This window comes from Tistrella sp., from assembly GCF_002684955.1.
Lineage (GTDB): Bacteria > Pseudomonadota > Alphaproteobacteria > Tistrellales > Tistrellaceae > Tistrella > Tistrella mobilis.
Map to the genome: position 1 here is coordinate 1 of NZ_NYWI01000036.1, position 57,671 is coordinate 57,671.

A 57,671-nucleotide genomic window follows, 5' to 3' on the forward strand; every position below is an offset into this window, starting at 1 on the left:
TGTCAGATCAACCCGGTCAGATCGACCCAACGGTGACAGCCCGATCGCCTCGAGCACAGGAGCGGCGCCCCTTCACGGGCGGTTGAGGAGATTAAGCGGAGCACTTTGTCTGTCACCTCCCAAGCCATTGATCATATTGCAACTGTTAGCGAATGTCGCTCTCGGCCAAATCCTGCCCCCGCAACCAAGTTTCAAGCAAACGCCGCCCTTGGCATCTCGCCGCGGGCGGCGTTGCTGCGTTCGGGCGGCGCCTTACCCCTCTCATCGATAAATACTCGTCCGCAATCGTACATGGTCGACGAAGGCGCGCGCGGCATTGCTCAACCCGGATGTCCGCCAGATCAGCGAGACCCGGTGCTCCGCCTGACGCTCCTCGATTTCGAGGTAGACGACGTCATCGAAGCCGCTGCGGCTGAGCGAATGGGGGACCAGAGAGACGCCCATGCCCTGCGCGACCAGGGCGACCACGGTGAACCAGTGCTGGATCCGGTAGTGCGGATAGACGTCGACGCCTGCGGCCCTCAGCAGCCCGACGATGCGATCATGGTAATGGGCTGCGAAGGTGCGGGCGAAGACCAGCACCCGTTCCCCCGCCAGTTCGTGCAGGCTGATGCGGCTGCGGGATGCCAGCCGGTGCTGATAGGGCACGCAGCAGACCAGGCGTTCGGTTTCGATGGTGATCTCCGACACTTCGTCCGGAAGCGCCACCGAATGCACGAAGCCCACATCGATGCGGTGATTGATCAGCTCTTCGATCTGACTGGCGGTGTTCATCTCCTGAAGGCGCAGTTCGATGGTGGGGTGTTCCTCCTGGAAGGCTTGAAGCGTGGCCGGCAGCCGGCGGAACAGCATTGAGGGGACAAAGGCGACGGTGATCTCACCCGCCACCCCCTTGGCCGTCTGTTCGGCGAGGACGCAGGCGGCATCCAGCTGGCCCAGGATACGGGCGGCATGTTCGGCAAAGAGGGCGCCGGCCGGCGTCAGCCGTACGGCCTTGGTGCTGCGTTCCATCAGGGCGAAGCCCAGCGTCTCTTCCAGCTGTCGCAGGCTTGTGCTCAGCGGCGGTTGAGAGATGTTGAGCTGCTGTGCGGCGCGGCCGAAATGCAGCTGCTCGGCCAGGACCAGGAAGTAGCGCAACTGCTTGAAGGTGATGGCCATCCGCATCTGTCATTCAAATAGTGCTATCGAACTATTTGCACATGGTATTGGAACGCAAATGAATGATCGAGGAGGCTTTCGGTAAGAAAATGTCAACCGGAGGACCCCGATGGGCAGCGCCATCCACCGCAACATCCCCGACAGCCGCGGCACCAACGTCTTCGAGGCGGACAGGAGCCTGCAGAACCTGCTCAGGGCCTATCTGAGCGCATCCGTGCAGGCACGGGTTCTGCCGCAGTTCGAACGGATGGGGAAGCTGGTCGGCGACCGGCTTGAAAAGCTGGCGCTCGCAGCGGACCGCAACCCGCCGGTGCTGCATCTTCGGGCCCGGAACGGGATGCCCGACGAGCGGATCGAGAAGCATCCCGCCTATCTGGAGATGGAGGCCCATGCTTTCGGCGCCTTCGGTCTGGCGGCCATGTCGCATCGCCCGGGTGTCTTCGGAGCGGGGGAGAGATTGCCGCCGCTGGTGAAGTACGGGCTGGTCTTTCTGTTCGCTCAGGCGGAGTTCGGGCTGTGCTGCCCCTTGAGCATGACGGATGCGCTGACCCGGACCCTGATGAAGTTCGGCGCGCCGGATCTGGTGGCGCGCTATGCCGAACGCCTGACCAGCCAGGATATGGATGCGCTGTATCAGGGGGCGATGTTCATGACCGAGCAGGCCGCCGGGTCGGATGTCGGCGCGATCGACACCGTTGCCCGTCTGGAGGACGGTGTGTGGCGCCTCTATGGCGACAAATGGTTCTGCTCCAATCCCGATGCCGCGCTGGCCATGGTGCTCGCGCGTCCGGAAGGCGGTGCTGCGGGCACGGGCGGGCTGTCGCTGTTTCTCCTGCCCCGTCATCTGCCGGACGGGGCGCGGAATGCGTATCGCATCGTCAGGCTGAAGGACAAGCTCGGGACCCGCTCGATGGCGAGCGGCGAGATTCAGCTCGACGGTGCCGTTGCCCATCTCGTCGGCGACCCCGGCCAGGGCTTCAGACAGATGACCGACATGATCAACATGTCGCGGCTGTCCAACGGGGTGCGCTCCGCCGGGCTGATGCGCCGCTCGGTCTTCGAGACCTTGTTCATTACCCGGAACCGGGTGGCGTTCGGCCGGCGGCTCCAGGATCTGCCGCTGATGCGCCGGCAGATCCTGAAGATGATGGTCACCGCCGAGCAGGCGCGCTCGATGGTGTTCCATACCGCCTGGGTGCTCGAGGCGGCGGATGGCGGTGATCGGCATATGGCCTCGGTCCTGCGGATCCTGACGCCACTGATCAAGTTTCGCGCCTGCCGCGATGCCCGCAAGGTCGCCGGAGACGCCATGGAGGCCCGGGGTGGCTGCGGCTATATCGAGGAATGGTCGGATGCCCGGGTGCTGCGCGATGCCCATCTGGGCTCCATCTGGGAGGGGACCAGCAACATCGTCGCCCTGGATGTCGCCCGCGCCGTCCGCCGCGAGGACGCGCTGACCGCCCTGACCAGGCATGCGGAGCGACTGCTCGACGAGGCGGCGAGAGATGGGGCCGGCATTTCTGCCATCGCGGAGGCTTTCCATCGGGCGGCCGGTTTCCTCGACCAGGTCGCCAACAGCCGCGATGCCGAGGCGGATGTCCGCCGGGCGGCCTCTGCCGTCTACAACGCCACCTCCGCCGTGATCATGGCCTGGGAAGATGCCCGCATTCGCAGCCTGTGCAATGATCAGGGCGGCGACCGCCTGGTGATGGCAGGTCACGTGGTGCGTCACAAGCTGATGCCGCGGGACCCGCTGGCGATGGCCGGGTCTGACGAGGCGGCTGAAGTGCTGCTGGATGCTGCCCTGCGTGATGTCGCCATGGCGGCGGAGGCCCGGCCATGAGTGCGGCGGTCACGACCGGCGCGCTTGTCGGACTGAAGGTGATTGATCTGAGCCGGGTTCTCGGCGGACCGCTCGCCGCCCAGATCCTGGGGGATCATGGGGCGGATGTCATCAAGGTCGAGCCGCCGGCGGGGGATGAAACCCGTGAATGGGGGCCGCCTTTTCAGGGCGAGACGGCGTCGTATTTTCTGGGGCTGAACCGCAACAAGCGTGCGATCGCGCTCGATCTGCGGCAGCAGCAAGGCCGCGATGTTCTGCTTCGCCTGCTCGAAGGGGCGGATGTTCTGGTCGAGAATTTCAAGCCCGGCACGCTTGAAGGCTGGGGGTTGGATTTCGAGACGGTGCTGGCGCCCCGCTTTCCGCAGCTGATCCAGTGTCGCATCAGCGGCTTCGGCAGCGACGGCCCGCTTGGCGGCATGCCTGGATATGACGCCATCCTCCAGGCGATGGGCGGTATCATGAGCGTCAACGGCACGGCCGGAGGCGATCCGACCCGGGTAGGCCTGCCGGTGGTGGACATGGTTACGGGCCTGAATGCGGTGATCGGCGTGCTTCTGGCCCTTCAGGCGCGCCACCAGAGCGGGCGGGGCCAGTTCGTCGACGCCACCCTGTTCGACTCGGCGATCTCGCTTTTGCACCCGCATGCCGCCAACCACATGCTGTCCGGTGCCCTGCCGCAGCGAACCGGCAACGATCACCCCAATATCGCACCCTATTCGACCTACCGGACAGGCAGCTGCCCGATCTATCTGGCGGTCGGCAATGACCGTCAGTTTGCGCGCCTCTGCGCGGCTGTGGGGGCGGCCGATCTTGCGGAGGACAGCCGCTTTCGGTCGAACAGGGATCGCGTGATCCATCGGGATGCGCTGCGGGGGGCGCTGGAAGCGGCGCTCGCCGCTCATGACGGCGTGGAACTGGCCGACCGCCTGCTCCATCAGGGGGTGCCGGCCGGTCCGGTCCTGGACGTCGCCCAAAGCCTGCGTCATCCCCACACCGTCCATCGGGGCATGACGATCGAGATCGACGGCTATCGGGGCCTGGGTGCGCCGGTGCGGCCCCGCCGCTCGCCCCCCGGCTATCGTCTGAGACCGCCGGGTTTTGCCGAGCACACGGCCGACATTCTGCGCCAGCACGGGTTCTCGGACGACGAGGTGACGGCGCTCGAAACATCGGAGGTGACCCCCACCAGACGCCGGACCGGACGGCAGGCGACGCCGGGGAACAAGGGCGCGCCCGGGACGACAAAGACCTGAACGACAACAAGGATATGGGGAGGAAATCATGAGGAAGATGCTTCCGGTCATCGGCCTGCTGGCAGGGTTTGCCTGCGGGTTGGGCGCGGCGCCCGTCCATGCTGCAGACGATGCCCTGCCGCGTACCATGGTCTGGGCGACCTATGATGTGGGGTCCAGCGGCTATGCCGAGGCCTCTGCGATCGCCGATGCCATGGGGCGGGAGGCGGGGGTGCGTGTGCGCATCACACCGTCCGGCACCTCGATCGGCCGGTTGCTGCCCCTGAAAACCCGGCGTGCGCAATATGGCTGGCTGGCCAATGAACTCTACTTCGCCACCGAAGGTCTCTACGATTTCGCGGCCCGTGAATGGGGTCCGCAGGATCTGCGTGTCGTGGCCGGCCGGCCGTCGACCTTCGGACTTGCCGCCGCCGCCGATGCCGGCATCGCGACGATTGAAGATCTGCGCGGCAAGCGCGTGCCCCGGATCAAGGCCAATCCGTCGATCAACATCAAGGTCGAGGCCATCATGGCCTTCGGCGGATTGACCTGGGATGACGTGCAGGTGGTGGACATGCCGTCCTACGGTGCGGCGCTGCGGGCGCTGGTCGATGGCGATGTCGATGCCGCCGGATCTACGCCCACGGCCGCCACGCTCTATGAGCTGGAGAGTTCTCCGCGCGGCCTGAGCTGGGTGCCCATGCCGCCGGACAATGACCGCGGCTGGGCGGCGATCAGGTCGGTCGCAAGCTTCTTCGCCCCCGCCATGGCGACACAGGGGGCCGGTATCTCTGCCGAGCATCCGGCGCAGATCTTCTCGGTGCGCTATCCGATGATCACGGTCTATGCCGATACCGACGACCAGGAGGTCTATGCCTTCACCAGGGCGCTGGACGAGACCTATGGTCTGTATGCCAAGGCGACGCCGGCGATGCCGCACTGGAAACTGAGCGAGGCCGGCACCACGCCTGCCGATGCGCCGTTTCACCCCGGTGCCGTGCGCTACCTGAAAGACATCGGTGTCTGGACCGAGGCGGATCAGGCCTGGAACGACCAGCGGCTGGCGCGCCTGCAGGCGGTGGAAAAGGCCTGGCAGACCGCCAGCGAGGAGGCGATGGACAAGGGGATGTCGGATCAGGACTGGAGCGCCTTCTGGACGGAAAAGCGCCGCGCGATCGGCCAGTGACCGTCACGGCCCGCCGGATCTGCCGCCGGCGGGCCCGCCCTGGATCCTGCCGGAGTCTCTGACATGTCCGCCACCGACATTCCTTCGCCCGCGGCCGGGACGGCCGGGCGCCTGCCCGGTTTCATCAGCGGCATGCTTGCGGCCGTGGGGCTGACCGGCCTTGTGGTCATCCTGCTCCAGACCTTCAATATCCACCTGTTTGGTCTCTTCCCGCTTCTGGCCACCCGCTACTATTACGTCCTGATCGGCCTTTTCCTGACGGCGGCCTTTCTGGCCGGGCCCGGGCGTCTCCACCGGACCGCGACGATGTGGCTGGACCTGGCGCTTGCGGCGATGGCGCTGATCTGTGGCGGCTTCCTGGCCTGGAATGCCGAAGCGATCATCACCGAGGGCTGGGCCGTCGTCGCCCCCCTGCCGGCCAGTATCGTGTCGGGGGCGCTGGTGCTGCTGTCGCTCGAAGCCGTGCGCCGGTTCGGCGGGCCGCTCCTTCTCGTGATCTGCGCCGTCTTTGCGGTCTATCCGCTGTTCGCCGACATGATGCCCGGCTTCCTCTGGGGGCCGTCGCTCAGCCTTGTGGAGACCGCAGCCGAACATGCCATGGGCACCGAAAGCATCATCGGCATTCCGCTCAGGGTCGTCGCCGACACGCTGGTCGGCTTCATCATCTTCGGCTGCATCCTGAGCGGCCTGGGCGGCGGCCGGTTCTTCATGGATCTGTCGCTGGCGCTGATGGGGCGCAGCCGCGGCGGGCCGGCCAAGGTCTCGGTGATTTCGAGCGCGCTGTTCGGGTCTTTGTCCGGCAGCGTGATTTCGAACGTGCTGACCACCGGCCGGCTGACCATCCCCACCATGATGCGGGCCGGATATGCCCCGCATTATGCGGCGGCCGTCGAGGCCTGTGCGTCGACCGGCGGCACGCTGATGCCACCGGTGATGGGGGCGGTGGCCTTCATCATGGCCTCGTTCCTGGATACCGCCTACACCACCATCATGCTCGCGGCCCTGGTGCCGTCGGTGCTCTACTACATGATCCTGCTGTTTCAGGTCGATCTCCACGCCGCACGTCACGGGCTTCAGGCGGGGAGCCTCGATGGTCTGAGGCCGCTCGGCGGGATCCTGGCGGATGGCTGGCCGCATATCCTGTCGCTCGCGGCCCTGGTCGTGCTGCTGTTCACCGTGTCGCCGGCCCGTGCCGCCTATTGCGCCACGGCGCTCATGCTCGTGCTCGCATTCATCCGCCATCGTCGCCTGCCGGGTCTGGCCCGGGCATTGGCGCTGCTGCGCGAGCTGACCGGCAATATCGCCTATCTCGTCGCCACCCTCTGCGGCATCGGCCTGGTGGTGGGGTCGCTCGCCATCACCGGTGTCGGCAGTGCCTTTTCGCGGGAGCTGATCCTCTATGGCGACGGGAACGTCGTCCTGCTGCTGATCCTGGGAGCTGCAACCAGTTTTGTGCTCGGCATGGGGATGACGGTCAGCGCCTGCTACATCTTCCTCGCCACCGTGCTGGCGCCGGCTCTGGTCGAGCTTGGGCTGCCGCCGGTGGGGGTGCATCTGTTCATCCTCTATTGGGGCATGCTGTCCTACATCACCCCACCCGTGGCGCTCGCCTCGATCACCGCCGCACAGATTTCGGGAGCACAGGCCCTGAAGACCGGGGTGATGTCGATGAAGCTGGGCGCGGTGCTCTTCATCCTGCCTTTCATGTTCGTACTGGAGCCGGCCCTGCTGCTGGACGGACCGCCGTCGGAGGTGCTGCCCTCGATCGCGACCGCGGCCGCGGCGATCATCGTCCTGGCTTCGGCCCTGGAGGGCTATGCCTACGGGCTTGGCAGGATCAGCGGTCCGGAGCGGGTGGCCGGCTTCGTGGCCGGGCTGCTGATCATGACCCCGGATCGGATGAGCGAACTTGCCGGGCTGGGACTTCTGGCCCTGGTGCTTCTGATGCATCTGGCGGCGAGGCGGCGCCGGAGCCGCCGGCGCCCGGCAGCCTGATCCGATGTTCCGGAGGCGATACAAGGGTATGGGAGTATGAGAGTCGCCTGATCGTCCGGAATGTCATCTTTCCTACATTAAGAGTCGCTATCCTTACATTCGACGCCGGCTTCGGCCTCCCCTCCGGCGCCGCATGTGAGGAAAGATGAGATGACCCGCTCCGACCTTCGCGCAAGGCCGCCCCGCCGGCGCTTGCAGATGCTGCTTCTGTCCACGGTGGCGATCCTGCCGCTTCTGCATACTCCGGTCCATGCGGAGGACGGCGAGCTGCGCATTCTGTCGCTCAACACCTGGGGTGACCGCTTCAAGCCGAACCCGGCGGCGGCGATGTCGGAATTCCTGGTCAACGGCAATTACGACATCCTGACCTTCCAGGAGCTGCGCGGCGGCACGACCTACCTCGCGACCATTCCGCCGCTGCTGGAGAGCGAAGGGCTCGGCACCTACACCACCGGCCAGATCGGGGATGTCGGCCTCGCCTCCCGGCTCGCCGGCGATCATGGCGCCTATGAGAACGGCGTGCGGATCTCGTATCAGACGGTCGAGGCGCAGAACCGGACGCCTAAGACCATCGTCGGCACGGTGCATCTGAACTATTACGACGAGCCGACCTATCGTATCGACGAGGCCAAGGCGCTGAACGACTGGGCCCGGGCCCAGGGCAAGCCGATCATCATCACCGGCGACTTCAATGCCGGCGACCTGTCGGAGCGTGGCCTGCATCGTGCCGAACAGCAGTCCTATCTCTTTGCCCGCACGATCATCGACGGCGGCAGTTCGGAGCTCTGGCGGCAGCTGGCCCAGCAGTACACGCCCGAGGGCCGCGAGGCCGATTTCGAGGCCTATGTTGCCGCCATGCAGGCGGTGGACGGCAATGGCAGCGCCCATTACCGCAATGTCATTCAGGGCTATTTCGACACCCATCGCGACGAATTCCCCGGGATAGACAGCATTTCCAGCATGAGCTGGCGGCAATGGGAACAGATCGTCGCCAAGGACATGGCCGGGAAGGGCCTGACCTTCGAGGACGAGACCTATCCGGTCGCCGCCAACACGCCGCAGACCATGAACATCCTGAAGAAGCAGTACATCCTGCTGCAGAAGGAAAGCGAGCGCGAGACCTACGCGCCCCATGACCTGGCGGACGGCAGCACCACCTGGCCGTCGGCGGGTGAGGATCACACCAACACCTGGACCAGCTGGGACCGGGTAACGATCGACCATTTCATGGCCTCGCGCCCCTTCGGCAAGTGGCAGGTCCTGGCCGATGCCGCCGATGACGCCTACACCGGCGTGCTCGACGACACCGGCTATGCCAATGACGGCACCACGCCGCTCTCCGACCACGAGCCCGTGGCCCATGTGGTCAAATGGGTCGGCCCGGCGCTCGAAACCTATACCACCGGCGCCGGCACCGCAGACGAGGCCGAGGCGACCCGGCTGGTCTGGGGTGGCGCTGCGGCGGTCTTCGAGGAGAAGGGCAAGGTCTTCTACCTCACCCGCAACAACATGCGGACCGATCTCTATCTGGGCCAGATCTCGGACGAGAACGGCATGCCGGTTCTGGCGGGCCTGACCGAGACTGAGAAGAAGACCCTGCTCGACTGCGCCAGCGACGATCCGCGCTTCCAGGCTGCCATCCAGGAATACTGCATCGACGACCATTCCTTCATCGGCGAGACCCTGGTGACCGATGGCGGCACGGTGATCGTGGACGAGGACGCGGCACTCGGCAACGCCACGGCGCAGCTCCGGCTCGACAATGGCGGGCTGCGGATTGCCGGCACAAAGATGGCGACGCTGGCCCGCAATGTTTCGGTCGAGGCCGGCGGCGGCTTCATCGAGGTGGCGGATGCCGATGCGGCGGTCACCGCCTCGGGCGTGTTCAGCGGCACGGGCGCCTTTGCCAAGACCGGCGCCGGCACGCTGACGCTGACGGCTGCGAACGGCTTCACCGGTACCACCACGGTTGCGGCCGGTCGGCTGAATGTCGACGGCTCGCTGGCGGGCTCGACCCTGACGACGGTTCAGGACGGCGCCGTGCTGGGCGGGACCGGCACCGTCGGCAATCTGACCCTTGCCTCGGGTGGCCGTCTGGCGCCGGGCCGGTCGATCGGCACGCTGAAGGTCGCAGGTGACCTGACCATGGCCGAGGGCTCGGTTTACGAGGTCGAGGTGGATGCCGACGGCAAGGCCGACCGGGTCGACGTCACCGGCAGCGCCTCCCTTGCGGGCTCGGTGCTGGCGATGGCGGCGGGCGGCAATTATGCGCCGCTGACCGACTACACCATCCTGACCGCGGAAGAGGGTGTGACCGGCAGTTTCGGCACCGTGACCAGTTCTCTGGCCTTCCTCGACCCGACGCTCCGCTATGGGGCGAAGGACGTCACGCTCCGCCTGGAGCGCAACGACACCTCGTTCAGGAGCGTGGCCGGTACGGCCAATCAGCGCGCCACGGCCGCCGCGGTCGAAAGCCTCGCCATGGGCAATGCCGTCTATGATGCGGTGGTTCTGACCGACACCGGGACGGCGAGTGCGGCCTTCGACAGCCTGTCGGGCGAGCTGCATGCCTCGGCGGCCGGTGCGCTGATGCAGGGTGCGATGGCGGTCGGCGACGTGGTCGCCGCCCAGGGCGCGCTCAGCGCCGGCAGCGCCAGCATCGAGGCCCCGGCTTCGGCGGCCTTCGGTGCCGGGCGGATGTGGCTGCAGGCCTATGGCGCCTGGGGTTCGAATGATGGCGACGACGTCACCTCGATCGACCGCAACACCTCGGGCACGCTGTTCGGCCTGGATGCCGCGGTCGGCGAAAGCTGGCGGATCGGTGCCTTCGCCGGCTTCGGTCAGGCTTCGGTCAAGCAGGACGGCACGGGGAGCAAGCTCGATGCCGACAGCTATCATGTCGGTCTTTATGCCGCGACCCGCATGGGCGGCTTCGGCGCGCATCTGGGTGCGGCCTACAGCCTGAACAACGCCGAGACCACCCGCCATGTCGCCTATGCCGGCACCACCGAAACCCTGACCGCGGATTACGACGTCAATGCCGCCCAGGTCTTCGGCGAGGTGAACTATCGCTTCGACACCAGCCACGGCGCTTTCGAGCCTTTCGCCGGCGTGGCCCATATCAGCCTGTCGGGCGACGACTTCACCGAGACCGGCGGTGCTGCGGCCCTCGCGGGCGATGGCGTCGACATGCGCACCACCTTCACGACCCTCGGCCTGCGCACCGTGCAGGAATTCGGCCTGGGTGAGACCCCGGCGGCCTTCCGGGCGGAACTGGGCTGGCGTCATGCCTTCGGCGATGTCGACCCCGATGCGGATCTGCGCTTCGCCGCCGGCGGCTCGGGCTTCGGCGTGACCGGTGCCGCGATTGCGGAGAACACCGCCGTCCTGCGCACCGGTCTCGAGGTCGGGCTCACCGACGACACCGCCCTGTCGGTCGGCTATGGCGGCCAGTTCGGCAGCGATGTCACCGACCACTCGGTCACGGCGAAGCTGCGCATTCAGTTCTGATCGCAGCCACCGTCGTCAGAACGGACGGGGAGGGGGACACCCCCTCCCCGTCCGCGTATATAGTGAGGTCTCATCGACGCGAGACCTCAGCCGGTTTCGGGGGACGAATGGACGACACGGACAAGAAGAGCCGACGGCAGGCGCAGCTCGTCGCGCATCTTCAGCAACATCGCTTCATCTCACTCGACGAGATTTCGACCCGCTTCGGGGTGACCACCCAGACGGCGCGCCGCGATCTCATCGATCTGGAAGAGGCGGGGCTGGTCCGCCGGCTCCACGGCGGCGGCACGCTTGCGGCGCCGCCCATAGACCCGCCGACCTATCGTCAGCGCCGGGTCGAGAATGCCGACGGCAAGGCCCGGATCGGTGCGCGGGTGGCAGAGCTGGTCGGGGACGGATCGGCGGTCTTCCTCGATACCGGCACCACCTGCGAAGCGGTGGCGCAGGCGTTGACCGGGCGGCAGAACCTGCGGGTCGTGACCTACAGCCTGCGCAGCGCAGCCCTGTTGAGCGAGGTGGAAAGCGCCACCGTCGCGGTTCCGGGCGGGTTCGTCCGCCATGTCGATGCCGGCGTCTTCAGCCACGAGACCGTCGATTTCATCGGCGCCTTCCGCTTCGACACCGCGGTGATCTCGGTCAGCGGCATCGACGAGCACGGCATCATGGGCGATGACGATCATGGCGAGGTGCAGGCGGTGCGCGCGGCCATGCAGCAGGCGAAGCGTACCATCCTGGCGGTCGACGGCAGCAAGTTCTTCCGTCGTGGTCTGGTCTCGCTGGCGGTGATCACCGAGGTCGACCTGGTGGTGACCGATACCCCGCCGCCGCCCGCGATCACAGCCCTGCTCGCCGTGGCCGGGGTGGGGGTGGAACTGGCGGGCGGCTGACCTCAGGCCTCGACGCGCAGATAGCCGGTCAGCCCGGTCTTCTGATGTTCGATGACATGGCAGTGGAAGGCCCAGTCGCCGGGATTGTCGGCGACCAGGGCCACGTCCATGGTCTCGCCCGATTGCAGCAGGGCGGTGTCGGTGAGCAGCGGCAGGATCTCGCGCTTGTCCGACCGCAACAGCCGGAAGGTCAGCCCGTGAAGGTGGATCGGATGGTCGTTGGGCGATTCGTTCCGCAGCCGCAGCACATAGGGCTTCCCCTGTTTCAGAACCGCGAGCGGCGCCATCGGGTCGGGGGTATCGCCTTCCCAGGCGATGCGGTTGATCGACCAGAAAGTGTAGCCCAGCGTGCCGCAGATGCTGGCGACCGGCGGCTTGCCGCCGGGCGACCAGCCGAAGACGAATTCCAGGATCTCCGCCCGGGCCAGATCGGGCTCTGCAACCGGGTTCGCCACCAGCGGCTTCAGCTCTATCAGGCTGCGCCGGGCGCTCTTGCCGGCCGGCCGGAAGCGGGCGATGGGCTGGGGCCCCTGGGGCAGGCGCAGGGCCAGGGTGACGATCTCGTCCGCGCTGTCGGGCATGCGCAGCGCGATATCGGCCCGCTGGCCGGGGGCCAGCAGCACGCCCCGGGGCGGCAGCGGCCGGGGCAGGGGGTTGGAATCGAGGGCGATCACCTGCGCCTCGCCGCCGGTCACCTCGTAGAGGCCGACCCGGGTGACGTCGGTGACCGCCAGCCTGAGGCGGATCAGCCCGCCCGCCGGCAGATCGTAGACCGGCTCCACCTGCCAGTTCACGGTCGACACCGTGCCCAGCGTGCCGCCACGGGCGGCGGCACGGGCGCGGAAGAATTCGATGAACTGGCCGTCCTGACCCAGGCGGAAATCACGGATGTTGAGCGGCAGATCCCCGTCGAAGCCGGGATCTTCGTCCTCTTCCACCACCAGCAGCCCGGTCAGGCCGCGGCCCATCTGTTCCAGCGTGTTGCAATGGGGATGGTACCAGAAGGTGCCGGCATCCGGCGGCGTCAGGGTGTAGCGGAAGCTCTGTCCCGGATCGATCGGGGCCTGGGTCAGATAGGGCACGCCGTCCATGGCGTTGTCGATCCGCAGGCCATGCCAGTGGACCACGGTCGTCTCGGCCAGGTTGTTGACGACATCGACGGTGAACGGCCGGCCGCGGCGCATGCGCAGCACCGGCGGCGGGCCGTCGGTGGCGAAGCTCATCATGTCGCGGGTGACCGTGCCCGGTACGATCGGATGGTCGAGCCCGCCCACCGGCAGGGTCAGGTCGGCGGCAGCCATGCCCCGGCGGGTGATCAGGCTGGTGCCGGCGGCGATGGCGAGGCCGGCGGCGCTGCCGAGCAGGAGTTCGCGGCGGGTCACGGCCATCATCGGCAATCCCTGATCATGAGTCCTGAGCCCCGATCCTGGCAGGAGCGTCGTCTGTTTCAAGGAGATCGGCCGGGCAAATCGCCGCAGCTCCACCTGCCGGGACGGAACAACTGCGAGGCATTCTTAACAGAGGGCCAGGGCGCTGCAAGCGCTTCCTGTGCTCAAGAGGTACGACCGATGACCGCCTGCGTCTGGAGACGCGCGACCAGGGTATCGATCCCGGCCTCCGCCGCGGCGATCGAAGTTGCAAGACGGTCGTCGCCGAATTCGTCGCCCTCGACCGCCACCACATCCACCGCGCCCATGCCGATATAGCGCAACGGGGCGGCGAGCCCGGGCACCACCAGCTCGTTATGGGCCTGAATGCCGCCCGGCTCATATCCCAGGTCGCCGCGCGCCGTCAGGACCACCGCCCGCTTGCCAGCCGGCAGCATCGGCCAATAGGGCGTGTCGCCGCGGGCGCGGTCGAAGCCGAAGGTGACACCGACCCGCACGATATTGTCGATCCAGGCCTTGAGCGCTGCCGGCAGGCCGAAATTATACATCGGCGCCCCGAAGACCACGATGTCGGCGGCAAGGAGTTCCGCCGTCAACCGGTCGCTTTCGGCAAGCCTTGCCTGCATGGCGTCGTCGCGCGCCTCGGGCCGGGTGAAGGCAGCCCTGACCCAGTCGGCATCGACGGGGGCCGGCGGCGCGAGACCGACATCGCGGCAGATGATCTCGTCGTCGGGGCGATGCTGCCGCCACCGATCTGCGAAACGCGCGGTCAGCCGGCGGGTGTGAGAGCCATGGGGATCTGTGCCAGAGCGGCCGGGGCGGGCGCTGGCATCGATCTGCAGCAGCCGGACCATGATGCATCTCCTTCATCCGTGGAGTGTGGATGACATGAGAATTGCCCTGAATTCCGGCGGCTGACAAAATCGTATCCCTCAGCCGATAATGAAGATCAGTTCACCCATGATCCCTTCCCGCAGGCTGCCGCCGCTCCAGGCGCTCAAGACCTTCGAGGCGGCGGCCCGCCATCAGAGCTTCCGGCTGGCCGCGGCCGAGCTTGGTGTCACCCCCACCGCCGTCAGCCATCAGATCCGCCTGCTGGAAGAGACGCTGGGCCTGCCCCTGTTCGAACGGCGCGTGCGGCAGGTGGTGACCACCCCCGCCGGCGACCGGCTGTTTCCGGTGCTGCGCGACGGTTTCGACGCCATGGCGGCGGCGGTGGCGGCGCTTCGCCCCCCGGCGCCGCGGCGGGCGGTGACACTGACCGCACTCGGCCTGTTCACCGCGAAGCGGCTGATCCCGGCGCTCGGCCGGTTCCGGGCGCGGTTCCCCGGTCACGAGCTTCGCCTGCACGCCTCGGATGATGTGGTCGAACTTGGCACCGGCATTGCCGATCTGGCGGTGCGCTACGGCCGGGGGCCCTTCCCGGGGCTCGTGGCCGAAACCCTGATCACCGATCGCTTCGGCGTGGTGGCAAGCCCGCGGCTGGGCCTGCGGTCGCCCGAGGATCTGGAGAAGGTGCCGCTGCTCAGGGTCGACTGGCGGCGGCAGGAACGCGTGCCCGACTGGCGGGCCTGGGCCGGCGCCGCCGGAAGGCCGGAACCCGCGGGCACGGCGGTGCTGAGCTTCACCGACGACGCCCATGCCATCCAGGCGGCGATCGCCGGCCATGGGGCGCTGATCGCCAGCCTGACCCTGGTCGCCGACGACCTTGCCGCCGGCCTGCTGACGGCGCCCTTCGGCCCGGAATTGCCGGGGGACGGCTATCACCTGCTGATCCCGGAAACGGAACGATCGGCACCGGACGTGATCGCGGTGCGCGACTGGCTGCTGGAGATTGCCGCCGGCCCGGCGTCGTGACACCCTCCGCGGGGCTTCCTTGACCGGCCTGCGGGTGCGCCCGATACTTTCGCCGGGCTACTCTCGCCGGGCGTTCTTTTCCCTCCCGGCGGAAACGGAGCGCCCTCGTGCTGCCAGAAGGAAGGTTTGGCCCCGATGTGCGCCGACGTCACCACCGCCCCTGTCCCGGCGCTTGCGCCCGAACCGCATGTCCGGTCGCGCTATGCCGCAGACAATCTGGGGCGCATGCGCCGGCGGCCGCCGCTGGAGGGTGATCTCAGGGTCGATCTCTGTGTCATCGGCGGCGGACTGGCGGGGCTGTCGACGGCGATCGAGGCGGCGGAGCGCGGGCTCAGTGTGGCGGTCGTGGAGGCGCGGCGGATCGGCTGGGGGGCCTCGGGGCGCAATGGCGGCCAGCTGCTGAACGGCTTCGCGGCCGGCACCGACCGGCTGATCGCCAAGGTGGGGGAAGACAAGGCCCGCACCATGTGGCGCATGAGCGTCGAGGCGCTGGACCTGGTCCGCGATCGCATCTCTCGTCATAAAATCGACTGTGACTTTGCCGAGGGCGTTCTGATGGCCGCGCTGAAGCCCCGCCATATGCGGGGGCTGGAAGCGGAGCTGGCCCGCGAACGCGCCTGGGGCTATGACCGGTCGGAGCTGATCCCCGCCGCCCATATCGGCGAGCATGTCGGCAGCCCGCGCTATATCGGCGGTATGTTGGACCGCGGCGCCGGCCATCTCGATCCGCTGGCCTATGCGCTCGGTCTGGCGCGCGTGGCCGAAGAGGCGGGAGTCCGGATCTTCGAGGAGACATCGGCCACCGCCCTCCACCGGGGCGCGCCGCCTCGGGTGGAGACGCCGCATGGCAGCATCACCGCCGATGCGGTGGTCGCCGCCGCCAATCACGAGAATGGCCGGTTGATCCCCGAGGTGCGCTGGAAGGTGATGCCGGTCGGCACCTATGTACTGGCCACCGAGCCGCTGGATCCGGCCTTGGCCGAGCGGCTGCTGCCCGGCCGGGTGGCGGTGTCGGACTGCAAGTTCGCGCTCAACTATTTCCGCCTGGCCGGCGACCGCCGGATGCTGTTCGGCGGCCGGGTCAGCTATTCGACGCTGGAGCCGCTGAACCTGGACACCGCGATGCGCCGGACCATGATCGGCATCTTCCCCGATCTGGCCGATGTGCCGACCGCCGAGGTCTGGGGCGGGTTCGTCGACATCACCCATGACCGCACGCCGCATTTCGCCGCGGTGACGCCAGAGATCCTGGTGCTGCAGGGGTTTTCAGGCCATGGCCTGGCCGCCACGGCGCTGGCCGGGCGTCTGGCGGCCGAGGCCGTGACCGGTGATCGCAGCCGTTTCGATCTGTTCCACGGCCTGCGCCACATCGATTTTCCCGGCGGCTGGGCGCGGACCCCCCTGCTGGTCGCGACCATGGCCTGGTTCCGGCTCCGCGACATGCTGTAGGTCGCAGCGCCGGAACCTGTGACGCCTGGGGATCGGGGGCGCCCTATTCCGCGGCCAGTGCCGCCGGCCGTGCGGCCCGTTCGCGACGGGCCAGGACGATCTGGACCGTCATCACCAGGGTGAGCGCCGCCACGGCCGCAACGGTGGACAGCGCCTCGGGCAGGATCAGCCCGAAGGCCGCGGCGGCCAGCAGCAACCGCCAGCCCGGATGGAGCCGGCGGATCAGCCAGCCCTGATCGGCTGCCGCCAGCGCCGTCACCGCCACCAGGCAGGCAAGGGTGGAGGGGAGGACGGTGAGCGGCGCCTGGTCCACGATCAGCACTCCCGGATGGTAGACCATCAGGAAGGGGATGATGAAACCGGTCGCCCCCAGCCGGACCGCGGCCATGGCCTGCCGCATCGGATGAACGCGCGAGATCGAGGCGGCCGAGAAGGCCGACAGCGCCACCGGCGGGGTGATCGCCGACATGATGCCGAAATAGAAGATGAACAGATGCGCGGTGATCACCGACAGCCCGAGCTGGGTGAGGGCCGGCACCACGGTGAAGGCGAGCAGCAGATAGGCCGGCGTCGTCGGCAGGCCGGTGCCGAGCACCAGAGAGGCGGCCATCGTCGCCAGAAGCGCCATGAACAGGTCGTCGCCGCCGACCGCCAGAACCAGCTTGCTGAAGGCGAGGCCGATGCCGGTCATGTTGACCACGGCCAGGATGATGCCGACGGCGGCGCACATGGCGAGCAGGCCCAGCCCGTCGCGGGCCGCTTCGATCAGAACGCGGATGACGACCCGCGGCCCCATGCGCATCGGCGCATGCCAGATGCCGCCGAGGAAGATCACCGCGATACCGGCAAGGCAGGCATAGGCGGGGGAATAGCCCGAGGCGAGCAGGGCGACGATGCCGCCGGCCGATGCGGCGACGGTCAGGCCCTGGATCACGTCTCCGCGGTCGACCGGCGGCAGTTCGGCGGCAGCACGGGCATCGGCCGCTTCCATGCCGCGCGCCCGGGCCGCGAACAGAACCCTGAGCGAGATGCTGGCATAGAACAGCAGGCAGGGCAGAACCGAGGCGACGACGATGGTGACATACGGAATGCCGGTGATGTCGGCCATCAGGAAGGCCACGATACCCATCACCGGCGGCGTGATCTGGCCGATGGTGGACGCGCAGGCTTCGACCGCGCCGGCAAAGGCGGGGCGATAGCCGGCCCGGATCATGAAGGGGATGGTGAACGAGCCGGTGGCGAGCACGTTTGCCGGGCCCGAGCCGGACAGGGACCCGAAACCCATGCTGGCGACGACGGCGGCCTGGGCGGGCCCGCCGGGAACGCGCCGGGTGGCGCGGCCGGCAAGACGGATGATCGATTCGCCGGCACCGCTGGCCCGCAGGACGGCACCGTAAAGCACGAAGACATAGATCATCGATGCCATCAGGCCGAGCGACGAGCCCAGGATGCCGCCCTGGCCGAACATCTCTTCAAGCGCCACTTCGGGCCGCACGCTGGAGTGGTGCAGCACCCCCGGAAGCCAGGGACCGGCCCAGACGAAACCCATGAAGCCGACCACCAGAAGGGCCATCCCCATGCCGCAGGCCCGACGGGTGATTTCCAGCGTCACGATCAGGGTGGCGCAGAACACCATCACGTCTTCGGGCAGCGGAAAGCCCATGCGGTACGAGAACATCTCGAACCAGTCGATGAACACATAGATCATCGCTGCCAGGATGGCGGCCAGAAAGACGATGGTCAGTGCCCGATCGGCCAGGCGGCCGGTTCGTCCGCTGCGCCAGGTGGCGGGCAGGGTGGGGGTGGAAAACAGGATGGCAGCGGCGCCGAGCAGCAACACCGCGCCGCGCTGCACGGGCAGTGGCAGTTCCCCCAATGCGATCGTCGCCAGGATGAAGATCATGAGGGCGAGGCCGCAGGCATCGGCGAGGCCGCGGGTGGTCCGCGTCCAGGTGTCGGAACGGGCCGCCGATGCACGGGCCGGACCGTCGGTGATGACACTCATCGGATGTGTCCTCGGGTGCTGATCAAAGACGCAGCTCTTCCGGTCGACCGGCCCGAGCCCTGAAAGGGCGGGCCGGTCGGTCGGTCGGTCGTCTTCGGGATCCGTCGTGGCGGTCGCGGGCGGCGGGGGCGCACCCGGGATCAGGACTGGGGCTTCATCACCCCGGCTTCGACGTAGAAGCGTTTCGCGCCCGGATGGATGATGCCGCTGGCGCTCTGTACCGCCTGATCGAGCGACATGATCGAGAGTTCGCGCGAGGCCTGGCGAACCTCGTCGATGTTCTCCCACAGCGTCTTGACCAGCCGGTAGGCGACATCGTCAGGCATGTCGCGATGGACGATGATCTGCATGCGCGTCGTCCAGCTCACCACCGGCGCCTCGGGCTTCAGATGGCCGTCATAGGCCGTCGAGATGCGCTCCGGGGTCAGCGTGACCAGGTCGTAATAATCCGCGGCCGGAAAGGTCTTGCGCCAGCTTTCCATGGCGGCCGGATCCAGGCCCACATAGGCGAGGTCGCTCTGCAGCGCCGCCGAGGCGACGGCCCCCTGCGGCAGGCCGCCCCAGAGATAGACCGCATCGAGCATGCCGTTGCGCAGCTCGTCCATGGCGGTCGAGTATTCAAGGTATTGCGCCTTCACCTCACCCTTGGCCGGATCCAGCCCATGGGCCGCCAGAAGGGCGAGATTAACCGTGCCCGAGAAGCCGCCCGGCGTGCCGACGGCGATGGACTTGTCGCGAAGATCGGCGAGAGTGCGGATACCCGATCCGGCGCGCGTCAGATAATGGGCGACACCGCTTTCCAGCGTCAGCAGCACGCGGACGTCGTCATAGTATTTGCCGTCCTCGGCCCTGCCCTTGAACATGAACAGCCCGTCGCGCGCATAGAGCAGATGCGGCGAGGCGATGATGCCGATATCCCAATCCTTGTCGACCACGCCGCGCAGCAGCTTCGGCGTGCCGCCATGGGCCACCACTTCCATGGTGATGCCCGACCGGGTCTTGTCGAGCAGGGTGGACCAGGTGACCCCCAGGGCGTATTCATCCGACGTATTGCTGATGGTCGCGAATTTGACCTCAACCGGGTCTGCGGCTGCGGCCGGCCCGATCGGTGACAGGCCGGCTGCCACCCAGGCGCAAAAGGCCATCGTTCCGGCAGCCGCTTTCAGGGTGGCTGCCAGTCCGCCGCGCCATGCGCGGCCCATGCTCGTCCTCATCTGCCCCTCTTCTCCCCCTCTTCGCTCCATCCCACGGAGCGCATCGATGCGGATGCGGGTCCGGCTCGCCTCGGCGTTTTCTCGTATCGGGATATGATACTTTTTATAAATCGCCTTATACGTTGTTTTTATATCTTTAATTGAATCCGTTTCGCATATCCATCCCGAATTACGCGAATCCGGGCGTTGCAACGCAGTTGTCTGAGCCGGGCGGCGGCACCGAAGCATGCGGGGGCGGCCGTGACGTTTCCAGGGCGTGCGGCGCAATGATTGACGCCGGGATGCGGGCTACATACGGTCTCCACAGTCCCGGTCGTGCCGGTTCAGGCACGGTTCCATTCGTGTCGAGCGAGACGATGATGCCGCGCCTTACCGCCTTCGCCCGCCTGCGCCGGATCGTTCCGGCTCTTCTGGTCTGCCTGCTTCTTCTGACGACGGTCGCCGTCGCCCCGCTGCAGGCCCAGACCCTGCCCGGACTGCCTTCCACGGGGTCCGGATCTGCCGACGCCGCGGCCAGCGACGGTCAGGCGGAGGTGGATGCGCTGATCAAGCTGCTCGAGGATCCGGAGGGTCGGGAGAAGCTGATCGAACGCCTGAAGGCGGCCGAAACCCCTGCGACACCCGCAGAGGGCGAGGAGCTGGCGGCCGAACTGGTGATGCCCTTCCTCGACGGCCCGGCGACGGTGATCGCCAATCGCCTCGATGCGCTGGGGCGCGACCTGCAGAAGGCGGCGGTCGCGCTGTCGCATACGCCCGACGAGCTGGAGCGTATCGGCCGCGGCCTTGCCAACGACCGGAAGCGGGAGCAGTGGATTGAGCTGATCGGCCGCCTGGCGGCGGTGGTTGCGGCGGGCTTTCTGCTGGAATGGATCGTCAAGGCGCTGCTGTCGCGCCCCCGCCTGCGGCTTGGGACCAATCCGCCGGCCTCGCGCTGGCGCCGGGCTGCACGCGGTATCTGCCTGCTGCTGATCGATCTTCTGGGCATTGCGGGCTTTGCGGGCGGTGCTGCCGCGGCAACCGCCCTGGTGCGCCCGACCGGCGATGCGGCGATGATCGCGATCGCCGTCGTGCAGGCCAATATCGCCGTGCGCGCCATACTGGCGGCCGGGCGCATGGCGCTTCGTCCGCAGGTGCGCCGGCTTCGGCCGCTGCCCTTCTCTGACGAAACCGCCGCCTATCTCTACATCTGGCTGAAGCGCTTCGCGCGCATCACCGTCTATGGCTGGTTCCTGTACGATGTCGCCCGCACGCTTGGGGTCTCGCCGCCGGTACTGCTGGTCGCGTCCAAGGTCTTCGGCCTGTTCGTGGCCAGCCTGGCGGCGGTGGTGGTGCTGCAGAACCGCCGCGAGGTCGCCGATGTGATCGCCGGCCGCCGGCCGCTCCAGTTCGCTGCCGACGACGTGCCCGGCACCGAGGCGGCGATGGCCGATCCCGGCGACGGCTCGGCACCGCTCGGGGTGACGCCGGCAGAGGCGGATGTCCGGACCACCGACGACGATGTTCCCCCCGATCTCGCCGCTGCGGCCGCCGACCGTGCGCGCGAGGTGACGCGCATGGGCATGGCGACCCTGCGCGCGCGTCTCGCCGATGTCTGGCACGTGCTGGCGCTGGCCTATGTCGCCATTGCGGCCGGGATCTGGCTGCTGGGGGTCGATGGCGGCTTCACCTTTCTGGCGCAGGCGACCGGCGCCACCATCCTGATCCTGCTGCTGGACCGGGTGGCGGTGATGGCGGCGGAACGGATGCTGGAGCGGCTGTTCTCGGTCTCGGACGAGTTCATCCTGCGCCATCCCGGCATCGAAACCCGGGTGAACCGCTATCTGTCCATCACCCGAACCGCCATCGTCGGCTTCATCCATGTCTTCGCTGTGCTGGCGCTGCTGGAAGTCTGGGGTCTGGGCGGTCTGGCCTGGCTCGCCTCCGACGCCGGCGCCCGGGTGGTGGGGGCGCTGGTCAAGATCGTGGTCTTCGTGGTCGGTGCCGCGGTGATCTGGGAAATGGTCGACGGGGCCATTTCGCGGCGCCTGCAGTCCGATGGTGATCGCGCGCCCACCACACGCGCCAAGACCCTGCTGCCGATGCTGCGCAATGTGGTCATGATCATCCTGACCCTGGTGGTGGTGCTGACCGTCTTCTCGGAAATCGGCATCGACATCGCGCCGCTGCTGGCCGGTGCCGGCGTCGTCGGCCTCGCCATCGGTTTCGGTGCCCAGACGCTGGTCAAGGACTTCATCACCGGTGCCTTCATCCTGTTCGAGGACACGATCTCGGTCGGTGACGTCGTGACCGTCGCCGACCAGACGGGCGCGGTGGAGCGCATGACCGTGCGCACCATCCGCCTGCGCGATGTGGAGGGTGTGGTGCGGACCGTCCCGTTCAGCGCCGTCGACATCGTCCAGAACCTGACCAAGGACTTCTCCTACGCCCTGCTGGATATCAGCGTCGCCTATCGCGAGAATGTGGGCGAGGTGGCCGAGATGATGCGCGAGGTCGGGCTCGCCATGGGGCACGATCCGGAGTTCCGGGATCTGATCCTTCAGCCGATCGAGATTTTCGGGCTCGACCGTTTCGGTGCCAGTGACGTGGTCGTCCGCGGCCGCATCATGACGAAGCCCGGCCAGCAATGGGGGATCAAGCGCGCCTTCTTCGCCCGCATCAAGCAGGTCTTCGACGAACGCGGCATCGAGATCCCCTTCCCGCACACCACGCTTTATTTCGGTGTAGGCAAGGACGGCAAGGCGCCGGCTGCGCCGGTGCAGGTGCTTAAGACCGAAGGCTCCTGGCGCTCGGGTGCGACGGGACATGCGGCCCCCAAGCTGCCGGCGGTGGCAACAGCGGCAGAGGACCCCGAGGACCGGCGCGACGTTCATGCGGTGCCCGGCGACGAAGACAGCCGCCGCCCGCCGCGGATCGATGAGGATTCGGGGGAAGCGGGAGGCGACTCCCAACCCTCACGCTGAGGCCTGGGCCGGCGTGTACGACAGACGTTCCCGCCCCGCTCTTGCCCCTCCGGCCCATGGCGCTTATCCTCCGGCGGCCCCATCCGGCTCGTGAACGGCCGGAAGCAGGGGGGCGGCGGCGCGTGCCGTCGGGTCCGGTGGAAGCGAGGTGACGACATGGGCGAGCCGCGACAGATGGGAGCGGTCAACTGGCGGGGCTTCGCGACCCTCTATTTGCGCGAGGTGCGCCGCTTCGTGAAGGTGGCGGGCCAGACCCTGACCGCACCGGTGGTGACGGGTCTGCTGTTCCTCGCGATCTTCTCGCTCGCCCTCGGCCGGGCGGTCGAGACGGTGGGCGACGTGCCCTATCTGGAATTCCTGGCGCCCGGCCTGATCATGATGCAGGTGGTCCAGAACGCCTTCGCGAACTCGTCTTCGTCGCTGATGATCTCGAAGGTGCAGGGCAATATCGTCGACGTTCTGATGGCGCCGCTTTCGGCCGTCGAGATGACGCTGGGCTATGCGCTGGGGGCGGTGACCCGCGGTGTGACCGTCGGCATCGTCCTCATCGCGGCGATGAGCCCCTTCGTGCATTTCGAATTCGCCCATCCGGGCTTCGTGATCTATCACCTGGTCGCCGCCTCGGCGATGATGGCGCTGATCGGCATTCTGGTGGGCGTCTGGGCCGACAAGTTCGACCAGATGGCGGCGATCACCAACTTCGTGATCACCCCGCTTTCCTTCCTGTCGGGCACCTTCTATTCGGTCGAGCGCCTGCCCGAAGGCTGGAGCTTTGCGGCGCATCTCAACCCGTTTTTCTATATGATCGACGGGTTCCGCTATGGCATCACCGGCCATGCCGACGGGTCGGTGCTGGCGGGCATGGCCGTGCTGGCCGGCGTCGACCTGGTGCTTGGCATCGCCTGCTGGCGGGCGCTGGCCCGCGGCTGGAAGCTCAAGGCCTGATCCGGCGGATCGTCCGCGACGGTCGTGGCCGGCAGGCCTGCCGGATGCGGCCGTCTTCGGCGTTGCGTCGACCTCTTTCCGTTCCGTCTCTCCAACCGTAATCGGTTCCGCGATGTCCTCATCCACTCTGGCGCTCGTCGTGCGGCATCCCAAGCTGAAGGCCCTCTATGGCCTCTGGCTCCGGCTGTGCGCCGGCGGCAGCTTTCCCGCTCTCGACGGCATGTCGCCGGCCGACCTCAGGCCCTGGCTCGACAACATGGCCATCCTGGGTCTGGACGAAACCGGCGGTTACGTCTATCGCTATTACAGCCCCGCTTATGCATCCGCCTTCGGCGGCGACCTGACCGGCTGCACCCTGGCCCGGATCGCGGCCGACCGGGCCGCCGTGCTTGCCGCCGAATACGATGCGGTGCGCGCCGACCGGCTGCCGGTCTCGCGGGTGTACACGGCGATGTTCGACGGCGAGCAGCAGACCTGGGAACGTCTGGTGCTGCCCTTCTTCGATCTCGACGGCGAGGTGAGCAAGCTCCTCGTCGCCGCCTACAGGGTGGACGCATGACCGCACGGCGCCCCTATACGCTGCCCGATCTGGACCCGCGCCGCGAGCCCGAGCAGGACAACGCCATGCCGCCGCGTGCCGAGGAATTCGGCCTGTGGTGCGCGATGACCGACCGCCCCTTCCGTCTGATCAAGCTGGCGCTGGACGATAGCGGTCAGCCGGAATGGGCGATCGAAGCCCATCCCGGCACCGAGCAGGCGGCCGTCATCTATGCCACCGGCACCATCGACGAGGCGCAGGCGCTGGCGGTTGCCTATGGCTTCCTGGCGGGGGTGGAATGGTCGGAAGCGGCCCTTGCCCCGGCGCTGGAGCCCGAGGATGGCGAAGACTGGCCCGACGAGGCGGAAGCTCTCGCCCTGGCTCTGTCCATGCCCCTGGTTCTGCCGCCGCCGCTGATGGAAGGCGAACTGCTGACCGCCGAGGTGATCCCGGGCGAAGAGCCGGTCTTCGACTTCCAGGCGCTGGCCGCCGCCAATGAAGCAGATGCCGAGGCAGAGGCGGTCGATATGGCCGGGCCCGTCGCTGAAGAGCCCGTCGCCGAAGAGTCTGAGACGGCACCCGTCGCTGATACCCTCGATGATGACGATGCCGACACGGATGCGGTCGAGCCTGCCGGGGATATGGCGGACGAGGACACCGCGGTCGAGCACGCGGCGGAGGATGTCTCCGAAGCGCCGGTCGATGCCGATCCGGCGTTCGATGACGCCTCTGCGGACGAGGAGGCGGATCCTCTCGACGATATCGTTGATGACGATCTCGACGACGCGGACGCCGATGATGCCTTCGAGGCCGAGGCGGATGACGTGGCGGCCGCAGGTGAAGAGGCCGGTGAGGACGGGGTAGCCGAGGACGGGGCAGCTGAGGACGAGCCGGAGAGCTGGGACGACGCCGGCCAGGATGCCGGCTATGTCCTGCCTGCCCTGGCCCTGCTGGCGACCTCGGAAGCCGAGGACGATCCGGCGCTGGACGAGGGCGTGCTGGCCGACAAGACCCGCAAGCTTGAAACCGTGCTCAGGAACTTCCGGGTGCGCGGCGAGATCATGGAGGTCCGGCGCGGACCGTTGGTGACCCTGTTCGAGCTGGAGCCGGTGCCCGGCACCAAATCCTCGACCGTGATCAACCTCGCCGACGACATCGCCCGGTCGATGAGCGCCATCACCGCGCGCATCGCCGTGGTACCCGGACGCAGCGTGATCGGTATCGAGCTGCCGAACGAGTCGCGGGCGACCGTCTATCTCCGCGAAATCCTGGCCTCGCCCGCCTATACCCAGGCGCATCACCGCCTGCCGCTGGCGCTGGGCAAGAATATCGGCGGCGAGCCGGTGGTGGTCGATCTGACCCGCATGCCGCATCTGCTGATCGCCGGCACCACCGGATCGGGCAAGTCGGTCGGCATCAATGCCATGATCCTGTCGCTGCTCTACCGGCTGCCGCCGGAACAGTGCCGGCTGATCATGGTCGACCCCAAAATGCTGGAACTGTCGGTCTATGACGAGATCCCGCATCTGCTGACCCCGGTCGTCACCGACCCCAACAAGGCGGTCGCGGCACTGAAATGGGTCGTGCGCGAGATGGAGAGCCGCTACCGCTCCATGTCGCTTTTGGGCGTGCGCAACATCGAAGGCTATAACGGCCGGGTGGCCGAGCTTGCCGAGCGCGGCGAGCAGGTGACCCGCCGGGTGCAGGTCGGCTACGACAAGGCCAAGCAGGAGCCGATCTTCGAGGAGCAGATCGTCGATCTTGAACACCTGCCCTATATCGTGGTGGTCGTCGACGAGATGGCCGATCTGATGCTGGTGGCGGGCAAGGAGATCGAGACCCTGATCCAGCGGCTGGCCCAGATGGCCCGCGCCGCCGGCATCCATCTGATCATGGCCACCCAGCGGCCCTCGGTGGACGTGATCACCGGCACCATCAAGGCCAATTTCCCGACCCGGATTTCCTTCCAGGTCACCAGCCGCATCGACAGCCGCACCATCCTGGGCGAAGCGGGGGCCGAGCAGCTTCTGGGCCAGGGCGACATGCTGTTCATGGCGGCCGGCGGGCGCATCACCCGCGTCCACGGGCCCTTCGTGAGCGATCGCGAGGTCGAAGAGGTGGTCGAGCATCTGCGCGGCCAGGGCCGGCCCGACTATGTCTACAGCGTCACCGAAGAGGATGACGGCGATGGTCCGGTCGAGGGGCTGCCCTCCGACGATGTCGCGGCCGAGGGGGAGGATGACGGCGATATCTTCGCCCAGGCAGTCTCGCTGATCCTGCGCGAAGACAAGGTCTCGGTCAGCTTCATCCAGCGCCATCTGCAGATCGGCTACAACCGTGCCGCCCGGCTGGTGGAGCGGATGGAGTCCGAGGGCATGATCAGCCCGCCCGACCATGTCGGCCGGCGCCAGATCCTGGTCAATGCCCGCAACTATTTCGCCGAGCGTCGCCAGCAGAGCTGAGCCCCGGGGCTTCACGGGGTCGCACCCCCGGTTCCGGGCTTGAACGACCGACGGGCCGTCCTATTCTCTCCCCTGACGGGAGAGGGCAGGGCGGCCCTTCACGTTTCAGGCTTGTTTGACGTTTCAGGCTCTGTGTCTCAGCCGGAAAGGCGCGCATCATGACCATCGGCAGGATCCTGGCGGCAGGTATCGCCGTAACCGCGGCGGCCACGATCGCGGCTGTGGCGGTGCTGCCGGCCTCTGCCCTGCCGCGCAGCACCGGCGGTGAGGCGTCGACACAGGCGACGGCGGAGGTGGGCGGCATGACGGCCTATGATTTTTCCCTGCCGGCGATCGATGGCGGCACGATCGACATGGCGGCCTGGCGCGGCCAGCCGCTGCTGATCGTCAACACCGCCTCGCTCAGCGGCTTCACCCGGCAGTATGAAGGGCTGGTGAAGCTCTGGCAGGACTATCGCGACCGCGGCCTGGTGGTGGTCGGCGTCCCCTCGGGTGATTTCGGCGGCCAGGAATACGACGAGGCCGGTCGCACCAGGGAATTCTGCACCGTCACCTATGGCGTCGATTTCCCGCTGGCGGAAAAGCAGACGGTGCGCGGCAACGAGGCGCATCCGCTGTTTCGCTGGCTGACCGCCTCGCTTGGCGACGACGCGGCGCCGCGCTGGAATTTCCACAAATACCTGATCGATGCCCAGGGCCGGGCGGTAAAGAGCTGGCCCTCGCGGGTGGAGCCGACCGATCGTGAGATCGTCTCGGCGATCGAAGCCGTCCTGCCTCGGCGGCAGGCCAGACTGGACTGAGCCCCCTTCAGAGGGCCAGGCTCCCTTCAGACGTCCCGGGGCATCGTGCCGCCCGAAAGCCGCCGCGCTGCAATCCGGGCGAAGCGCAGGGTCAGCGCCTTGCGGCGGGCAGGGGCGAGCGGCGGGCGTGGTTTCGCCTCGCGCAGGATCGCCGCCTCGAAGGCGTCGGCCAGGATCAGCCCCTCGTCTTCGGGCAGGATCTGCTGCGGAAAATCCGGGGCGACGGCGAACAGGAAACGGTCGGCCCAGCCGGCATATTCCGGCCATTTCCGGTCGGTGCGAAAATCCGCGGCGCCGCTCTTGATCTCGATCAGCGTGAACTGCCCCTTGGCGTCGAGCGCCATCAGATCGGCCCGCCGACCCGAGGCGAGCGGAAATTCGGCGAGCACGGCCATATCCATCGCCTCTTCCAGCATCCGCCTGGTTCCGGCGGCCACCATGGCCGCGATGCCCGCGACCGAATTGCCGGCAGCGGGGGTCTTCGCCTCGTCGTCCATCACAATCTGTAGGCCTCTGCAAGTCTGACGGCGGTTTCGATCGCAAGCGCATGGCGGCGTGCCAGGGCCTCGACATCCTCGTCATAGCCGCCACCCAGCACCGTGGCCACCGGAATGCCACGGGCGAGACACCGGTCGAGCACGAGATGCTCTCGGGCGGCCAGGCCGCGATCGGTCAGCGCCAGCCGGCCCAGCCGGTCGTCCCGATGCGGATCGACCCCCGCCAGATAGATGACCAGATCCGGCCGGGGCGCGTCCAGAAGCCCGGGCAGGGCGTCTTCCAGCTGATCGAGATAGGCCGCGTCGCCGGTGCCGTCCGGCAGCTCGATATCGATGGTGCTGCGGGCCTTGCGGACCGGGAAGTTGCGGGCCCCGTGCATCGAGAAGGTCACCGCCCAGGGCTGATCCTCCAGAATGCGGGCGGTGCCGTCGCCCTGATGAACATCCAGGTCGATGATCACCACCCGTCCGGCCCGCCCCGTGGCATGTGCGTGACAGGCGGCCACGGCGACGTCGTTGAACACGCAGAACCCGGCACCGAAACCCGCATGGGCATGATGGCTGCCGCCGGCGGTGTTGCTGGCGATGCCGCGGGCCAGGGCTGCCTCGACCGCCGCGACCGTGCCGCCCACCGATGCCGTCGCCCGCATCACCACCGGCGGGGTGACGGGCACGCCGATGCGGCGGATCGCCGTCGGATCCAGCCGGCAGGCCAGCACGTCGGCGACGTAATCGGGCGTATGGGCCCGCTCCAGCAGGGCCGCCTCGGCAGGTTCAGGCACGATATGGCAAAACCTGTTGGCGAACGGCCCCCGGTCCAGATGCGCCTTCAGGGCCGCGAACTTGCCGATCGGGAAACGGTGTCGTGGCGGGAAGGGCACAGTGTAGCAGGAATGATGCACCAAGCTCAGACTCATTCGACGCAACCCTTGACCTGACCCCGTGTCGCGAAACATTAAGGATGCTGTGACAATATGTGGCGTCAATCCGGTCCGCCCATCATGGATCGTAAAACGGCCGCAGGAGTTGAGCGACGGAGGGCACGCCGGAGGCCGCCCGTCGCGAAGCCCGATCGGCCGGAACGGCGCCGGTTGCCTGTTTTTCCCGGCCGGTTTCGGGAGTATTCTCGAAGCCGCGCCTTCGTGCGAAGCCTGCCGCCATTCCCCTCGCCGGGCGGCGTGGAGAAGGTGCAGGCTCGCGAAGCACAGCGGGGGTTGCATGATCTCCGAATGGCAGCGTGAGCTGCGGTGCCCGACCGTCTGAAACCCGGCCGGATACCGGAAATCACGCGCCAGAAGCCCTGATGCAGGCCGTGTTCTATGGTGGGCATCAAGGGTGACGAAAAAGCCACGACGATGACTCGGGCATCATCTGCCGTATTCGATAGGATGCCCGGCAACCACCCCAACGGCTTCACCAAGGAGGGTAATCCATAATGAACGCGCTGAACCGCATTGCCGTGGTCGGCCTCGTTGCCGGCAGCATCTCTGCCTGCGGTCTGATCGACCCCGACAGCATCGCGCAGACCCCGGCCCCGGCCGATCCGTTCCTGGCGGCGCTGTCGGACGAGTATCTGGCGCTGGCCCGCGCCGAGCGCGCCGAGTTCGACTGGGTCGACGGCGACGTCTTCGCGCAGAAGGGCGAGTGGGCCCGCGAAGGCACCATGGTGCCGCCGGAGCAGCTCTCCGACTGGTACCTGCCGGCCGCCTCGGTTCCGGCCCTGTCCTCGGCCCGTCAGCGCCTGATGACGCAGCTGAACGGCGGCGCCACCTCGGCCAAGCCGGTTGCGGCCGCCAAGGCCCAGGCCGGCTTCGACTGCTGGGTCCAGGAGCAGGAAGAGAACCATCAGCCCGAGGACATCGCGGCCTGCCGCAAGATGTTCGAGGATGCGATGGCCGAGCTCGAGGCCAAGGCCGCCCCGGCGCCGCAGCCGGTCGCCGTGGTGAAGCCGGTCGAATTCCAGATCTTCTTCCCGTGGGACAGCGCCCAGCTGCACGGCCAGGCCTATGACATCATCCGTGATGCGGCCCAGGCCTATAAGGAGCGCAAGTCGGTCGCGCTGCGTCTCGACGCGCACACCGACCGTTCGGGCCCGATCCCGTACAACGACCGGCTGTCGACCCGCCGCGCCGAGTCGGTGACCGCCGAGCTGGTGAAGCTGGGCGTGCCGCGCAACGCGATCACCGCCGTTGCCCATGGCGAGCGTGACGTGCCGGTGCCGACCGCCGACGGCGTGCGCGAGCAGCGCAACCGCGTCGTGATCATCCGTCTGGCGCAGTGATCCCGGCGGATCCTGACCGATGCCGGCCCGGGTGACCGGGCCGGAGATCGCGAAGACGACAGAAAGGGTGGATCCGCTCCGGCGGGTCCACCCTTTTTTCGTCGGGGGACGTGGCCCTGCGGGTTTCACGGTGCGGGTGCAGCCATTCGGGCCGTGACATGTTCTGTCACCGGACAACCGGGCCGGGATCAGGCATGGTGGGCTCGGAACATCTGACAGACCGTATCCTGGTCCCCGGGGAGAGAGGCGCGGATGATGAAGAAGATCCTGATTGCAGCTGGGGTGCTGGTGGTCGTGCTGGCCGGCGCCGCGATCGCGGCTCCCTTCCTGATCCCGACCGAGGCGATCGTGCAGCGGGTTACCGCCGAGGTGGAGGCCCGCACCGGGCGCAAGCTGGTGATCGAGGGGGATGTCGGACTGAACGTTCTGCCCGATCTTGCGGTCCGGGTGGACGGCGCCCGCTTCGCCAATGCCCCCTGGTCGGATGCCGGCGACATGGCGCGTATCGGCCAGCTTCAGGTCGAACTCGCCCTCTGGCCGCTGCTGTCGGGCGATGTTCAGGTTCGGCGTTTCGTGCTGGACGAGCCGGTGATCCGGCTGGAGCGCAACGCCGATGGCGCGGCCAACTGGCAGATCCATGCAGGCGGACAGACGAGCACGGGCACCCTGACGCCGGCGGCACCCGCGGCCGGCGGGTCGGCCCCGGCTGCCCCGGCTGCAACGCCGTCTTCCGGTGGCGGGCTCTCGGGTCTCAGCCTCGGCGAGGTGAAGATCACCAACGGCACGGTCATCTACACCGATGCCATGAGCGGCACCGACGAGCGGCTCGACGATGTGAACCTGACCCTTGCCGCCCCCGATCTCGAGAGCAGCCTGACGCTTGCGGGCGATGCCAGCTGGCGGGATCAGCCGGTGACGATTTCGGCCGAGGCGGGGCAGACCCGGGCGGTGCTTGAAGGCGGCAAAACCCCCGTCAGCCTGGATCTCGGCCTGGGTGAGGGCAAGATCCATCTCGCAGGCGATGCCAATCTTGGTGCCTCTCCGGGCTTCAACGGGACGGCCGGGCTGTCGCTGCCCGATCTCCGGTCGATCATCGCCGCCGCGGCCCCCGGGCCGACCCTGCCGGATGGCGTCGCCACCCGGCTGAACCTCGACGGCAGGATCGACGCCACGGCGACGCGGGTCGCCCTCACCGACATGAAACTGGGTGTCGACGACATCGAGGCCACGGGCTCGCTCTCGGCCGATATCGCAGGGCCGCGCCCGAAGATCACCGCCGGCCTGACCACCGGCGATCTGGTGCTTGATCGCTATGTCGCAGGCGGATCATCGGAGGCCGGTGCCGGGAACGGCGCGGCCGGGACGGACAAGGCCGCGGGCGGCTGGAGCGACGATCCGATCGATCTCTCCGCCCTGGGGCTGCTCGATGCCGATGTCACGCTGAATGCGACCTCGGTCAGCCTCGGCGATACCAAGCTGGGGGCGACCGAGCTCCGCCTGGCCCTCGATGACCGGCGGGCGCGGATCGAGGTGCCGAAGACCACGCTTTATGGCGGCAGCGGTTCGGCGACCATCGGCCTGGACGGCCGGGCGGCGCCTGCGTCGATGAACGTCAAGGCCACCTTCAGCGGTCTCGACATGCTACCGCTGCTGAAGGCGGCCGCCGGTTTCGACCGTCTTGAAGGCAAGGGCCGGCTGGAGGCCGATCTGACGGCGCGCGGCAACAGCCAGCGTGCCCTGATCGGGGCGCTCGGCGGCAAGGGGCTGTTCGAATTCACCGACGGCGCGATCCGCGGCATCAACATCGCGGCGCTGATCCGTGATCCGACCGGTGCCCTGCGCGGCGAGACGTCCGATGCGCGCAAGACCGATTTCGCCCGCCTGGCCGGGACCTACACCCTCGACAAGGGCATCCTGACCAATCGCGACGCCGAGATGCAGGCGCCGCTGCTGCGGGTCGGCGGGCAGGGGACGGTCGATCTGCCGGCGCGGCGGATCGACTATCGCATCGAGCCCAAGGCCGTGGCCAATCTGGAAGGCCAGGGCGGACAGACCGGGCTTTCTGGCGTGATGGTGCCGGTTCTGGTTCAGGGCCCCTGGGACAACCTGTCGTTCCGGCCCGATCTGGAAGGGACGGTCAAGCGCACGCTCGAAGATCCCGACGCCAGGCGCAAGGCGCTCGACGACGTGCGCTCGGGCAATTTCGGCGATGCGCTGAAGGGGCTTCTGGGGCGCTGAGATCGTCCCGGGCGCGGGCCGTAAGGATCGCGCAAGCCGTGGGTAAGTGGGGTGAAAGCCCGCATGGGTAGGCTGATGACGTGGCGCGGGACGGTGCCGTCTGCGCCGCCACATCGGATCAGCTTCCCAACTGCCCTCTGGAGTCTCTCCCCATGTCGTTTGCCCGTCTGTTTGCCGCCGTCGCGGCCCCCGCCGCGGTTCTGACCATCCTGGCCGCACCGGCCCTGGCCAGCACGACCTGCACCAGTGCCCCCAAGGACAAGTGGATGTCCGAAGACCAGATGAAGGCGAAGATCGCCGAGATGGGCTACAAGGACATCCGCACCTTCAAGACCACCAAGGGCAATTGCTACGAGATCTATGGCCACGACAAGGAAGGCCGGAAGGTCGAGGTCTATTTCGACCCGACCGATGGCCATATCGTGAAGCAGGAGATCGATTGAGCCATGGCTGCGGGGATCGAGGCGGCCGCACGGCCGGGCGGGCCCGGGGTCCGGGTCTGGGATCCGGTCGTGCGTGCCTTCCACTGGATGACGGTCGTGGGCTGCGTGCTCGATCTGGGGCTGCTTGAAGAAGGCGAAGCTCCGCATCGTCTGGTCGGCTATGTGCTGGCGGGGGTGCTGGCCATACGGATCCTCTGGGGATTCGTGGGCACGCGTCATGCGCGCTTCGCCGACTTCATCCCCGCGCCGCGTCGGCTTGCCGGCTATCTCCGGGACCTTCTGGCCGGACGCGCGCGCGACTATGTCGGACACAATCCGGCGGGTGCGGTCATGATGCTGGCGCTGATGGCCCTGCTGGCCGTGGTCACGGTGACGGGCATCATGACGACCACCGATACCTTCTGGGGTATCGAGTGGGTGGAAGGGCTTCATGAGGCCGCGGCCGAGGCGATCATTCCGCTCGCCCTGGTCCATGCTGCGGTTGCGATCCTGGAGAGCCTGTTCGGCCGGGTCAATCTGGTCGCAGCCATGGTCACCGGCCGCAAGCGCTGGCGCCGCTGAGCCGCTCCGCCCGGCTACCCCTATCTGCTGTCGCCGCATCGCCGCGCCCCGCGCGGCGGTGCGGTTTTTTTCGGCAGGGGACGCCTGGAAAGGCGGGATCGCATGCACCTTGGTCGGCAGCACTTTGCGGCCGGTGGCGACGGCGCTAGGCTGTCGAGCCACCCTTGCCGGTGGCAGATCGCCCGTGCCCGGAGCCGCCCTTCATGACCGAAGTCGACATTGCCCCCGATATTGGCGTCAGCCTCCAGCTCGTGGTTGCGACGGCAGCGATCCTCGGCAATATCGCACTGCATACAATTGCGACCGTTGCAGTGATCGCCGGGCTCCGGCGCTTCGAGCCGACGATGTCGAAACTTCTGGGCGATGCCTTTATTGCGGTTCCGATGATGGTTGCGGCCGCCACCCTGGGGATGCTGGTCGCCCATACCATCGAGATCTGGGGCTGGGCGGTGATGCTGCTCTGGCTGGGTGAGTTCTCGAACCTCGAATCCGCGCTCTATTTCTCGGTGGTGACCTTCAGCACGCTTGGCTATGGCGATATCGTGCTCGACCACCAGTGGCGGCTGCTGGGGGCGATGGCCTCGGTCAACGGTATCATCCTGTTCGGCTGGACCACCGCCGTGGTGGTGGCGGTGCTGACCAGCGCGATCGAGCGCCATGACGAGCGCCGGTCGGCGCGCAAGGCGCGGGAGGGCCAGCCCGAAGGGCATCATGCCTGGCAGCCCTGGCATCCGCATGCCCCATGGCGGCCGCATATTCAGGACGTGCGCCACCGCGCCGACCATATCTCGGACCATAACGCCGGCGCGGGCGACTGATCGGGCCCCCGCGCTCAGGGCACCGGCGGCGGGTTGCGGGCGGCCATGGTCCGCTGCTGATGCCAATAGGGATAGGGTGGGCTGACGGCGCTGGCGGCGTCGAGGCGGGCAATCTGGTCGGTGTCGAGCATGATCTCGCCTGCCGTCAGATTGGCCGCCAGCTGCTCCGGCGTGCGGGCGCCGATCACCAGTCCGGAAATCCCCGGCCGGCCCAGCAGCCAGGCGAGGGCGAGGCGGGGAATGCTGTGCCCCGTCTCGGCCGCCAGGGCCTCGAGCACGTCGGTGATGGCATAGAGCCGTTCGTCCGGCACCTGCCAGCTGGCATCGGTCGCGGCCCGGCTGTCGGCCGGTGCCGGGCGGTTGCGGCCGACACGGCCCGAGAGCCTGGCCCCGCCGAGGGGGCTCCAGACCAGGGTGCCGACCTTCTGGTCGAGCCCGAGCGGCATCAGCTCCCATTCGGCATCCCGGGCGACGAGGGAATAGTAGACCTGGTGCGCCACCGGCCGTGGCAGACCCAGGCGGTCGGCCGCCGCCAGCATCTTCATCAGGTGCCAGCTGGAATAGTTCGAGACCCCGGCATAGCGGATCTTGCCGTCACGGATCAGCGTGTCCAGCGCATGCAGCATCTCGTCGACCGGCGTCACCGCATCGAAAGCGTGAAGCTGGTAGAGGTCGATCCGGTCGGTGCCAAGCCGCTTCAGGCTCGCCTCGCAGGAGGCGATGATCCGGCTGCGCGAGGTGCCGAGATCATTGGGGCCGGGCCCCAGCGCCATGCCGGTCTTGGTCGCGATCAGCAGCTGGTCGCGCCTGCCGCGGATCGCCTGCCCCAGGATTTCTTCCGACCGGCCGAGCGAGTAGCTGTCGGCGGTGTCGAACATGGTGCAGCCGGCATCCAGCGCCAGATCGACCAGCCGGGTGGCCTCCGCCACCCCCGTCTCCCCCCATTTGCGGAAGAACTCGGTGCCGCCGCCGAAGGTGGCGGTGCCCAGGATCAGTGCCGGGACCTTCAGCCCCGAACCGCCGAGCGTGCGGTATTCCATGGATCGTCCTCCCCGGTTGCGGTCTGCCGCGCAAGGCGGCAAACCCGCAGCAGAGCGGAAGCGGACGGTCGGGTCACCCCCAAATCGGCCGGGGGGCAGCCTGAGCGGAATTCACCCTGGTGAGGGATCAGCCCTGGCGCAGCCGCGCCACCAGCCCCTCGGCCCCGGCCGTGACCTGGGCCCAGGTGAGGTCGAAGCCTGCGTCTGCGCCGTAATAGGGATCGGCCACCGCCTGCCCCAGCCGGCCGGGGACATGATCCAGCATCAGCGACATCTCTGCCGTGGCCCCGGCGGGGGCTAGGCGGCGCAGCGCCTCCAGATTCTCGTGATCCATGGCGACCAGATGGGTGAAGCGGGTGAAGTCGGATCCCTTCACCTGACGGGCACGATAGCCGCTGATATCGATGCCGTGACGGGCGGCCACGGCCCGGGCCCGTCCGTCGGGCATCTCGCCCGCATGCCAGCCGCCGATGCCGGCGGAGTCGATCACCACCTCCAGCTCCGCCGCCGCGGCCGCCCGGCGCATCGCGGCTTCGGCAAGAGGAGAGCGGCAGATATTCCCCAGGCAGACGAACAGAATGGCGGGCGGTGTGGTGGCCATGATCGGGTTCCGGTGACGGTGGCTGGCATGAAGCTTTCTCTGCCGCATTGCGGCGAAAGGAGCAAGTCTCCGCCTTGTGATGCCGCGCCGGCAGCCTTACCAATAGATGGAGGCGGTGGCGGATGGCACGACCCCGCGGAAGAGCAGGGAGCAGGGTGTGAGCGACGACGACGGCATGACGCGCGGTCCCGCCAGGGCGGCCAACGGCAACGGGTCCGACGCAGCCCTGAAAGACGACATCCGCTTCCTCGGCCGGATCCTGGGCGACATCGTCCGCCTCAACGAGGGGGCGGAGGTCTTCGATCTGGTGGAGCGGATCCGCCAGACATCGATCCGCTTCCATCGCGACGAGGATCGTGCCGCCCATGACGAACTCGATGCGCTGCTGGGTGGCATGGACACGGTGCAGGGGCTGAAGATCGTCCGCGCCTTCAGCTATTTCTCCCATCTCGCCAACATCGCCGAGGATCAGGACCGGTTGCGCCAGTCGCGCGCCGGCATGCCCGACGGCGACGGTCCGGCGGCCGGAACGCTCGACTATGCGATGGCGCGCGCGGCGACCGACGGGCTCGATCCCGATCGGCTGGCGGCCTTTTTCGACACGGCGCGGGTGGGGCCGGTGCTGACCGCCCATCCGACCGAGGTGCGCCGCAAGAGCACGCTGACGCGTGAGGCGGAAATCGCCCGCCTGCTCGACCGCCGCGACCGCGAGCGGCCGCAGGGCGAAGAGGCGGCGGCGATCGAGGAAGAGGTCACCCGGGCGGTGCTCACCCTCTGGCAGACCGCCATGCTGCGCCGCACCCGCCTGACCGTGATCGACGAAGTGGTCAACGGGTTGAGCTATTACGACGAGACCTTCCTGACCGAGGTGCCGGCCGTTCACGCCCGGGTGGAAGACATGCTCGCCCGCCGCGCCGGCAGCACCGCCGAGGCGCGGGCGGGTGTCGCCTCGTTCCTGAAGATGGGCAGCTGGATCGGCGGCGACCGCGACGGCAACCCGTTCGTGACCGCCGACGTGTTGCGCACGACCATGCGGCTGCACACCCGCCAGGCGATGAAATTCTATCTTGCCGAATTGCACGAGCTGGGGGCCGAACTCTCGCTGTCGGCGACGCTGGTGCCGGTGAGCGACGATCTGGCGGCGCTGGCTGCGGCCTCGCCGGTGACGCCCGAACATCAGCGCCAGGAACCCTATCGCCTGGCGGTGGCCGGCATTCATGCCCGGATGGCGGCGACGGCGGTGGCCCTCGACGCGGCCGATGCGGTGACCCGCCCGGTGCCCGCGGCGCCGCGCTATGCCGATCCGGCCGGGCTTGCCCGGGATCTCGACATCGTTCATGAGAGCCTGGTGGCCAATGGCTCGGTTCTGCTCGCCCGCGGCCGGCTGCGGCGTCTGAGGCGGGCGGTCGACTGTTTCGGCTTCCATCTGGCGGTGCTTGATCTGCGCCAGAATTCGGCGGTGCATGAACGCACGGTGGCCGAGCTGCTGGAGGTGGCCGCCCCCGGCACCGACTATCTGTCGCTGGACGAGGAGGCACGCATCGCGGTTCTGGAGCGCGAGCTTGCGACCACCCGGCCGCTGGTGTCACCCTTCGCAAAATATTGCGAAGAGACCACGGCCGAATTCGCAATCTTCGCAGAGGCGGCGGCGACCCATCGCCGCCTCGGGCCCCAGGCGATCGAGAACGTGATCATCTCGAAGACCGATGGGGCTTCGGACCTGCTGGAACTGGCGCTGCTGCTGAAGGAGGTCGGGCTGGTGCGGCCCGATGGAACCGCCGCAGTGAATATCGTGCCGCTGTTCGAAACCATCGCCGACCTCAGGGCCGCACCGCAGATCATGCGGCGGGTCTTTGCCTGCCCGGCCTATCGCCGCCTCGTCGCCTCGCGCGGTGAGATGCAGGAGGTCATGCTGGGATATTCCGACAGCAACAAGGATGGCGGTTTCGTCACCTCGCGCTGGGAACTCTACAAGGCGGAGACGGAGCTGGTCGCCTGCTTCCGCGAGGCCGGGGTGGCGCTGCGCCTGTTCCACGGGCGCGGCGGGTCGGTCGGCCGGGGCGGCGGGTCGGCCTATGACGCGATCCTGGCCCAGCCGGCCGGCGCTGTGGGCGGCCGGATCCGGGTCACCGAACAGGGCGAGATCATCTCAAGCAAATACGCCAATCCGGGCCTCGGCCGGCGCAACCTCGAAACCTTCGTCGCCGCCACGCTGGAAGCGAGCCTTCTGCCGCAGCCGGCCTGCGCCGATCTCGACGCCGACATGGCGGCGATGGAAGAGCTGTCCGACACCGCCTTTGCCGCCTATCGGGCCCTCGTCTACGAAACGCCCGGCTTTGAAGACTATTTCTGGGCCTCGACCGTCATCACCGAGATCGCCTCGCTCAATATCGGCAGCCGTCCGGCCTCGCGCAGCCGCACGCGGCGGATCGAGGATCTGCGTGCGATCCCCTGGGTGTTCTCGTGGTCGCAGTGTCGGGCGATGCTGCCCGGCTGGTACGGGTTCGGGGCGGCGGTGACCGCCTGGCGTGACCGTCATGGCGATGCCGGGCTCGACCGGTTGCGGCGGATGTATCGCGACTGGCCCTTCTTCACCACGCTGCTGTCGAACATGGAGATGGTGCTGGCCAAGACCAGCATGGCGATCGCCTCCCGCTATGCCGAACTGGTGCCCGACGAGGCGCTGCGCGAGGCGGTGTTCGGCCGGATCCGTGCCGAATGGCAGTCGTCCGAGGCGGCACTTCTGGCGATCACCGGTCAGACGATGGTGCTGGAGCGGACGCCGCAGCTGGCGCGGTCTATCCGCGACCGCTTCCCCTATCTGGATCCGCTGAACCATGTTCAGGTCGAAATGTTGCGCCAGCACCGGTCGGAGGCGGGCAGCGACCGCCATCTCTCCGGCATCCATCTCACCATCAACGGGATCTCGGCCGGGCTGCGCAACAGCGGCTGACCCCGCAGATCCGGGGAGGCATGTCTCCGGTGCATGACATCGACACCGCGCTGCTGCGCAGTTTCGTTTCTCTGGCGGAAACGCGCAGCTTTTCGCGCACCGCCGAACGGGTCGGACGGTCGCAATCGGCCGTCAGCACCCAGATCCGCAAGCTGGAGGATCTGGTCGGCTGCACCCTCTTCGACCGGGACAAGCGCAATGTTCGCCTGACCCGCGAGGGCGAGGTGCTGCTGGGCTATGCCCGCCAGATGATCCGGCTGTCGGATACGATGCTCGACCGGTTCCGCACGCCCGAGATCGCGGGCGAGGTCCGCTTCGGCTCGCCCGAAGACTTTGCCACGCGCTATCTGCCCGAGATCCTGGCGGCCTTCGCGGCCGCCCATCCCCGCATCCGGCTGGATGTGAACTGCGATCTGACCCTGCATCTGATCGACGGGCTGAAGGCCGGGCGCTACGACCTGATCGTCATCAAGCAGGATCCCGACGATCTGCATGCCGACAGCATCCGGCTCTGGCGGGAACATCTGGTCTGGGTCGGCGGGCCGGAGATGAGCCCCGAGACCCCCTTTGCCGAGGTGGCCGAGGCGGCATCGTCCGACCCGCTGCCGCTGGTGCTGTCGCCGCCGCCCTGCGTCTACCGGGCCCGTGCGACCCGCGCGCTGGCCGAAATCGGCCTGCCCTGGACGGTGGCCTATTCCAGCCCGAGTTTTGCCGGTGCGGTCGCGGCGGTGAAGGCGGGGCTGGGCTTCACCGTGCTGCCCCGGACCATGGTGCCCGAGGGGTTGGTGGGGTTCGATTCCCGCCGCGGATGGCCGGCGCTCAGCGATGCCGAGATCTGCCTGCTGTCGGTGCCGCGGCCGGATCCGGCCACCGATGCCCTTGCCGGCTTCATCCGGGAACGGGTCCAGACTTATCGATAAACGTGATAAGATTGATTAGATAAATCCGTTTCACGGATTTTTCTGCATATGCGAAAAGCGGTCACGTCCCCACGCAATGGAGGTGTCCGCAGATGACCGGTTTTCAGACAGCGACCCGCAGCGTTCAGTCCCTGCCGCAGGCTCCCGGCCGTCGCCCGGGGCTTCGTCATCTGACCGGCGCTGCCGCGCTGGCGGCAGTGGTTGCGCTTGTGGCGCTGCCGGTCGGGGACGGCATCGTCCTCGGCCCGCTCACCATCGACAGGGCAGCGCTCTTCCTGGCCACGGCCGTGTTGGGCCTGTCCGCCCTGGTCCAGGGCTTCGCCTGGCGCTACATGGACGGCGATCGCGACCGTCGCGGCTTCGATCTCCGGCTCGGCATCCTGACGCTTGCCGCCCTGGTCCTGGCCGCCGCAGACCACATGCTGGCCTTCCTGGCCGCCTGGTCGGTGGTGGCACTGGTGCTGCCGCGGGCGATCGGCCATGCCCGGGGCTGGGCGGCCGCCGATGCCGCGGCGTCCCTTGCGCGCCGCAGCCTGATCGGCGGCACGGTGCTTCTGGGGGGTGGCCTGCTTCTGCTCTGGCTGGCCACGGGCGGGCACCGCTTCTCAGGCCTCGCAGCCGGGCTGCCTGCTGCGGATCCGATGATCATCGCGCTGGCGGCGCTGGCCCTGGTGGCTGCGGTGGTGGTGCAGTGTGCGCTGCCGCCCGCCCATGGCTGGCTGATGGCCTCGATGACCGCGCCCACCCCCGTCTCCGCCTTCATGCATGCGGGCCTGGTCAATGCCGGCGGCATCCTGATGCTGCGGACCCTGCCGGTCGTTGAAGCGGTGCCGGCGGCAACCGTCGCGGCCTTCGCCATGGGCAGCCTTGCGATGCTGATCGGGGCGGCCGCGTCCCGGGCCCAGACGGGTGTGAAGCGGGGGCTGGCAGCCTCTACCAGCGCGCAGATGGGCTATATGACGGTCCAGGCCGCGCTGGGCTTCCCCGGCGCCGCTCTTGCCCATCTGGTGCTGCACGGGCTCTACAAGGCGAGCCTCTTCCTGGGGGCGGGCTCGGCGCTGGCCGGTGCCCATGCACCCCGGGCGTCGGTGCCGGTGACGGCGTCCCGCCTGATGCTCGCCTGGCCTGCGGCCATCGCCGCCGGCGCCGGCTTCGCCCTGGTGACCGGCAAGCTCGACGCCACGCTTGGGGGCCGGGCCGATACCGGCGCCATCCTGGTGGCGATCGCGGGCCTGGCCGGGCTGCAGCTCGCGACCGGTGTGCTGCGCACCGGGGCCCGGACCATGGTGGTGCTGCTCGCGCTGCCGGTGGCGGCCCTGATCGCCGGCGGTCTCTACGGCGCCGTCATCCTGATCGTCGATGCCCTGACGGGCGTCGCGGCGGCACCGCAGCCGCTCGCCCTGTATCACCTTCTGCTGCCGGTGGCGCTGCTCATGGGCTGGGGCGGAATCGCCCTCGGCCTCGATCGCCGGGCCGCCGCTGCCTGGACCTTCTTCGCCACGGCGGCACGGCCCGCCGCTGCCACCACCTCCTCCGTCACGAAGGGTGCTTCCCATGCCTGAGACCGCACGGCTCCTGGCCGAGATCGAAGCCGCTGCCGCCTGCATCGCTCCCTGGCGGCCCCTCCACACCATGATTGCCATCAACCCCCTTCAGGGGCTTGAGGATCTGCCCTTCGAGGCGGCGACCGCCGAGGCGGCCCGGCTGTTCGGCGGCCGGCCCTGGCCCGATGCCGGGATGGTGGCCCCGGCCCTGGCGGATGGCCGGATCTCGGCCCCGGTGCTGACGGTTGCGGCGCTGCGCCATGGCCGGCCGGAGCTGGCCGACCCCGACCGGTTGATCAAGGCCCTGCAGCACGAGGTCGTGCCCGGCCGGCGGGCGGCCACCGGCGCCGCCGCAGATCTCGACCGGCTGACCGGCTTCTGGCTCGCGGCCTTCCTCGACCAGGGGCAGGCGACATGGGCGATGCCGGATCGGGAGCTGGGCTTCTACCGGGCCTGGCGGCGGCTGGCGCGCCATGATCGGGCGATCCCCGAGCGGCGGCGGATCGACCAGCTGCCGGACGATCCGGCGGTGCTGGTCCACCAGCGGCTGGCCGGGTTGGACATCGCAACCCGCGAGGGGATCATCCGGGCCCATCTGGTGGCCCTGCCGGGCTGGGTTGCGCATCTGCGCTGGCGGGTGGCCGAAGGGGGGCATCATCCCTGGAACGCCGTCGCTCCCGCCTCTCTGCTCGACTATGTGGCGGTGCGGCTGGCGCTCGCGGATCTGCTGGGGGTGACCCTGCCGCCGGTCGCGGCGCCGGCCGGGCCCGCGGACAGGCGGCTGCGCGCGCCGGCCGGTCTGGTGGCGCTGGAAGCCTGGGAGGAAAGCCACCGCCAGCGGCTGCTGACCATGTTGACCGCCACCCCGCCCGTGGCGGATGCTGCGGGGGCGGACCAGCCTCTCGGCCAGATCGTTCTCTGCATCGACGTGCGCTCGGAAGTGCTGCGGCGGCATCTGGAGGCGACGGGCCCCTGGGCGACGCTGGGCTTCGCCGGCTTCTTCGGCGTCCCGGTCGCGGTGCGGCCCTTCGGCGAGGATGACCCGCATGCCTCCTGCCCGGTGCTGCTCCGGCCCCGTCATCTGGTCGACGAACACCCGCTGCCCGAGGCGGCGGATCTGGCGGCGCGGCATCTTGCCGGTCGGCGGCGGCTGGGCGGGCTGAAGTCTCTGGTCAAGGAGCTGAAGGCGGGCGTTGCCGGCAGCTTCGGCTATATCGAAGCGACGGGCCTTGCCCATGGTGCGGCCATGATGCTGCGCACGCTGAGCCCCCGGCTGGCGGAGCGGCTGTCCACCGGCTTCGGCCGGGCCGTCATGCCTGAGGTGTCGGTGGTGCCGGGCCTGGATCTGCATCACGACCATGATCACGACCATGATCATCACCACCACCATGACGACGCCGAGGATCTGATCCTGGGGCTGTCGCCTGCCGAGCAGGCCTTCTTCGCCGAGGGGGCGCTGCGGGTGATGGGCCTGACCAAGGGCTTCGCCGAGCTGGTGGTCTTCTGCGGTCATGGCGGTCATACGGTCAACAACGTCTTCGCCTCGGGCCTGGATTGCGGCGCCTGCGGCGGCAATCGGGGCGGGCCCAACGCCCGGATCCTGGCGGCGCTGCTGAATGCGCCGGCGGTGCGGGCGGCGCTGGTGGAGCGGGGCATCGTGATCCCCGAGACCACCCGCTTCCTGTCGGCAGAGCACGACACCACCACCGATCGGGTCTCTCTCGATCCCGATCCGGTGGCGGCGTCCCGGCAGAGCTTCCGGCGGCTGCAGGCCGATCTGGACCGGGCGCGGCGGGCGGCGGCTGCCGAGCGGGCGTCGCACCTGACCGATGCCGATCCGGCCGATCCGGTCCGGGCGGTGGAAAAGCGGGCCGCCGACTGGTCCGAAGTCCGGCCTGAATGGGCGCTGGCCGGCAATGCCGCCTTCATCGTCGGCGATCGGGCGCTCACCCGCCATCTCGACCTTGGCGGGCGGACCTTCCTGCATTCTTATGACTGGCAGGCGGATGCCGACGGCCGGCTCCTGGAGGTGATCCTGACCGCGCCGATGGTGGTCGCGGAGTGGATCAACACCCAGTATCTGTTCTCGACGCTCGACAACGACACCTGGGGGGCAGGGTCGAAGACCATCCACGATCCGGTGGCGGGTCTCGGCGTGCTGAAGGGCAATGGCCCCGATCTCGCCGTCGGTCTGCCGCTCCAGTCGGTGATGGTGGCGGACGGGCAGATCCGGCACGAGCCGCTTCGGCTGATGGCCGTGGTCCAGGCGCCGCGCGCCCGGGTGGAGGCGGCCATCGAACGCCATGCCGTGCTCTCCACCCTGTTCGACAATGGCTGGGTCGCGCTCGCGGTGCTCGATCCCGAAACCGGATGCAGCTGGCGGCGCGACCGCAGCGGCACCTGGCTGCAGGCGCTGCCCGAACAGGCACCCGAGGCGATGTCCGAGAGTGGTGCCCTCGCCTCCGCCACCCCGATTCCGGCCTGAACCGATGTCAGATCCGACCCCGATCCGATCCCGAGGAGACGTACCCATGACTGACTCAGCTGTTTCCGATCAGATCCTGTTCCACCCGCTGAAGAAGATCGAGATCATCGTCACCGGTGAGACCGAGCCCTTCGTCCGGCGTCTTCTGGATGACTCCGGCGTCTCCGGCTACACCCTCATCCGCGACGTCGCCGGCAAGGGGCATCATCGCTTCCAGGAGGGGCGGCTGCTGTTCAACGACCAGGCCAGCCTGGTGATGCTGCTCGCCGTGGCGCCCGAGAATGCCATCCGCCGGATCGCCGCCGGCCTGGCGCCGCTCTTCCGCAAGCAGTCTGGGGTGATGTTCATCTCGGACGTGCAGGTGGTGCGTCTTGAGCACTTCACCCGGCCCGAGGCCGGCTGACCGCTGCCCGGAGGCGTGTCAGCCGAATTCGAAGGCCGACAGGTTCTTGCGGCTGCCGTCGATGACCAGCGGCCGGGTCATCGGCGGGAAGGCACGGGCGGTGCAGTTGGGGCGCTCGCAGAGCCGGCAGGTGGCGCCGATCGGCGTCACCGCCGCCGGGCTCGCCAGGTCCAGCCCGTCACCATAGACCACCCGGGGTGCATGGCCGATCTCGCAGCCCAGGCTGATCGCCAGCCGCCGGGGGGTGCCGGGATGGGGCACGGGCAGGGTGTCGACGGTGCGTGACACCGTCAGATAGATCGTGCCGTCGGGCATTTCGACCGGCTGAATCAGCGTCTGGCCAGGGGTGGCGAAGGCATCGTGGACCCGCCAGCGCGGGCAGGTGCCGCCATGGCGGGCGAAGTGGAAGCCGCCGGCGGCAAAGCGCTTCGACACGTTGCCGGCATTGTCGACCCGAAGCAGGAAGAAGGGGATGCCGCGCGCTTCCGGCCGCTGAAGCGTGGTCAGGCGGTGGGCGACCTGTTCCACGCTGGCATCGAAGCGGGCGGCCAGTACCATGACGTCGTAGCGGCAGCGCTCTGCGGCTTCCAGGAAGGGGATATACGGCATCATCACGGCGCCGGCGAAATAGTTGGCAAGGCCGATCCGGCAGAGGCGGCGTGCCTCTTCGGTGCGAAGCCCCGCCTCTGCGACCATGTGGTCCATCAATGCGCCATGCTCCATGAGCGCGATCTGCACCGCCACCTGAAAACACCGGCTGGGGCGGGGCAGCAGTTCCGAGAGGAACAGCCGGCGGGTGTGGTGGTCATGGCGTCGCTGCATGTCGGGCATGACATGGATGGGCAGGACCGTCACGGCCAGCCCGTGGCGGTCGCGCAGACGCTCCATCAGCCCGGCCATCCTGTCACCGGCGGGGAGCCCGGCGGCCAGCATTTCGGCAGTCGTGTCGAGTTCGGTGATGTGGTTGCCGCGGGCATGGAAATAATCCCGCACTTCCTCGATCGGAAAACGGTCGTCATCGGCGACCGGTCGGCGGTCGCGGCCGAGCGCCAGCGAGGCGAGGTCGTCGGCCTGCCGGGCATTGCGCCGCCAGGCACGGTAGAGCGTTACCAGCGCCCGGGCGATGCGCGGGCTGGAGGTGACGGCGTCGTTGATCTCGGCGGGGCCCGGCCGGCCGGCCGGATCCCGCGGATCGGCGACCACCGGGTCGGCCAGCGCTTCCGCCAGTTCCGAGGCCAGCCGGGCTTCGTTCTCGCCGCCGAGGTCACGCAGGTCGATGGCATAGGTGGTCGCCAGCTTCAGCAGCAGTTGCGCGGTCAGCGGCCGCTGATTGTGTTCGACGAGATTGAGATAGCTTGCCGAGACGCCGAGGTCGCGGGCCATGGCGCTCTGGGTGAGGCCGCGGCTTTCGCGGAGATGGCGCATGCGTGCGCCTGCGAAGATCTTTCTGTCCATACGTCGCGGCGACTTTCACAAACTTTACAAACCGAAGGGAAATAAGGTCAACATTTTGACTTGAAAACCTTTTTCCAGATTTCAGTGATGAAGGGACGCCGCCGGTCTGTCAATCCTGTGACACGAGGAAATGACGACTGGAGACGGGGCCATGACGGCGATGACCAGGATCGACGGGGCAGGCATGGTGCAGGCGACACCGGCCCCGGATGTGGAGACCGCCGCCCTGCTCGGGGCGGATGCGCTTGCCTTTCTGTCAGGGCTGGAACGGCGTTTCGGCGCCCGGCGGCGCGAGCTGCTGGTGGCGCGCACGGCTCGCGCCGTTCGCATCGCCACAGGCGCCGAACCTCTGGATTTCCCCGCAGAGACCGCGGCAATCCGTGCCGCGGACTGGCGGGTGCGGCCGGCGCCGGCCGATCTTGTCGACCGGCGGGTCGAGATCACCGGGCCGGTGACGGAGAAGCTGGTGGTCTCCGCCCTGAACTCGGGCGCCAATGCCTTCATGGCCGATTTCGAGGATGCGACCCCCCCGCTCTGGGGGGCGTTGCTCACCGGCCAGGCGGTGCTGTACCGGGCGGTGCGCCGCACGCTTACCCATCGCGACCCGGCGACCGGTCGCGAGACGTCCCTTTCCCCGACGCCGGCGGTGCTGATCGTGCGGCCGCGCGGCTGGCATATGGAAGAGACGCATCTCAAGGTCGACGGGACGGCGATATCGGCCGCACTGTTCGATGCCGGGCTGTTCCTCTTCCACAATGCCGCCGAGGCGGTCGCCCGCGGTACGGGCCCCTATCTCTATCTGCCCAAGCTGGAGAACCGGCACGAGGCGGCGCTCTGGCGTGACGTGCTGGAATGGGTGGAAGACCGGCTCGACCTCGCCCGCGGCACCATCCGGGTCACGGTGCTGATCGAGACCCTGCCCGCCGCCTTCGAGATGGACGAGATCCTCCACACGCTTCGCGACCATGTCACCGGCCTCAATTGCGGCCGCTGGGACTATGTCTTCTCGATGATCAAGACCCTGGGCACACGGCCGGATTTCATCCTGCCCGACCGGGCGCAGGTGACCATGACCGCGCCGGCGCTGGCCGCCTATGCCCAGCTGCTGATCCGCACCTGCCATCGTCGCGGCGCCCATGCCATGGGCGGCATGGCGGCCCAGATCCCGCTGCGCGACGATGCCGAGGGCAATGCCCGTGCGCTGGCCCGGGTCCGGGCGGACAAGGCCCGCGAGGCCGGGCTTGGCCATGACGGTACCTGGGTGGCCCATCCGGGACTGATCGCCGAGGCCCGCGCCGCCTTCGATGCGGTGATGACCGGTCAGAACCAGCTCGACCGGCCCGATGACGGGCCGGAGATCACGGCGGCCGATCTGCTTCAGCGCCCGGAAGGGACGATCACCACCGCCGGGCTCCGGACCAGTCTCTCGGTCGGCATCCGCTATCTGGCCCATTGGCTGGACGGCCGCGGCTGCGTCGCCCTCGACGGGCTGATGGAGGATGCGGCCACCGCCGAGATCTGCCGCGTCCAGCTCTGGCAATGGGCACGCCATCGGGTGCGGACCGAGGACGGCGTCGCCGTCACCGCCGCCCGGCTCGCCACCGAAGCGGCCGGTCTGCGCGCCGACTGGGCGGCCCTGCCGCGCGGCGCCGAAGCCGAAGCGATGTTCCTCACCCTCTGCGGCGGCGACCGGCCGCTGCCCTTTCTGACCCTGCCGGCCTATCGCGCGATCACCGCCGCGGCGGCCTGACGTCCTTCATTCCATCGACGCCCGTCACCCCATCGACGACCACCTCCCCATCGACGAGGAGTCCTCATCCATGACCAGCTTCGACACCCTGGTGCCCGGCGCTCCTGCCGGCCGCTTCGACGGCATCACCCGCAGCTATACCGCGGCCGATGTCGAGCGGCTGCGCGGATCGGTGCGCATTGCCCTGAGCCTGGCCGAACGTGGCGCCAACCGGCTCTGGCAGCTGCTCCATGACGAGCCTTACATCAATGCCCTGGGGGCATTGTCCGGCAATCAGGCGATGCAGATGGTGCGCGCCGGGCTGAAGGCGATCTATCTTTCGGGCTGGCAGGTCGCCGCCGATGCCAACCAGGCCGGTGCCATGTATCCGGATCAGAGCCTCTATCCGGCCAATTCCGGACCGGAACTCGCGCGGCGGATCAACCGCACCCTGCAGCGCGCCGACCAGATCGAGCATGCCGAAGGCCGGCGCAGCGTCGACGACTGGTTCGCGCCGATCGTGGCCGATGCCGAGGCCGGCTTCGGCGGGCCGCTCAACGCCTTCGAGATCATGAAGGCCTATATCGAGGCGGGGGCGGCCGGTGTCCATTTCGAGGACCAGCTGGCGTCGGAGAAGAAGTGCGGTCATCTGGGCGGCAAGGTCCTGATCCCGATCGCAGCCCACATCCGCAATCTGACGGCGGCGCGCCTCGCCGCCGATGTGATGGGCGTGCCGACCCTGATCGTGGCGCGCACCGATGCCGAGGCGGCGAAGCTGATCACCTCGGATATCGATGAACGCGACCGGCCGTTCATCGTGCCGGGTGAGCGCACCGCCGAAGGCTTCCATGCCTTCCGCAACGGCGTCGACGCCTGCATCGCCCGCGGTCTCGCCTATGCGCCCCATGCCGATCTGCTGTGGTGGGAGACCTCCCATCCCGATCTGGATGATGCCCGCCGCTTCGCCGAGGCGGTGCACGCGCAGTATCCGGGCAAGCTGCTCGCCTATAACTGTTCGCCCTCGTTCAACTGGCGGGCAAAGCTGTCGGAGGCGGAGATTGCCCGTTTCCAGCGGGAGCTGGGGGCGATGGGCTACCGTTTCCAGTTCGTGACGCTGGCCGGCTTCCATCAGCTCAATCATGGGATGTTCGAACTGGCCCGCGGCTACCGCGACCGCGGCATGGCGGCCTATGCCGAGCTGCAGCAGGCAGAATTCGCCTCGGAAGCCGCGGGCTATACGGCCACCCGTCATCAGCGCGAGGTCGGCACCGGCTATTTCGACGCCGTGTCGCTCGCCATCACCGGCGGCCGGTCGTCGACCACGGCTATGGCCGAGTCGACCGAAGCCGCGCAGTTCGACAAATCCGCCGCCGAGTGAGGAGAATCCTGCCATGTACGACGCCGAGATGATCGCCATCCCGGGCAGCGGCTCCTGCCCGCATCCCCCCGATCGCGATACCGCCATCCGCCGCCTCGCCGACCAGGTCCACCGCCTGAACCACGCCGTCTCGGTGGCGGTCCAGGCCGGGGCGACGGTCGAACTGCACCGCGTGAGCCGCATCCATGACGGTGCCGGCCATTGGGGCGATCAGCTGGTGCCGGTGGTGAAGGTTCCCGACTGACCTGTCGGGGCCCATGCGGTCGGGATCACGCCCTCCCGTTACCTCGGCCAGTGGCGATGGTGACGGTCGATCACGAAGGCATGGGCGTGCACGTGGCCCCGGGGGCCGGGGCGGGCATCGGCCAGATGCGGATGCCCCTCCGGCAGGGCCACGTGCACATGTTCCATCACATCCGGATCATGGCGGTGCCAGCACAGCAGGGCGGCCAGGGTCGCGGCACCGGCGATCGCCGCCATCAGCATGAAGGTCGTCCCGAGGCCGAGCGCGGCACCACCCCAGCCGGCGAGCGGATAGGCCAGCAGCCAGCAGGCATGAGAAAGAGCGAACTGGGCCGCGAACAGAGCGGGCCGGTCCTCGGGCGCCGCCGAACGGCGCAGCAGCCGGCCGGCGGGTGTCTGGGCCAGCGCCGACGCCAGACCCAGGGCAAACCAGAGGATGGCGAGGGTCGGAGGACCCGAGACCAGCAGCCCGGCCAGAAGGCAGGGGGCGAGCATTGCCGTGCCGGCGAGCATCACGCCGCGCTCCGGCAGCCGGTCGAGCAGCCGGGGCAGGGCGAGGGCGGCCAGCATCGACCCGGCGCCGTTGATCGCCAGCATGACCGCCGTTTCGCTTTCCCCCAGGCCGAAGCGGCCCTGGACGATCACCACCGTGTCGACGATCACCATCGCACCGGCGGCTGCCAGTGCCAGATCGATCGCAGCGAGGCCGCGCAGCCGGGGGGTGGCGAAGATGATGCGCAGGCCGTCGAGGCTGCGCCGGCCCAGGGCGGGGCGCGCCCCTTTCATCCGGCCGCCAGGCAGGGCGAGCCCGGCGATGAGGGCGGCCGAGATCAGGAAGCCTGCCGCGGTCCCGCCGAACAGGGCATGGAAACCGGTGATGGTGAGCAGGGCGGCCGCCAGTGCCGGGCTTGCGACCGCTTCCAGATCATAGGCGAGGCGCGAGGCAGAGAGCGCCCTCGTATACTCGCCGTCATCGGTCAGGATCTCAGGGATCAGCGCCTGGACCATGGGCGTGAAGGCGGCCGAGGCCGACTGCAGCAGAAAGATCAGCAGATAGATCTGCCAGATGTCGGTCACGAAGGGCAGGGAGGCGGCCATTGCGGCCCGGAGGATGTCCAGCCCGACCAGCAGCGGCCGTTTCGGCAGCCGTTCCGCCAGGGCTGCGGCAAGCGGGGCGACGCCGACATAGGCGATCATCTTGATCGCCAGCGCCGTGCCCAGCACGGTACCCGCGCCGGCTCCGGCCAGATCCCAGGCGAGCAGGCCGAGCGCCACGGTGGCAAGCCCGGTGCCCGTCAGGGCGACGATCTGTGCCAGGAACAGGCGGCGCCAGATGCGGTTCGCGGGCAGGGCTGCCATGGAACGGCTCCTCCGGTCAGGGTCCGGCGGCAGTCGGCAGGGCGTGCGCCGGGTGCTCAGAGATGTCGGATGCTCAGAGATGTCGGGTGCTCAGAGATACTTCGCGATCGCCTTGAATTCGGTGAGCACCTGCCGTCGCGGCCCGTCCAGCGGGGCTGCGACATCGTCGAGACAGTGGTCCAGATGATCCTGAATCAGGGTGCGCTTCGCCTGGGCGACCGCCTTTTCGACCGCATGGAGCTGCTGGGCCACGTCGAGGCAGGGCCGACCGGCCTCGATCATCTGCACGACGCTGCGCAAATGGCCCTCCGCACGCTTCAGGCGCTTCACCACCTCGGGGTGGGTGGCATGGATATGCAGGTGCTCTGTCATGGTGCTTATCCTATCCCCCTGGAGAGGATAAGTCGAGGCCTGGAAAAGCCCGGCAGGGCCGGGCTTGCGGGGTCGGTCGCGGCAGGGTCAGTTGGCGACGGCGCGCAGCCGGGCCCCGGTGGAGCCGCGCAGGATCGGCCGGCCCGAGAGCACCATCTTGCGGGCCGGGCCGCCCGGGCGCTGCAGCCGGTCGAACAGCAGCGACATGGCGGTGGTGCCGATTTCGTGCACCGGCTGTTCGATGACGGTCAGGCCGGGGCCGACCAGACCGGTCCAGGTCTCGTTGTCGAAACCGGCAACCGCCAGATCATGCGGCATGCTGAGCCCCAGCCGGCGGACCGCACGGGCGACGCCCAGCAGAAGCTGGCCGTTGCTGGCGATCAGCGCATCGGGGCGATCGGCCGACTGCATCCAGTCCAGCAGCTCCGCCTCTCCCGCATCGGCGGTGGGTGGAACGAAACGGGCAGGGGCCGGCAGACCGCGGGTGGCAAGGGCCGCGGCGAAACCGGCATGGCGTTCGATGCCGGTGGTGCTGGTGTTGCCGAACAGGCCGCCGATGCGGCGATAACCCTGTTCCATCAGATGCAAGACCAGGGTGTGGGCGGCGGCGGCATTGTCGAGCACCACGGCATCGTGCAGGCCCGGGGGGCCGACGCGATCGATCAGCACCGCCGGGAAATCGAGCGCGGTCTGCGACAGGGCCTCGGCCGAGGTGCGGGTGGGTGCGAAGATCAGCCCGGTCACCCGTTCCTCCTGCATGAGGCGCAGATACATCGCCTCTTTCTCAGGGTTCTCGTCGGTGTTGCACAGGATGACCCGCATGCCGGCCTCGTAGGCGGCATCTTCCACCGCCCGGCTGACCGCGGTGAAGAAGGGGTTGCGGATGTCGGACACGATCAGGCCGATCGTCCGGCTGTGCTGAGAGCGCAGCCGGCGGGCCGAAAGATTGGGGCGATAGCCGGTGGCGCGGATCGCCGCATCGACCTTGTCGCGCAACTGCGTACTGACGGGGCCGCCGGTCAGCACCCGCGACACGGTTGCGACCGAGACCCCGGCTTCGCGGGCGACATCCTTGATTCTGGCCTTGAGCGTGGACATAGCCTGAAATCGTTTTCAGTTCCGTAAACCGGATTTTCGCCCATCGGCTGGCGGATTGCAAGCATTTGCTGCAGTGCAGCATATGTGTGAAAGGGTGCTGCCTTGACAGTGTTTGTGTAATCGATTTCAATTCACCCCGAAGTGCCGTTCGGCACGAAAATTCCGCACGCCCCAAGCCGGCCCCGCGGGCCGCCGGGGCCGTGCCTGTCGACACGCCCGGTGGCCCCGACAACAGGGGCGGACCCAGACGGCCGGGCAGGGGAGGAAGACCAGACGATGACGCCAGCCCCCGAGCCCTTCGCGCCGCCGGCCGACGGCGCCGCCGCCATCCGCCGCGATCTCATCCGGCTGGGGGCCGCCCCTGCCGACAAGGCGACGGCCATCCGCGAGACGGCGCAGATGCTGGTCGCCGCCGGCATCTGCGCACCGGCCTATGTCGACAGCATGTTGAAGCGCGAGGCGGTGGCGAACACCTTCTTGGGCTCCGGCGTGGCCATCCCCCATGGCATGGTCGACGACCGCGCGCTGGTCCATGGCAATGCGGTGGCGGTGCTGCAGGTGCCTGCGGGCGTGACCTGGAATGACGGCCAGACCGCCCGCCTGGTGGTGGCGATCGCCGCCAGATCCGATGCCCATATCGCGATCCTGCGCCGCCTGACCCGGCTGCTGAACGACGAGGCGCGGCTGGCCGAACTCACCCGCACCAGCCGTGCCGAAGACATCATCCGGGCACTGTCGGGCGAGGATCTGCCCGCCACTGCGGCGGGAGAGGCAACCGATTTCGCCGAAGGCTTCGACTGGACGGTCGACTACCCGACCGGCCTTCATGCCCGTCCCGCCTCTGTCTGGGCCGATACGGCCCGGCGGTTCCAGGCCCGGATCCGCATCCGCCATGGCGGCGAGGCGGCGGACGCCAAAAACATGATCCCGCTGTTGCAGCTTGGTCTGAAACAGGGCGACACCGTCCGGGTCTCGGCCGAAGGCGCCGATGCTGCCCGGGCACTTCAGCAGCTGAAGGCGGTCATGGACCGGCTGGGCCAGGAAGAGCGGGCGGCAGCGGCGCGCGCGGCCGAGCGGGCCGCCGCGCCGGTCGCCGGCTGGACCCCGCCCGCCGATGCCGGGCTGGTGCCGGTTGCCGGCCTGCCTGCCGCACCCGGCCTTGCCATCGGCCGGGTCCATGTGCTCGCGTCCGGGCCGATGACGGTTCCCGATCGGCCGGTTTCGCTGATCGAGGGGGGCGATGCGCTCCATGGCGCATTGCAGCTGACCCGCGAACAGCTCAAGGTTCTGGCCGACGACACCTCCCGCCGGCTGGGGGCCGCGGAAGCGAAGATCTTCGAGGCCCAGGCCGAGCTGCTGAACGATGCCGATCTGGTGACCCTTGCCTGCCAGCTGATGGTCGAAGGCCATGGCGTTGCCTGGTCGTGGCACGAAGCGGTGGAGCGGCTGGCCGGGCGGCTGGCGGCTTCCGACAATCCGGTCCTTGCCGCCCGGGCCGCGGATCTGCGCGATGTCGGCCGGCGGGTGCTGCTGCGGATCGAGCCGGGCCTCGCCCCGGGCGGCATCGGTGACCTGCCCGAGGGGCCGGTGATCCTGCTGGCCGCCGATCTCTCGCCCTCCGACACGGCCGGGCTGGATACGGGGAAAGTGATCGGCCTCGCCACCGCCCAGGGCGGCCCCACCTCTCATACCGCGATCCTGGCGCGCACCCTGGGCCTGCCGGCGATGGTGGCCGGGGGCGGCGCGCTGCTCGACATCACCCCCGGCACCCAGGTGATCCTGGATGGTCAGGCCGGGCGGCTCTATGTCGAGCCGTCGGATGCGGCGCTCGCCTTTGCCCGCGCCTGGGCCGACGAGCAGGCGGCCCTGCGGGCGCGGGCGGCAGAGGAACGGGGTCTGCCGGCCCGGACCACCGACGGCCATACCGTCGAGATCGGGGCCAATGTCAACCGGCCCGATCAGGTGCCGCTGGCGCTGGATCAGGGGGCCGAGGGCGTCGGCCTGATGCGCACCGAATTCCTGTTCCTGGAACGCGACCGCACGCCCGACGAGGACGAGCAGTATGCCTTCTATCGCGATATGGCTGCGGCGCTCGACGGCCGGCCGCTGATCGTGCGGGCGCTCGACATCGGCGGTGACAAGCAGGTGGCGCATCTGCATCTGCCGCATGAGGAGAACCCGTTCCTCGGCGTGCGCGGCGCCCGGCTGCTGCTGCGCCGGCCCGATCTGCTGGAACCCCAGCTGCGTGCGCTCTATCGCGCCGCCCGCGAGGGCGCGAAGCTTTCGATCATGTTCCCGATGATCACGTCGCTGGGCGAGGTGCTGGAACTGCGCCGGATCGCCGACCGCATCCGCGCCGATCTCGATGCGCCCGAGGTCCCGCTCGGCATCATGGTCGAGGTGCCGTCAACCGCCGTGCAGGCGGACGTCTTCGCCCCCCATGTCGACTTCTTCTCGATCGGTACCAACGATCTCACCCAGTACGGTCTGGCGATCGACCGGCAGCATCCGGATCTGGCCGCCGAGGCGGACAGCCTGCATCCGGCCGTGCTCAGGCTGATCCGGATGACGGTCGAGGGCGCCGCCCGTGCCGGCCGCTGGGTCGGTGTCTGCGGCGGCATTGCCGGCGATCCTTTCGGCGCCGCGCTGCTGGCCGGCCTCGGTGTGCGCGAGCTGTCGATGACGCCGCGCGACATCCCGGCGGTGAAGGCCCGGCTGCGCGCGCTGGACCATGCCGCACTGAAGGCGCTGGCCGAAGAGGCCCTGGCCGCTGGCACCGCCGCCGATGTCCGGGCGCTGGAGGCGAGGCTCGGCGCATGACGGCCACGATCATCACCGTCACCCTCAACCCGGCGATCGACCAGACGATCGTGATCGACCATCTGGTGCCGGGAGAGGTTCATCGGGCGAAGCGGGTGGAACGCAGCCCCGGCGGCAAGGGCGTCAATGTCGCAAGCTGCCTGGCCGATTGGGGGCTTCGGGTCACCGCGACCGGCATTCTGGGGCGCGACAATGCCGCCGCCTTCGACGAGATCTTCGCCGCCGGCCGCATCGCCGACCGCTTTCTCAGGGTGCCCGGAGAGACCCGGGTCAATGTGAAACTGGCCGATCTGGCCGCAGCAGACACCACCGATATCAACCTGCCCGGCCTGGCAGTCGGGGCCGCCGATCTCGGCCGGTTGCGCGCCGTGCTCGACGAGGTGGCGGGGGCCGGATCGGTGGTGGTGCTGGCCGGTAGTCTGCCTTCTGGGGTGGCGGTCGGGATCTATCCCGATCTCTGCCGCAGGCTCCGCGCCCGCGGCGCCCGGGTGGTGCTGGATACGAGCGGTGCGCCGCTCGCCACCGCCCTGGGGGCCGACGAGGATGCGCTGCCCGACTGCGTGAAGCCCAACCGGGACGAGCTTGCCGCCTGGGCCGGCCGGCGGCTCGAAACCAGGGCCGATCTGCTGGCGGCGGCGCAGGGCCTGGTGGCGCGGGGGATCGCGCTGGTGGTGGTCTCGATGGGGGCAGAGGGGGCCCTGTTCGTGACCGCCACCCGCGCGATCCATGCCGGCCTGCCGCCCGAGCGCGTGCTGAGCACGGTGGGGGCGGGCGACGCCATGGTTGCCGGCATCGTCGCTGCCCATGCGGAGGGGGGGGATCTCGAACGGATCGCCCGCGCCGGCACCGCTTTCGCCGCGACCAAGCTTGGCCTTGTGGGGCCGCATCTGCCGGGGCGGGGCGTGGTCGAGGCGGCCATGGCCCGCGTGCATCTGGCCGAGGCCGATATCGCCGACCGTCTTCAGGTCCGGAACTGATCCGCTGCCGCATCTCGCGGCAGAAGGGGGAAACATGTCGAAACTGGTGGCCGTGATCACGGCCGAAGAGGCCGGGACCGAACGGCTCGGCACCCGGGCGGGGCTGGCGGCGGAAGCGCTGCGCAAGCATGCCCATGACGGCGGTCACGCGATCGCGATCGAATTCCATGACGGGGAGACGGCACGCGACGTGCTGGAGGCCACCGCCATTGCCGGTGCCGATGCGGTGCTGGCGGTGGGGGGCAGCGGCAGCGAGCCGCGCTTTGCCGGCAAGGCCGTGACCACAGCAGCGGTCGACGAGGTGCTGCGTGATCCGGCGGCCGTGCTCGCCCGGGCGCTCGCGGGGGACGCGGTGCCGGCTTCGGCATCCTCGGCCGCCCCCGCCGGCGGCCGGCGGATCGTCGCCATCCCCTCCTGTCCCACCGGCATCGCTCATACCTTCATGGCCGCCGAGGGCATCCTTCAGGCAGCGAAGGCGCTGGGGCACGAGGCGCGGGTGGAGACCCAGGGCTCGGTGGGGGCGCGGGACGGGCTGACCGCCGAGGAGATCCGCGCCGCCGATCTGGTGATCATCGCCGCCGACACCCAGGTCGACCTGTCGCGCTTCGACGGCAAGCGGGTCTATCTCTCCGGCACCAAGCCTGCGATCAATGACGGTCAGGGGTTGATCAACCGCGCCTTCGCCGAGGCGAAGCTTCAGGGCAAGGGCGCCGCGGCCCCGGATGATGCGGCTGCGGCGAAGGCGGCCGCCGGACAGGGATCCGGCCGCACGGGTCCCTATCGTCATCTGATGACCGGCGTCTCCTTCATGCTGCCCTTCGTCACCACGGGCGGCCTGCTGATCGCGATCGCCTTCGCGCTGGGCGGCATCTATGCCTATGAGGACGCCAATCAGGGCACGCTCGCCTATGCCCTGTTCCAGATCGGCGCCAAGGGCGCCTTCGCGCTGATGGTGCCGGCGCTGGCGGGCTATATCGCCTATTCGGTCGCCGACCGGCCGGGCATCGCGCCGGGCATGATCGGCGGCATGATCGCCACCCAGATCGGTGCCGGTTTCCTGGGCGGCATCGTGGCCGGCTTCATCGCCGGCTACGGCACCGCCTGGCTCAATCGCAACATCCGCCTGCACAAGAATCTCGAGGGGCTGAAGCCGGTCCTGATCCTGCCGATCCTGGGCTCGCTGCTCACCGGGCTGCTGATGCTGTTTGTGGTGGGCGAACCGGTGGCGCAGCTCCTGGCGACCCTCAGCGACTGGCTGCGCAACATGCAGGGCGGCAGCGCCATCCTGCTCGGCCTGATCATCGGGCTGATGATGGCCTTCGACATGGGCGGCCCGGTCAACAAGGCCGCCTATGCCTTCTCCACCGGCCTGATCGCCTCCGAGATCTACGGGCCGATGGCGGCGGCCATGGCGGCCGGCATGACCCCGCCGCTCGGCATTGCGCTCGCGACCAAACTCTTCCCCGGCCGGTTCACGGGTGACGAGCGCGAGGCGGGCAATGCTGCGGCCGTGCTCGGCCTCGCCTTCATCAGCGAGGGCGCCATCCCCTTCGCCGCGCGCGATCCGTTCCGGGTGATCCCGTCGCTGATGGTCGGCTCGGGCCTTGCCGGCGCCATCTCGATGGCGGTGGGCGCCCAGCTCAAGGTGCCCCATGGCGGCATCTTCGTGCTGCCGATCCCCAATGCCGTGGTCTCGCTCGGCGGCTATCTGGTCGCATTGATCGCAGGCACCGTGGTGACCGCGATCACGCTGCGCATCCTGAAGAAGCCGGTGGCCAAACCCGCGGCACCGGCCGCGGTTTAAGCCGGTCTGCCTTCGGGTTCGCGGGCGGGATGGCGATCATCCCGCCCGTTTTTTTGCGGGGGGCTGCCGCTCCTGCCAGGCGCCGAGCAGATCCTCCGCATCGGCGACCAGCCCCAGATGCATGGCGACGATCTTCAGCGATGCGGCTTCCAGATCCTCCGTCGTGCCCGCCACCAGATCGCGCAGCACCGTGACCCGATAGCCCATATTGGAGCCGTCGAAG

At 68.5% G+C, this 57,671-nt stretch carries 43 protein-coding genes (1 of these 43 running past the window's edge); 29 read left to right on the plus strand and 14 right to left on the minus strand.

From position 1 onward, the window contains the following. Window positions 1-261: 261 nt before the first annotated feature. The gene (locus tag CMO28_RS12510) at window positions 262-1,158 is read right to left on the minus strand and encodes a LysR family transcriptional regulator (protein ID WP_062768543.1); all 897 of its coding nucleotides are present in this window, start codon (window positions 1,156-1,158) and stop codon (window positions 262-264) included. Between the two features lie 109 nt (window positions 1,159-1,267). Here CMO28_RS12510 and CMO28_RS12515 point away from each other — a divergent pair, with 109 nt between their 5' ends. The 6 genes from CMO28_RS12515 (at window position 1,268) to CMO28_RS12540 (ending at window position 11,811) form a co-directional block, all read left to right on the plus strand. Continuing rightward, the gene (locus tag CMO28_RS12515; RefSeq protein ID WP_296713912.1) at window positions 1,268-3,001 is read left to right on the plus strand and encodes an acyl-CoA dehydrogenase family protein; all 1,734 of its coding nucleotides are present in this window, start codon (window positions 1,268-1,270) and stop codon (window positions 2,999-3,001) included. After that, on the plus strand, window positions 2,998-4,254 hold the full coding sequence (locus tag CMO28_RS12520; protein WP_296713914.1) for a CaiB/BaiF CoA transferase family protein: 1,257 nt from the start codon (window positions 2,998-3,000) through the stop codon (window positions 4,252-4,254). Before CMO28_RS12515 ends, CMO28_RS12520 begins: the two co-directional genes overlap by 4 nt. Before the next feature lie 28 nt (window positions 4,255-4,282). Then, the gene (locus CMO28_RS12525) at window positions 4,283-5,419 is read left to right on the plus strand and encodes a TAXI family TRAP transporter solute-binding subunit (protein WP_296713916.1); all 1,137 of its coding nucleotides are present in this window, start codon (window positions 4,283-4,285) and stop codon (window positions 5,417-5,419) included. A gap of 63 nt (window positions 5,420-5,482) precedes the next feature. After that, window positions 5,483-7,414, plus strand: a complete 1,932-nt coding sequence (locus CMO28_RS12530) for a TRAP transporter permease (RefSeq protein WP_296713919.1) — start codon at window positions 5,483-5,485, stop codon at window positions 7,412-7,414. Window positions 7,415-7,564: 150 nt separating this feature from the next. After that, window positions 7,565-10,924: an autotransporter domain-containing protein gene (locus CMO28_RS12535; protein WP_296713920.1), complete on the plus strand. Its 3,360-nt coding sequence runs from the start codon at window positions 7,565-7,567 to the stop codon at window positions 10,922-10,924. A 107-nt stretch (window positions 10,925-11,031) separates the two neighbouring features. Beyond that, complete coding sequence (locus CMO28_RS12540) at window positions 11,032-11,811, plus strand: DeoR/GlpR family DNA-binding transcription regulator (RefSeq protein ID WP_014743906.1); 780 nt, start codon at window positions 11,032-11,034, stop codon at window positions 11,809-11,811. Window positions 11,812-11,813: 2 nt separating this feature from the next. Here the strand turns inward: CMO28_RS12540 and CMO28_RS12545 are convergent, their stop codons facing one another. Together CMO28_RS12545 and CMO28_RS12550 are read right to left on the minus strand one after the other, a co-directional pair. After that, window positions 11,814-13,202 (minus strand): multicopper oxidase family protein, encoded by a 1,389-nt coding sequence (locus tag CMO28_RS12545; RefSeq protein WP_296713923.1) that lies wholly within the window; start codon window positions 13,200-13,202, stop codon window positions 11,814-11,816. Window positions 13,203-13,363: 161 nt separating this feature from the next. After that, window positions 13,364-14,053, minus strand: a complete 690-nt coding sequence (locus CMO28_RS12550) for an FMN-dependent NADH-azoreductase (RefSeq protein WP_296713925.1) — start codon at window positions 14,051-14,053, stop codon at window positions 13,364-13,366. A gap of 106 nt (window positions 14,054-14,159) precedes the next feature. Here CMO28_RS12550 and CMO28_RS12555 point away from each other — a divergent pair, with 106 nt between their 5' ends. Together CMO28_RS12555 and CMO28_RS12560 are read left to right on the plus strand one after the other, a co-directional pair. After that, complete coding sequence (locus CMO28_RS12555) at window positions 14,160-15,056, plus strand: LysR substrate-binding domain-containing protein (RefSeq protein ID WP_296713927.1); 897 nt, start codon at window positions 14,160-14,162, stop codon at window positions 15,054-15,056. A gap of 135 nt (window positions 15,057-15,191) precedes the next feature. Continuing rightward, window positions 15,192-16,505: an NAD(P)/FAD-dependent oxidoreductase gene (locus tag CMO28_RS12560; protein WP_296713929.1), complete on the plus strand. Its 1,314-nt coding sequence runs from the start codon at window positions 15,192-15,194 to the stop codon at window positions 16,503-16,505. A gap of 43 nt (window positions 16,506-16,548) precedes the next feature. On the opposite strand, the gene CMO28_RS12565 is transcribed toward CMO28_RS12560, so the two are convergent. Then, on the minus strand, window positions 16,549-18,510 hold the full coding sequence (locus tag CMO28_RS12565; RefSeq protein WP_296713931.1) for a TRAP transporter permease: 1,962 nt from the start codon (window positions 18,508-18,510) through the stop codon (window positions 16,549-16,551). 140 nt (window positions 18,511-18,650) lie between these two features. Then, window positions 18,651-19,724, minus strand: a complete 1,074-nt coding sequence (locus CMO28_RS12570; protein WP_197465277.1) for a TAXI family TRAP transporter solute-binding subunit — start codon at window positions 19,722-19,724, stop codon at window positions 18,651-18,653. A gap of 356 nt (window positions 19,725-20,080) precedes the next feature. Here CMO28_RS12570 and CMO28_RS12575 point away from each other — a divergent pair, with 356 nt between their 5' ends. The 5 genes from CMO28_RS12575 (at window position 20,081) to CMO28_RS12595 (ending at window position 27,429) form a co-directional block, all read left to right on the plus strand. Continuing rightward, window positions 20,081-22,684, plus strand: coding sequence for a mechanosensitive ion channel domain-containing protein (locus CMO28_RS12575; protein ID WP_296713936.1), 2,604 nt, complete (start codon window positions 20,081-20,083; stop codon window positions 22,682-22,684). A gap of 156 nt (window positions 22,685-22,840) precedes the next feature. Further along, entirely contained in the window at window positions 22,841-23,629 is a 789-nt protein-coding gene (locus tag CMO28_RS12580; protein ID WP_296713937.1) for an ABC transporter permease, read from the plus strand. Between the two features lie 112 nt (window positions 23,630-23,741). After that, window positions 23,742-24,188 carry a PAS domain-containing protein gene (locus tag CMO28_RS12585; protein ID WP_041604788.1) on the plus strand — a complete coding sequence of 149 codons (447 nt, stop codon included), beginning with the start codon at window positions 23,742-23,744 and terminating at the stop codon, window positions 24,186-24,188. After that, complete coding sequence (locus tag CMO28_RS12590) at window positions 24,185-26,629, plus strand: DNA translocase FtsK (RefSeq protein ID WP_296713940.1); 2,445 nt, start codon at window positions 24,185-24,187, stop codon at window positions 26,627-26,629. Before CMO28_RS12585 ends, CMO28_RS12590 begins: the two co-directional genes overlap by 4 nt. Window positions 26,630-26,787: 158 nt before the next feature. Further along, the gene (locus CMO28_RS12595) at window positions 26,788-27,429 is read left to right on the plus strand and encodes a glutathione peroxidase (protein WP_296713942.1); all 642 of its coding nucleotides are present in this window, start codon (window positions 26,788-26,790) and stop codon (window positions 27,427-27,429) included. A gap of 26 nt (window positions 27,430-27,455) precedes the next feature. Here the strand turns inward: CMO28_RS12595 and CMO28_RS12600 are convergent, their stop codons facing one another. Further along, window positions 27,456-27,926, minus strand: a complete 471-nt coding sequence (locus tag CMO28_RS12600; protein WP_062768589.1) for an MmcB family DNA repair protein — start codon at window positions 27,924-27,926, stop codon at window positions 27,456-27,458. Further along, window positions 27,926-28,843 (minus strand): histone deacetylase, encoded by a 918-nt coding sequence (locus CMO28_RS12605; RefSeq protein ID WP_296713944.1) that lies wholly within the window; start codon window positions 28,841-28,843, stop codon window positions 27,926-27,928. Before CMO28_RS12605 ends, CMO28_RS12600 begins: the two co-directional genes overlap by 1 nt. Before the next feature lie 518 nt (window positions 28,844-29,361). On the opposite strand from CMO28_RS12605, the gene CMO28_RS12610 reads away from it, so the two are divergent. The 5 genes from CMO28_RS12610 (at window position 29,362) to CMO28_RS12630 (ending at window position 34,267) form a co-directional block, all read left to right on the plus strand. Then, complete coding sequence (locus CMO28_RS12610) at window positions 29,362-30,207, plus strand: OmpA family protein (RefSeq protein WP_014743926.1); 846 nt, start codon at window positions 29,362-29,364, stop codon at window positions 30,205-30,207. 252 nt (window positions 30,208-30,459) lie between these two features. Continuing rightward, entirely contained in the window at window positions 30,460-32,445 is a 1,986-nt protein-coding gene (locus tag CMO28_RS12615; RefSeq protein ID WP_296713946.1) for an AsmA family protein, read from the plus strand. Window positions 32,446-32,597: 152 nt separating this feature from the next. After that, window positions 32,598-32,888: a PepSY domain-containing protein gene (locus tag CMO28_RS12620; RefSeq protein WP_296713948.1), complete on the plus strand. Its 291-nt coding sequence runs from the start codon at window positions 32,598-32,600 to the stop codon at window positions 32,886-32,888. A gap of 3 nt (window positions 32,889-32,891) precedes the next feature. Beyond that, a complete protein-coding gene (locus tag CMO28_RS12625) occupies window positions 32,892-33,449 on the plus strand; it encodes a cytochrome b/b6 domain-containing protein (protein ID WP_296713950.1) in 558 nt (185 codons plus the stop codon). A gap of 203 nt (window positions 33,450-33,652) precedes the next feature. Beyond that, window positions 33,653-34,267, plus strand: a complete 615-nt coding sequence (locus tag CMO28_RS12630; protein ID WP_062768603.1) for a potassium channel family protein — start codon at window positions 33,653-33,655, stop codon at window positions 34,265-34,267. A gap of 14 nt (window positions 34,268-34,281) precedes the next feature. Here CMO28_RS12630 and CMO28_RS12635 read toward each other — a convergent pair whose 3' ends face one another. Next, the gene (locus CMO28_RS12635; protein ID WP_296713953.1) at window positions 34,282-35,307 is read right to left on the minus strand and encodes an aldo/keto reductase; all 1,026 of its coding nucleotides are present in this window, start codon (window positions 35,305-35,307) and stop codon (window positions 34,282-34,284) included. Window positions 35,308-35,434: 127 nt separating this feature from the next. Further along, window positions 35,435-35,908, minus strand: a complete 474-nt coding sequence (locus tag CMO28_RS12640) for a low molecular weight protein-tyrosine-phosphatase (protein ID WP_296713955.1) — start codon at window positions 35,906-35,908, stop codon at window positions 35,435-35,437. Between the two features lie 175 nt (window positions 35,909-36,083). Between CMO28_RS12640 and ppc the strand changes: the two genes are divergently transcribed. From ppc to CMO28_RS12665, 5 genes are all read left to right on the plus strand, one after another. Then, window positions 36,084-38,861 carry a phosphoenolpyruvate carboxylase gene (gene ppc, locus CMO28_RS12645; RefSeq protein ID WP_322111344.1) on the plus strand — a complete coding sequence of 926 codons (2,778 nt, stop codon included), beginning with the start codon at window positions 36,084-36,086 and terminating at the stop codon, window positions 38,859-38,861. 20 nt (window positions 38,862-38,881) lie between these two features. Further along, the gene (locus CMO28_RS12650) at window positions 38,882-39,781 is read left to right on the plus strand and encodes a LysR family transcriptional regulator (protein ID WP_296713960.1); all 900 of its coding nucleotides are present in this window, start codon (window positions 38,882-38,884) and stop codon (window positions 39,779-39,781) included. Window positions 39,782-39,873: 92 nt separating this feature from the next. Then, window positions 39,874-41,343, plus strand: coding sequence for a proton-conducting transporter membrane subunit (locus tag CMO28_RS12655; RefSeq protein WP_296713962.1), 1,470 nt, complete (start codon window positions 39,874-39,876; stop codon window positions 41,341-41,343). Next, window positions 41,336-43,810, plus strand: coding sequence for a DUF2309 domain-containing protein (locus tag CMO28_RS12660; RefSeq protein ID WP_296713963.1), 2,475 nt, complete (start codon window positions 41,336-41,338; stop codon window positions 43,808-43,810). Before CMO28_RS12655 ends, CMO28_RS12660 begins: the two co-directional genes overlap by 8 nt. Before the next feature lie 46 nt (window positions 43,811-43,856). Next, window positions 43,857-44,213: a P-II family nitrogen regulator gene (locus CMO28_RS12665; RefSeq protein WP_296713964.1), complete on the plus strand. Its 357-nt coding sequence runs from the start codon at window positions 43,857-43,859 to the stop codon at window positions 44,211-44,213. Between the two features lie 18 nt (window positions 44,214-44,231). Here CMO28_RS12665 and CMO28_RS12670 read toward each other — a convergent pair whose 3' ends face one another. Further along, a complete protein-coding gene (locus CMO28_RS12670; RefSeq protein ID WP_296713966.1) occupies window positions 44,232-45,638 on the minus strand; it encodes a helix-turn-helix domain-containing protein in 1,407 nt (468 codons plus the stop codon). A gap of 181 nt (window positions 45,639-45,819) precedes the next feature. Between CMO28_RS12670 and aceB the strand changes: the two genes are divergently transcribed. The 3 genes from aceB (at window position 45,820) to CMO28_RS12685 (ending at window position 49,019) form a co-directional block, all read left to right on the plus strand. Next, the gene (aceB, locus tag CMO28_RS12675; protein ID WP_296713968.1) at window positions 45,820-47,418 is read left to right on the plus strand and encodes a malate synthase A; all 1,599 of its coding nucleotides are present in this window, start codon (window positions 45,820-45,822) and stop codon (window positions 47,416-47,418) included. 70 nt (window positions 47,419-47,488) lie between these two features. After that, window positions 47,489-48,775 carry an isocitrate lyase gene (gene aceA, locus CMO28_RS12680; protein WP_296713972.1) on the plus strand — a complete coding sequence of 429 codons (1,287 nt, stop codon included), beginning with the start codon at window positions 47,489-47,491 and terminating at the stop codon, window positions 48,773-48,775. A gap of 13 nt (window positions 48,776-48,788) precedes the next feature. Further along, on the plus strand, window positions 48,789-49,019 hold the full coding sequence (locus tag CMO28_RS12685) for a hypothetical protein (protein WP_296713974.1): 231 nt from the start codon (window positions 48,789-48,791) through the stop codon (window positions 49,017-49,019). A 38-nt stretch (window positions 49,020-49,057) separates the two neighbouring features. Here the strand turns inward: CMO28_RS12685 and CMO28_RS12690 are convergent, their stop codons facing one another. The 3 genes from CMO28_RS12690 to CMO28_RS12700 all read right to left on the minus strand — a co-directional run bounded on the left by CMO28_RS12690 (window position 49,058) and on the right by CMO28_RS12700 (window position 51,847). Next, window positions 49,058-50,377, minus strand: coding sequence for an MFS transporter (locus CMO28_RS12690; RefSeq protein WP_296713975.1), 1,320 nt, complete (start codon window positions 50,375-50,377; stop codon window positions 49,058-49,060). A 90-nt stretch (window positions 50,378-50,467) separates the two neighbouring features. Then, a complete protein-coding gene (locus tag CMO28_RS12695) occupies window positions 50,468-50,749 on the minus strand; it encodes a metal-sensing transcriptional repressor (protein ID WP_296713978.1) in 282 nt (93 codons plus the stop codon). Window positions 50,750-50,836: 87 nt separating this feature from the next. After that, window positions 50,837-51,847 (minus strand): LacI family DNA-binding transcriptional regulator, encoded by a 1,011-nt coding sequence (locus tag CMO28_RS12700; RefSeq protein ID WP_296713980.1) that lies wholly within the window; start codon window positions 51,845-51,847, stop codon window positions 50,837-50,839. 276 nt (window positions 51,848-52,123) lie between these two features. On the opposite strand from CMO28_RS12700, the gene ptsP reads away from it, so the two are divergent. Genes ptsP through CMO28_RS12715 form a run of 3 tightly spaced genes read left to right on the plus strand, consistent with a single transcriptional unit; the run spans window position 52,124 to window position 57,448 of the window. Further along, complete coding sequence (gene ptsP, locus CMO28_RS12705; protein ID WP_296713982.1) at window positions 52,124-54,667, plus strand: phosphoenolpyruvate--protein phosphotransferase; 2,544 nt, start codon at window positions 52,124-52,126, stop codon at window positions 54,665-54,667. After that, on the plus strand, window positions 54,664-55,644 hold the full coding sequence (gene pfkB, locus CMO28_RS12710; RefSeq protein ID WP_296713983.1) for a 1-phosphofructokinase: 981 nt from the start codon (window positions 54,664-54,666) through the stop codon (window positions 55,642-55,644). The genes ptsP and pfkB overlap by 4 nt, the downstream gene beginning before the upstream one ends. A 34-nt stretch (window positions 55,645-55,678) precedes the next feature. Continuing rightward, a complete protein-coding gene (locus CMO28_RS12715) occupies window positions 55,679-57,448 on the plus strand; it encodes a PTS fructose transporter subunit IIC (protein WP_296713986.1) in 1,770 nt (589 codons plus the stop codon). A gap of 36 nt (window positions 57,449-57,484) precedes the next feature. On the opposite strand, the gene CMO28_RS12720 is transcribed toward CMO28_RS12715, so the two are convergent. Next, window positions 57,485-57,671: the final stretch of a cysteine hydrolase family protein gene (locus CMO28_RS12720; RefSeq protein WP_296713988.1), read on the minus strand. 515 nt of this gene lie beyond the right edge of the window; only the last 187 of its 702 coding nucleotides appear in the window; its start codon lies beyond the right edge, outside the window; its stop codon occupies window positions 57,485-57,487.

Coding starts and splice junctions, on each gene's coding strand:
- CMO28_RS12615 (WP_296713946.1), top strand. CDS start 30,460: ATGATGAAGAAGATCCTGATTGCAGCTGGGGTGCTGGTGGTCGTGCTG.
- CMO28_RS12535 (WP_296713920.1), top strand. CDS start 7,565: ATGACCCGCTCCGACCTTCGCGCAAGGCCGCCCCGCCGGCGCTTGCAG.
- CMO28_RS12660 (WP_296713963.1), top strand. CDS start 41,336: ATGCCTGAGACCGCACGGCTCCTGGCCGAGATCGAAGCCGCTGCCGCC.
- CMO28_RS12570 (WP_197465277.1), bottom strand. CDS start 19,724: ATGAGGACGAGCATGGGCCGCGCATGGCGCGGCGGACTGGCAGCCACC.
- CMO28_RS12565 (WP_296713931.1), bottom strand. CDS start 18,510: ATGAGTGTCATCACCGACGGTCCGGCCCGTGCATCGGCGGCCCGTTCC.
- CMO28_RS12520 (WP_296713914.1), top strand. CDS start 2,998: ATGAGTGCGGCGGTCACGACCGGCGCGCTTGTCGGACTGAAGGTGATT.
- CMO28_RS12690 (WP_296713975.1), bottom strand. CDS start 50,377: ATGGCAGCCCTGCCCGCGAACCGCATCTGGCGCCGCCTGTTCCTGGCA.
- CMO28_RS12540 (WP_014743906.1), top strand. CDS start 11,032: ATGGACGACACGGACAAGAAGAGCCGACGGCAGGCGCAGCTCGTCGCG.
- CMO28_RS12670 (WP_296713966.1), bottom strand. CDS start 45,638: ATGCGCCATCTCCGCGAAAGCCGCGGCCTCACCCAGAGCGCCATGGCC.
- CMO28_RS12715 (WP_296713986.1), top strand. CDS start 55,679: ATGTCGAAACTGGTGGCCGTGATCACGGCCGAAGAGGCCGGGACCGAA.
- CMO28_RS12650 (WP_296713960.1), top strand. CDS start 38,882: ATGTCTCCGGTGCATGACATCGACACCGCGCTGCTGCGCAGTTTCGTT.
- ptsP (WP_296713982.1), top strand. CDS start 52,124: ATGACGCCAGCCCCCGAGCCCTTCGCGCCGCCGGCCGACGGCGCCGCC.
- CMO28_RS12530 (WP_296713919.1), top strand. CDS start 5,483: ATGTCCGCCACCGACATTCCTTCGCCCGCGGCCGGGACGGCCGGGCGC.
- CMO28_RS12610 (WP_014743926.1), top strand. CDS start 29,362: ATGAACGCGCTGAACCGCATTGCCGTGGTCGGCCTCGTTGCCGGCAGC.
- CMO28_RS12555 (WP_296713927.1), top strand. CDS start 14,160: ATGATCCCTTCCCGCAGGCTGCCGCCGCTCCAGGCGCTCAAGACCTTC.
- aceA (WP_296713972.1), top strand. CDS start 47,489: ATGACCAGCTTCGACACCCTGGTGCCCGGCGCTCCTGCCGGCCGCTTC.
- CMO28_RS12545 (WP_296713923.1), bottom strand. CDS start 13,202: ATGATGGCCGTGACCCGCCGCGAACTCCTGCTCGGCAGCGCCGCCGGC.
- pfkB (WP_296713983.1), top strand. CDS start 54,664: ATGACGGCCACGATCATCACCGTCACCCTCAACCCGGCGATCGACCAG.
- CMO28_RS12700 (WP_296713980.1), bottom strand. CDS start 51,847: ATGTCCACGCTCAAGGCCAGAATCAAGGATGTCGCCCGCGAAGCCGGG.
- CMO28_RS12575 (WP_296713936.1), top strand. CDS start 20,081: ATGATGCCGCGCCTTACCGCCTTCGCCCGCCTGCGCCGGATCGTTCCG.
- CMO28_RS12605 (WP_296713944.1), bottom strand. CDS start 28,843: ATGAGTCTGAGCTTGGTGCATCATTCCTGCTACACTGTGCCCTTCCCG.
- CMO28_RS12560 (WP_296713929.1), top strand. CDS start 15,192: ATGTGCGCCGACGTCACCACCGCCCCTGTCCCGGCGCTTGCGCCCGAA.
- CMO28_RS12510 (WP_062768543.1), bottom strand. CDS start 1,158: ATGGCCATCACCTTCAAGCAGTTGCGCTACTTCCTGGTCCTGGCCGAG.
- CMO28_RS12630 (WP_062768603.1), top strand. CDS start 33,653: ATGACCGAAGTCGACATTGCCCCCGATATTGGCGTCAGCCTCCAGCTC.
- CMO28_RS12595 (WP_296713942.1), top strand. CDS start 26,788: ATGACCATCGGCAGGATCCTGGCGGCAGGTATCGCCGTAACCGCGGCG.
- CMO28_RS12550 (WP_296713925.1), bottom strand. CDS start 14,053: ATGGTCCGGCTGCTGCAGATCGATGCCAGCGCCCGCCCCGGCCGCTCT.
- CMO28_RS12580 (WP_296713937.1), top strand. CDS start 22,841: ATGGGCGAGCCGCGACAGATGGGAGCGGTCAACTGGCGGGGCTTCGCG.
- CMO28_RS12635 (WP_296713953.1), bottom strand. CDS start 35,307: ATGGAATACCGCACGCTCGGCGGTTCGGGGCTGAAGGTCCCGGCACTG.
- CMO28_RS12640 (WP_296713955.1), bottom strand. CDS start 35,908: ATGGCCACCACACCGCCCGCCATTCTGTTCGTCTGCCTGGGGAATATC.
- CMO28_RS12665 (WP_296713964.1), top strand. CDS start 43,857: ATGACTGACTCAGCTGTTTCCGATCAGATCCTGTTCCACCCGCTGAAG.
- ppc (WP_322111344.1), top strand. CDS start 36,084: ATGACGCGCGGTCCCGCCAGGGCGGCCAACGGCAACGGGTCCGACGCA.
- CMO28_RS12685 (WP_296713974.1), top strand. CDS start 48,789: ATGTACGACGCCGAGATGATCGCCATCCCGGGCAGCGGCTCCTGCCCG.
- CMO28_RS12620 (WP_296713948.1), top strand. CDS start 32,598: ATGTCGTTTGCCCGTCTGTTTGCCGCCGTCGCGGCCCCCGCCGCGGTT.
- aceB (WP_296713968.1), top strand. CDS start 45,820: ATGACGGCGATGACCAGGATCGACGGGGCAGGCATGGTGCAGGCGACA.
- CMO28_RS12590 (WP_296713940.1), top strand. CDS start 24,185: ATGACCGCACGGCGCCCCTATACGCTGCCCGATCTGGACCCGCGCCGC.
- CMO28_RS12585 (WP_041604788.1), top strand. CDS start 23,742: ATGTCCTCATCCACTCTGGCGCTCGTCGTGCGGCATCCCAAGCTGAAG.
- CMO28_RS12525 (WP_296713916.1), top strand. CDS start 4,283: ATGAGGAAGATGCTTCCGGTCATCGGCCTGCTGGCAGGGTTTGCCTGC.
- CMO28_RS12655 (WP_296713962.1), top strand. CDS start 39,874: ATGACCGGTTTTCAGACAGCGACCCGCAGCGTTCAGTCCCTGCCGCAG.
- CMO28_RS12695 (WP_296713978.1), bottom strand. CDS start 50,749: ATGACAGAGCACCTGCATATCCATGCCACCCACCCCGAGGTGGTGAAG.
- CMO28_RS12515 (WP_296713912.1), top strand. CDS start 1,268: ATGGGCAGCGCCATCCACCGCAACATCCCCGACAGCCGCGGCACCAAC.
- CMO28_RS12600 (WP_062768589.1), bottom strand. CDS start 27,926: ATGGACGACGAGGCGAAGACCCCCGCTGCCGGCAATTCGGTCGCGGGC.
- CMO28_RS12625 (WP_296713950.1), top strand. CDS start 32,892: ATGGCTGCGGGGATCGAGGCGGCCGCACGGCCGGGCGGGCCCGGGGTC.